The sequence below is a fragment of the Lysinibacillus sp. EB271-A1-10B genome (genome assembly GCF_058791335.1).
The window spans coordinates 1-57671 of sequence record NZ_JBYTDL010000006.1; the positions used below are offsets into that span (position 1 = coordinate 1).

The 57671-nt window shown below is 38.1% G+C and carries 54 protein-coding genes and 1 pseudogene (1 of these 55 running past the window's edge); 12 read left to right on the plus strand and 43 right to left on the minus strand.

Annotated elements, in window-relative coordinates:
- Positions 1 to 144: 144 nt before the first annotated feature.
- The 3 genes from pheT to AC3WSK_RS10475 all read right to left on the minus strand — a co-directional run bounded on the left by pheT (position 145) and on the right by AC3WSK_RS10475 (position 5568).
- Entirely contained in the window at positions 145 to 2562 is a 2418-nt protein-coding gene (pheT, locus tag AC3WSK_RS10465; RefSeq protein WP_079563181.1) for a phenylalanine--tRNA ligase subunit beta, read from the minus strand.
- Positions 2563 to 2574: 12 nt separating this feature from the next.
- Positions 2575 to 3612: a phenylalanine--tRNA ligase subunit alpha gene (pheS, locus tag AC3WSK_RS10470; RefSeq protein ID WP_079563182.1), complete on the minus strand. Its 1038-nt coding sequence runs from the start codon at positions 3610 to 3612 to the stop codon at positions 2575 to 2577.
- Between the two features lie 1191 nt (positions 3613 to 4803).
- On the minus strand, positions 4804 to 5568 hold the full coding sequence (locus AC3WSK_RS10475) for a TrmH family RNA methyltransferase (RefSeq protein WP_079563183.1): 765 nt from the start codon (positions 5566 to 5568) through the stop codon (positions 4804 to 4806).
- Positions 5569 to 6067: 499 nt separating this feature from the next.
- Between AC3WSK_RS10475 and AC3WSK_RS10480 the strand changes: the two genes are divergently transcribed.
- Positions 6068 to 6463, plus strand: coding sequence for a (deoxy)nucleoside triphosphate pyrophosphohydrolase (locus tag AC3WSK_RS10480; protein ID WP_079563184.1), 396 nt, complete (start codon positions 6068 to 6070; stop codon positions 6461 to 6463).
- Positions 6464 to 6948: 485 nt separating this feature from the next.
- On the opposite strand, the gene AC3WSK_RS10485 is transcribed toward AC3WSK_RS10480, so the two are convergent.
- Positions 6949 to 8298 (minus strand): FAD-binding oxidoreductase, encoded by a 1350-nt coding sequence (locus AC3WSK_RS10485; RefSeq protein ID WP_492412923.1) that lies wholly within the window; start codon positions 8296 to 8298, stop codon positions 6949 to 6951.
- A 168-nt stretch (positions 8299 to 8466) separates the two neighbouring features.
- On the opposite strand from AC3WSK_RS10485, the gene AC3WSK_RS10490 reads away from it, so the two are divergent.
- The 3 genes from AC3WSK_RS10490 to AC3WSK_RS10500 all read left to right on the plus strand — a co-directional run bounded on the left by AC3WSK_RS10490 (position 8467) and on the right by AC3WSK_RS10500 (position 10473).
- Positions 8467 to 9882, plus strand: a complete 1416-nt coding sequence (locus AC3WSK_RS10490) for a LysM peptidoglycan-binding domain-containing protein (protein ID WP_492412799.1) — start codon at positions 8467 to 8469, stop codon at positions 9880 to 9882.
- 224 nt (positions 9883 to 10106) lie between these two features.
- On the plus strand, positions 10107 to 10268 hold the full coding sequence (locus tag AC3WSK_RS10495) for a YfhD family protein (protein WP_197144730.1): 162 nt from the start codon (positions 10107 to 10109) through the stop codon (positions 10266 to 10268).
- Positions 10269 to 10281: 13 nt separating this feature from the next.
- A complete protein-coding gene (locus AC3WSK_RS10500) occupies positions 10282 to 10473 on the plus strand; it encodes an H-type small acid-soluble spore protein (RefSeq protein WP_079563186.1) in 192 nt (63 codons plus the stop codon).
- 338 nt (positions 10474 to 10811) lie between these two features.
- Here the strand turns inward: AC3WSK_RS10500 and AC3WSK_RS10505 are convergent, their stop codons facing one another.
- Both AC3WSK_RS10505 and AC3WSK_RS10510 read right to left on the minus strand, forming a co-directional pair.
- Positions 10812 to 12974: a bifunctional diguanylate cyclase/phosphodiesterase gene (locus AC3WSK_RS10505; protein WP_240518354.1), complete on the minus strand. Its 2163-nt coding sequence runs from the start codon at positions 12972 to 12974 to the stop codon at positions 10812 to 10814.
- A gap of 198 nt (positions 12975 to 13172) precedes the next feature.
- Positions 13173 to 13694 carry a sigma-70 family RNA polymerase sigma factor gene (locus AC3WSK_RS10510; RefSeq protein ID WP_427483074.1) on the minus strand — a complete coding sequence of 174 codons (522 nt, stop codon included), beginning with the start codon at positions 13692 to 13694 and terminating at the stop codon, positions 13173 to 13175.
- 591 nt (positions 13695 to 14285) lie between these two features.
- On the opposite strand from AC3WSK_RS10510, the gene sspI reads away from it, so the two are divergent.
- Together sspI and AC3WSK_RS10520 are read left to right on the plus strand one after the other, a co-directional pair.
- Positions 14286 to 14495 (plus strand): small acid-soluble spore protein SspI, encoded by a 210-nt coding sequence (gene sspI / locus AC3WSK_RS10515; protein ID WP_079563188.1) that lies wholly within the window; start codon positions 14286 to 14288, stop codon positions 14493 to 14495.
- Positions 14496 to 14572: 77 nt separating this feature from the next.
- Complete coding sequence (locus tag AC3WSK_RS10520) at positions 14573 to 15952, plus strand: FAD-binding oxidoreductase (protein ID WP_492412803.1); 1380 nt, start codon at positions 14573 to 14575, stop codon at positions 15950 to 15952.
- A 59-nt stretch (positions 15953 to 16011) separates the two neighbouring features.
- Here AC3WSK_RS10520 and AC3WSK_RS10525 read toward each other — a convergent pair whose 3' ends face one another.
- Genes AC3WSK_RS10525 through AC3WSK_RS10545 form a run of 5 tightly spaced genes read right to left on the minus strand, consistent with a single transcriptional unit; the run spans position 16012 to position 20215 of the window.
- Positions 16012 to 16833: an ABC transporter ATP-binding protein gene (locus tag AC3WSK_RS10525; protein WP_427483076.1), complete on the minus strand. Its 822-nt coding sequence runs from the start codon at positions 16831 to 16833 to the stop codon at positions 16012 to 16014.
- Entirely contained in the window at positions 16830 to 17831 is a 1002-nt protein-coding gene (locus AC3WSK_RS10530; protein ID WP_079563191.1) for a FecCD family ABC transporter permease, read from the minus strand. Before AC3WSK_RS10530 ends, AC3WSK_RS10525 begins: the two co-directional genes overlap by 4 nt.
- Before the next feature lie 13 nt (positions 17832 to 17844).
- Positions 17845 to 18987: an ABC transporter substrate-binding protein gene (locus AC3WSK_RS10535; protein WP_079563192.1), complete on the minus strand. Its 1143-nt coding sequence runs from the start codon at positions 18985 to 18987 to the stop codon at positions 17845 to 17847.
- Entirely contained in the window at positions 18987 to 19586 is a 600-nt protein-coding gene (locus AC3WSK_RS10540; RefSeq protein ID WP_427483079.1) for a hypothetical protein, read from the minus strand. Before AC3WSK_RS10540 ends, AC3WSK_RS10535 begins: the two co-directional genes overlap by 1 nt.
- On the minus strand, positions 19583 to 20215 hold the full coding sequence (locus tag AC3WSK_RS10545; RefSeq protein ID WP_079563194.1) for a hypothetical protein: 633 nt from the start codon (positions 20213 to 20215) through the stop codon (positions 19583 to 19585). Before AC3WSK_RS10545 ends, AC3WSK_RS10540 begins: the two co-directional genes overlap by 4 nt.
- Before the next feature lie 227 nt (positions 20216 to 20442).
- Here AC3WSK_RS10545 and AC3WSK_RS10550 point away from each other — a divergent pair, with 227 nt between their 5' ends.
- Both AC3WSK_RS10550 and AC3WSK_RS10555 read left to right on the plus strand, forming a co-directional pair.
- Entirely contained in the window at positions 20443 to 21078 is a 636-nt protein-coding gene (locus AC3WSK_RS10550) for a hypothetical protein (RefSeq protein ID WP_427483081.1), read from the plus strand.
- Complete coding sequence (locus AC3WSK_RS10555; RefSeq protein WP_079563196.1) at positions 21075 to 21686, plus strand: hypothetical protein; 612 nt, start codon at positions 21075 to 21077, stop codon at positions 21684 to 21686. The genes AC3WSK_RS10550 and AC3WSK_RS10555 overlap by 4 nt, the downstream gene beginning before the upstream one ends.
- Before the next feature lie 76 nt (positions 21687 to 21762).
- Here AC3WSK_RS10555 and AC3WSK_RS10560 read toward each other — a convergent pair whose 3' ends face one another.
- From AC3WSK_RS10560 to argF, 9 genes are all read right to left on the minus strand, one after another.
- Complete coding sequence (locus AC3WSK_RS10560) at positions 21763 to 22275, minus strand: GNAT family N-acetyltransferase (RefSeq protein ID WP_079563197.1); 513 nt, start codon at positions 22273 to 22275, stop codon at positions 21763 to 21765.
- A gap of 153 nt (positions 22276 to 22428) precedes the next feature.
- On the minus strand, positions 22429 to 23136 hold the full coding sequence (locus tag AC3WSK_RS10565) for an amino acid ABC transporter permease (RefSeq protein ID WP_427483083.1): 708 nt from the start codon (positions 23134 to 23136) through the stop codon (positions 22429 to 22431).
- Positions 23137 to 23148: 12 nt separating this feature from the next.
- On the minus strand, positions 23149 to 23853 hold the full coding sequence (locus AC3WSK_RS10570) for an amino acid ABC transporter permease (RefSeq protein WP_492412808.1): 705 nt from the start codon (positions 23851 to 23853) through the stop codon (positions 23149 to 23151).
- A 26-nt stretch (positions 23854 to 23879) separates the two neighbouring features.
- The gene (locus tag AC3WSK_RS10575; RefSeq protein WP_492412810.1) at positions 23880 to 24704 is read right to left on the minus strand and encodes a transporter substrate-binding domain-containing protein; all 825 of its coding nucleotides are present in this window, start codon (positions 24702 to 24704) and stop codon (positions 23880 to 23882) included.
- A 15-nt stretch (positions 24705 to 24719) separates the two neighbouring features.
- Positions 24720 to 24992: a glutaredoxin family protein gene (locus AC3WSK_RS10580; protein ID WP_079563201.1), complete on the minus strand. Its 273-nt coding sequence runs from the start codon at positions 24990 to 24992 to the stop codon at positions 24720 to 24722.
- 13 nt (positions 24993 to 25005) lie between these two features.
- Positions 25006 to 26013, minus strand: a complete 1008-nt coding sequence (locus AC3WSK_RS10585) for an LLM class flavin-dependent oxidoreductase (protein WP_492412812.1) — start codon at positions 26011 to 26013, stop codon at positions 25006 to 25008.
- A 48-nt stretch (positions 26014 to 26061) separates the two neighbouring features.
- On the minus strand, positions 26062 to 27390 hold the full coding sequence (locus AC3WSK_RS10590) for an LLM class flavin-dependent oxidoreductase (protein ID WP_492412814.1): 1329 nt from the start codon (positions 27388 to 27390) through the stop codon (positions 26062 to 26064).
- Between the two features lie 536 nt (positions 27391 to 27926).
- Positions 27927 to 28811: a LysR family transcriptional regulator gene (locus AC3WSK_RS10595; protein ID WP_079563204.1), complete on the minus strand. Its 885-nt coding sequence runs from the start codon at positions 28809 to 28811 to the stop codon at positions 27927 to 27929.
- A 375-nt stretch (positions 28812 to 29186) separates the two neighbouring features.
- Positions 29187 to 30152 (minus strand): ornithine carbamoyltransferase, encoded by a 966-nt coding sequence (gene argF / locus AC3WSK_RS10600; protein WP_079563205.1) that lies wholly within the window; start codon positions 30150 to 30152, stop codon positions 29187 to 29189.
- Positions 30153 to 30492: 340 nt separating this feature from the next.
- On the opposite strand from argF, the gene AC3WSK_RS10605 reads away from it, so the two are divergent.
- Together AC3WSK_RS10605 and AC3WSK_RS10610 are read left to right on the plus strand one after the other, a co-directional pair.
- A complete protein-coding gene (locus AC3WSK_RS10605; RefSeq protein WP_492412925.1) occupies positions 30493 to 30735 on the plus strand; it encodes a MarR family transcriptional regulator in 243 nt (80 codons plus the stop codon).
- 106 nt (positions 30736 to 30841) lie between these two features.
- Positions 30842 to 31837: a serine hydrolase domain-containing protein gene (locus tag AC3WSK_RS10610; protein ID WP_079563207.1), complete on the plus strand. Its 996-nt coding sequence runs from the start codon at positions 30842 to 30844 to the stop codon at positions 31835 to 31837.
- A gap of 141 nt (positions 31838 to 31978) precedes the next feature.
- Here AC3WSK_RS10610 and AC3WSK_RS10615 read toward each other — a convergent pair whose 3' ends face one another.
- Positions 31979 to 32593, minus strand: a complete 615-nt coding sequence (locus AC3WSK_RS10615) for a cysteine peptidase family C39 domain-containing protein (protein ID WP_427483094.1) — start codon at positions 32591 to 32593, stop codon at positions 31979 to 31981.
- Between the two features lie 295 nt (positions 32594 to 32888).
- Here AC3WSK_RS10615 and AC3WSK_RS10620 point away from each other — a divergent pair.
- Positions 32889 to 33557, plus strand: a pseudogene (locus AC3WSK_RS10620) (MerR family transcriptional regulator).
- A 235-nt stretch (positions 33558 to 33792) separates the two neighbouring features.
- On the opposite strand, the gene AC3WSK_RS10625 reads toward AC3WSK_RS10620, so the two are convergent.
- Positions 33793 to 34881 carry a M42 family metallopeptidase gene (locus AC3WSK_RS10625; RefSeq protein ID WP_079561565.1) on the minus strand — a complete coding sequence of 363 codons (1089 nt, stop codon included), beginning with the start codon at positions 34879 to 34881 and terminating at the stop codon, positions 33793 to 33795.
- 94 nt (positions 34882 to 34975) lie between these two features.
- Complete coding sequence (locus AC3WSK_RS10630; protein WP_079561566.1) at positions 34976 to 35461, minus strand: dUTP diphosphatase; 486 nt, start codon at positions 35459 to 35461, stop codon at positions 34976 to 34978.
- Between the two features lie 103 nt (positions 35462 to 35564).
- Here AC3WSK_RS10630 and AC3WSK_RS10635 point away from each other — a divergent pair, with 103 nt between their 5' ends.
- Positions 35565 to 35960, plus strand: coding sequence for a sigma-w pathway protein ysdB (locus AC3WSK_RS10635; protein ID WP_079561567.1), 396 nt, complete (start codon positions 35565 to 35567; stop codon positions 35958 to 35960).
- A gap of 101 nt (positions 35961 to 36061) precedes the next feature.
- Here AC3WSK_RS10635 and AC3WSK_RS10640 read toward each other — a convergent pair whose 3' ends face one another.
- The 20 genes from AC3WSK_RS10640 to AC3WSK_RS10735 form a co-directional block, all read right to left on the minus strand.
- Positions 36062 to 36322 carry a DUF1294 domain-containing protein gene (locus AC3WSK_RS10640; protein WP_079561568.1) on the minus strand — a complete coding sequence of 87 codons (261 nt, stop codon included), beginning with the start codon at positions 36320 to 36322 and terminating at the stop codon, positions 36062 to 36064.
- 137 nt (positions 36323 to 36459) lie between these two features.
- The gene (gene rplT / locus AC3WSK_RS10645; protein WP_053592414.1) at positions 36460 to 36819 is read right to left on the minus strand and encodes a 50S ribosomal protein L20; all 360 of its coding nucleotides are present in this window, start codon (positions 36817 to 36819) and stop codon (positions 36460 to 36462) included.
- A 58-nt stretch (positions 36820 to 36877) separates the two neighbouring features.
- Positions 36878 to 37078 (minus strand): 50S ribosomal protein L35, encoded by a 201-nt coding sequence (gene rpmI, locus AC3WSK_RS10650; RefSeq protein WP_004226312.1) that lies wholly within the window; start codon positions 37076 to 37078, stop codon positions 36878 to 36880.
- 31 nt (positions 37079 to 37109) lie between these two features.
- Positions 37110 to 37613, minus strand: a complete 504-nt coding sequence (infC, locus tag AC3WSK_RS10655) for a translation initiation factor IF-3 (protein ID WP_024363824.1) — start codon at positions 37611 to 37613, stop codon at positions 37110 to 37112.
- An 808-nt stretch (positions 37614 to 38421) separates the two neighbouring features.
- Positions 38422 to 40353, minus strand: coding sequence for a threonine--tRNA ligase (thrS, locus tag AC3WSK_RS10660; protein ID WP_079561570.1), 1932 nt, complete (start codon positions 40351 to 40353; stop codon positions 38422 to 38424).
- 518 nt (positions 40354 to 40871) lie between these two features.
- Positions 40872 to 41810, minus strand: a complete 939-nt coding sequence (gene dnaI / locus AC3WSK_RS10665; RefSeq protein ID WP_492412927.1) for a primosomal protein DnaI — start codon at positions 41808 to 41810, stop codon at positions 40872 to 40874.
- Between the two features lie 2 nt (positions 41811 to 41812).
- Entirely contained in the window at positions 41813 to 43195 is a 1383-nt protein-coding gene (locus AC3WSK_RS10670; protein ID WP_492412820.1) for a replication initiation and membrane attachment family protein, read from the minus strand.
- A 15-nt stretch (positions 43196 to 43210) separates the two neighbouring features.
- Positions 43211 to 43681 (minus strand): transcriptional regulator NrdR, encoded by a 471-nt coding sequence (gene nrdR, locus AC3WSK_RS10675; protein ID WP_049667519.1) that lies wholly within the window; start codon positions 43679 to 43681, stop codon positions 43211 to 43213.
- 196 nt (positions 43682 to 43877) lie between these two features.
- Entirely contained in the window at positions 43878 to 44900 is a 1023-nt protein-coding gene (locus AC3WSK_RS10680) for a glyceraldehyde-3-phosphate dehydrogenase (protein WP_079561574.1), read from the minus strand.
- 859 nt (positions 44901 to 45759) lie between these two features.
- Entirely contained in the window at positions 45760 to 46353 is a 594-nt protein-coding gene (gene coaE, locus AC3WSK_RS10685) for a dephospho-CoA kinase (protein WP_427483102.1), read from the minus strand.
- 13 nt (positions 46354 to 46366) lie between these two features.
- Entirely contained in the window at positions 46367 to 47239 is an 873-nt protein-coding gene (mutM, locus tag AC3WSK_RS10690) for a bifunctional DNA-formamidopyrimidine glycosylase/DNA-(apurinic or apyrimidinic site) lyase (RefSeq protein WP_079561576.1), read from the minus strand.
- A 12-nt stretch (positions 47240 to 47251) separates the two neighbouring features.
- Positions 47252 to 49879: a DNA polymerase I gene (polA, locus tag AC3WSK_RS10695; RefSeq protein ID WP_492412824.1), complete on the minus strand. Its 2628-nt coding sequence runs from the start codon at positions 49877 to 49879 to the stop codon at positions 47252 to 47254.
- A 205-nt stretch (positions 49880 to 50084) separates the two neighbouring features.
- Positions 50085 to 50516: a DNA polymerase I gene (locus AC3WSK_RS10700; protein WP_079561578.1), complete on the minus strand. Its 432-nt coding sequence runs from the start codon at positions 50514 to 50516 to the stop codon at positions 50085 to 50087.
- A gap of 664 nt (positions 50517 to 51180) precedes the next feature.
- Positions 51181 to 52182, minus strand: coding sequence for a protease modulator HflC (gene hflC / locus AC3WSK_RS10705; protein WP_079561580.1), 1002 nt, complete (start codon positions 52180 to 52182; stop codon positions 51181 to 51183).
- Positions 52182 to 53168, minus strand: a complete 987-nt coding sequence (hflK, locus tag AC3WSK_RS10710; protein WP_492412827.1) for an FtsH protease activity modulator HflK — start codon at positions 53166 to 53168, stop codon at positions 52182 to 52184. The genes hflC and hflK overlap by 1 nt, the downstream gene beginning before the upstream one ends.
- Before the next feature lie 179 nt (positions 53169 to 53347).
- Entirely contained in the window at positions 53348 to 54061 is a 714-nt protein-coding gene (locus AC3WSK_RS10715) for an LrgB family protein (RefSeq protein WP_079561582.1), read from the minus strand.
- A complete protein-coding gene (locus tag AC3WSK_RS10720) occupies positions 54058 to 54426 on the minus strand; it encodes a CidA/LrgA family holin-like protein (RefSeq protein ID WP_079561583.1) in 369 nt (122 codons plus the stop codon). The genes AC3WSK_RS10715 and AC3WSK_RS10720 overlap by 4 nt, the downstream gene beginning before the upstream one ends.
- Positions 54427 to 55216: 790 nt before the next feature.
- The gene (gene pnpS / locus AC3WSK_RS10725) at positions 55217 to 56752 is read right to left on the minus strand and encodes a two-component system histidine kinase PnpS (protein WP_492412829.1); all 1536 of its coding nucleotides are present in this window, start codon (positions 56750 to 56752) and stop codon (positions 55217 to 55219) included.
- Complete coding sequence (locus tag AC3WSK_RS10730) at positions 56749 to 57465, minus strand: response regulator transcription factor (protein ID WP_079561585.1); 717 nt, start codon at positions 57463 to 57465, stop codon at positions 56749 to 56751. The genes pnpS and AC3WSK_RS10730 overlap by 4 nt, the downstream gene beginning before the upstream one ends.
- 52 nt (positions 57466 to 57517) lie before the next feature.
- Positions 57518 to 57671 carry the 3' end of a MaoC/PaaZ C-terminal domain-containing protein gene (locus AC3WSK_RS10735; protein ID WP_079561586.1) on the minus strand. Its footprint extends 287 nt past the window's final position, so 154 of the gene's 441 nt are visible here — the last part of the coding sequence; its start codon lies off the right edge, out of view; its stop codon occupies positions 57518 to 57520.

Consider the following 57671-nt stretch of genomic DNA (forward strand, 5'->3'; position numbering starts at 1 on the left):
AGTATATATAAATCGGTGAATCTGTGCTTTTTTTATGCGTGGAATTGTGCGAATACCCCAAAAAATATTATAGAACCGCAGAAAGAAGTTAAACAAAACAAAAAGCTGCCTCATTACGAGACAGCTCACAAAAAAATAATTAATTTAGCGTACTTCTGTGCCTTCAATTGTTGCAATAGCTTTTAACACTTTATTATGTGCTGCAACAACCTCTTCATCTGTTAATGTACGTTCTGGATCGAAGTATGTTAGGGAGAATGCGACTGATTTTTTACCAGCTTCCATTTTTTCACCTTCATATACGTCGAATACACGAACGTCTTTCAATAATTTCACGCCTGCAGAACGAATCGCAGTAATAACCTCACCAGCAGTTGTTGCACGGTTCATGATAAGCGCAATATCACGAGACATTGCTGGGAAACGAGGCACTGGTGTATAGGCAAGAGGCGCTTCTTTTGCATTAGCATTTAATAATGTTACGAGATTCATCTCCATTACATATGTGTCTTTTACACCCCATGCTTTTTGTTCTGCTGGATGTAATCCACCGATAATACCGACTTGTTCACCATCAAAAAGAATGCTAGCAGTACGTCCTGGGTGTAACCCATCTACCTCAGCTTTCACAAATGAAATACGGTCCTCTAAACCAAGCTTACCGATAACACCTTCTACAATGCCTTTTAAGACGAAGAAATCTACTGCTTTTTTCTCACCCTGCCAAGCATGGTCAAGCCATTTTCCTGTTACTACTGCCGCCACATGCTCTTCCTCATATGGTAGCCCTTCTTCTGTTTGACCAAGGAATACTGAACCAATTTCATACAATGCCACATTGTCAGCCTTACGAGCAACATTATAAGCAGCCGCTTCAATTAAATGCGGGATAAGACTTTGACGTAGAGTTGAACGGTCCTCGCTCATTGGCATTAGTAAACGTGTTACTGGCTCAGCTTTCAATGCAAAGCGTTGTGACAATGCCTCTGAAGTTAATGAGTAAGTTACAGCTTGGTAAAGACCTGCGCCTTCCATATAATTACGAACTACACGACGATTCGCTTGATATGGTGTTAGACGGCCTACTTGGTTTGCTCCCTCTGGTAAAGTCAGCGGAATTTCATCATAGCCGTATAGACGAGCAATTTCCTCTACTATATCTTCTTCAATTTTAATATCTTGACGACGTGTTGGTGCATCAACGATTAGTAAACCATTTGCTGCTTCTACACCAAATTTAAGACGCTCTAAAATAGATAGCATATCTTCTAATGAAATTTTCATACCTAAACGTTCATTAATGAAATCTGGCGAAACGACAACACGTGCTGGTGATTTATCTAGTTCATCAACGATGCACGTTCCTTCTAACACTTCACCACCAGCTAATTCAGCTAGTAGCGCTGCAGCACGCTCTGCAGCAGGTAACACACGGTTAGGGTCTACACCCTTTTCAAAGCGAGCAGAAGCATCTGAACGAAGTCCAAGATGACGCGATGTTTGACGTACAGATAAGCCGTCGAAGTAAGCAGATTCGATTACAACAGTTGTTGTAGAATCATTTACTTCAGAGTTTGCACCGCCCATTACACCTGCGATAGCTACTGGCTCTTTGCCATTTGTAATGACTAAATCTGTAGCTTTTAATGTGCGTTCTTGCTCATCTAAAGTAGTAATTTTTTCGCCCTCTATTGCTTTACGCACTACGATTTCACCTGTTGCTAGGCTATCGTAGTCAAAGGCATGAAGCGGTTGACCGTATTCCATTAAAATGTAGTTCGTTACATCGACAACGTTATTATGCGGGCGTACACCTGCTGCCATTAAGCGATTTTGTAGCCACATAGGTGACTCTGCGATTTTTACGTTTTTCACAACTTTTGCTACATACATTGGGTTTGCTTGTAAATCTTCCACTCGAAGCTTTAACATGTCTTCAGCTTTTTCAGAAGATGTGTTGTAGGCGATTTCTGGATACTTCACTTCTTCAGATAGAATTGCGCCAACCTCGTACGCTACACCTAGCATTGACAATGCATCTGAGCGGTTTGGTGTTAGGCCAAGCTCTAATACTGTGTCACGTAGACCTAAAATAGCAAGGGCATCTGAACCAACCTCAGCATCGGCAGGCAGCACATAAATCCCTTCAGAATATGCTTTAGGTACAAGTTTACCTTCAATTCCTACCTCTTGTAATGAACAAATCATACCGTTTGATTCATGTCCACGAAGTTTTGCTTTTTTTATTTTAATGCCGCCTGGTAAATGTGCGCCTGGACGAGCGACAATTACTTTTTGACCAGCATCAACGTTTGGAGCACCACAAATAATTTGTTGTGGCTCAGCTTCACCAACATCCACTTGGCAAATATTTAATTTATCAGCTTCTGGATGTTTCTCTTTTGATACGACATAGCCGACAACAATTTTATCCATTCCGTTAGCACGGTCAATTACTGCATCTACTTCAATTCCAGAGCGCGTAATTTTTTCAGCTAACTGTTCAGGCGTTAAATCCTGTGCACTTACATAATCTTTTAACCATTCTAATGATACTAACATTATTTATCCTCCTTACGCCTCTGTTCGCTCAAATTGTGATAAGAAACGTGTGTCACTTGTATAGAAATGACGAATATCGTCGACACCATATTTCAACATTGCGATACGTTCAGCACCAATACCGAATGCAAAGCCTGATACTTTCTTCGGATCATAGCCAGCCATTTCAAGTACATTTGGATGCACCATACCAGCTCCTAAAATTTCAATCCAGCCTGTACCTTTACATACGTTACAGCCAGAACCACCACATTTGAAGCAAGAAATATCCATTTCAACAGATGGCTCTGTGAACGGGAAGAAGCTTGGGCGAAGTCGAATTTCGCGGTCTGCACCGAACATTTTTTTCGCTAATGTATCAAGAGTACCTTTAAGGTCACTCATGCGAATGTTTTCACCAATCACTAATCCTTCAATTTGCATGAATTGGTGAGAGTGTGTAGCATCATCGTTGTCACGACGGAATACTTTCCCTGGGCAAATAATGCGAATCGATTCACCTTTTTTCTCTTCCATTGTGCGAGCTTGCACAGGAGATGTATGCGTACGTAATAATATTTCCTCGGAAATATAAAACGAATCTTGCATATCACGAGCAGGGTGTCCCTTCGGTAAATTCAGCGCCTCGAAGTTATAATAATCCTTCTCCACTTCCGGACCTTCTGCAATTTCATAGCCCATACCGATAAATAAATCTTCAATTTCTTCAATAACGCGTGTTAAAGGATGACGATTCCCAACTTTAATTTCACGACCAGGTAAAGTGACATCAATCGACTCACTTGCTAATTTTTCAGCAATTGCCGCTTCCTCTAGTAAAGTAACCTTTTCCTCTAATACAGCAGTTACATTTTCACGAACTGTATTAACTAAGGCACCCATTTTAGGACGTTCCTCAGCTGATAATTTCCCCATCCCCTTTAATAAATCAGTGATAGGTCCTTTTTTTCCTAGATACGCTACTCGCACATCATTTAATTCCTTTAAATTTGCTGCCGCTTCAATTTTAGCAAGTGCTTCTTGCTCTAATTGTTTTAATTGCTCTTCCATGTAATAAACCCTCCTTGATTAAATCAATTTCGCCTTGGCGTAATTGTAGCTGTCGCTTCGCTTTCGCACAGAAAACATTTGTAGCTGTCGCTACAGATAAACAATGCGTCCGGATTTTGAATTGTGCCCAGGCCTGCACGAGGGCCGACACGATGTCGATCATTTCGGTAATGCCACAGGACGTGGCGTTTTAACCGATGCAGGTCAGTTAGCCGTTTTCGCAGGATGCGAAGATTTTTAGGCTAACATCCTTAAATGCATTCCTTTGAAAATCCGTGACACCCGCCGGAGGCTTTATCTTCATTCAATAGTTTTTTGGACACCAACTGAAAAGGAACCACATCCGCATTTATCTCACCACCTTCAAAGGTGGGAGCCTTCTGTAGCTGACGTTTCACTTTCGCTCAAAAAGATTTGCTGAATGAAGATTAATGCCGATACTTCGATGGCACAAAAAAACTCGCCCCTAAAAAAAGGGACGAGGACATATTCGCGGTACCACCCTAGTTATTGCAAGGCAAACTCCTCACAATCACTTCATTGACATAACGACTAGATTAAAGCCGGCAAACCTTTACAGCATTTCGCTGGTCCCGGTAGCTGCTCGCGAGATGAATTCAAAACTGCATTGGTACGGCGCTGGCTCTCAATCTCCGGCCTACGCTCCCTGTTGTCCATTCACAATCTTTACTACTTCCCGGTCAAAGCATTTAGTATTCATATATACATTTTACATGTGATTATACAATACTATACCAATTCAAATCAAGAGCCATGTGCCTATTGCATCAATAATAATGGTTCTAACGGCAATTTTTAGGCTCATCACTAAAAGTTGCAGATGACATTTGTGAAAACACATTCCATATATTAGTTGATTGGAGTGGAGACTGGGCGACTCATTGGGGATCAGCGATATAGAGGAACGAAGGCTAAAAACATCACGTCCTGTGATAACGCCTTCGTGACCAACATCCTGTTGCTGTCGCTACGTTGCACCCATGCTTTCGCGCAAAAGACATCTGTTGGCCCAAGACCCTGCAGCGTAGCGGATGTTTTCTGTGCGAAAGCGAAGCGGCAGCAACAAAGCGCCCCGTCGGAACGGAAATCAACCACACTTTATGGTGATGACCATCAATTTTAACGATTTCACCCTATTCTTGCAATTACAGTTGTGATTGCTTTTATTACCTACTTCACAAATCCATATAAAACGATTCCTGTTGCTACTGCTACATTTAAAGACTCTGCTTGTCCCAAAATTGGAATAATCATATTTTGATCTGTCATTGAAAGTAGTTGTGGTTGAATGCCACTACCTTCATTCCCCATCATGATAGCGAACGCACCAGTATGTTCAATATCACTATAGACAACTGCATCCTCATCTAAAGCAGTACCAAATACCGGCACATCATTATCTTGTAGCTGCTCAATCCATTCCTCTAAATCACCACGAAGGACAGGAATATGGAAATGTGATCCTTGTGCAGAACGAAGCGTTTTAGGGTTATATAGATCAGCACAGCCCTTGCCGAGAATTACTGCATCCAAACCAGCGGCATCAGCAGTACGAATCATCGTCCCAATATTTCCTGGATCTTGGACGGCATCAATTAGTAGTACCTTGCGCCATGAAGCCATTACATCATCTTTTAACAAAGGCTGCTTACAAACTGCAAATACACCTTGAGATGTCTCCGTTTCAGCAAACTCTTTGACAACAGCCGCAGTTACTTCTATTGTCGCTACATTATCTATCGGCCAAAGCATTGGTAAATCTACACCTTCACGTACAATTAGCTGCAGCACCTGCTCCTTATTTTTTAATGCTTCCTCCACTAAATGGAATCCCTCTACTATGAATTCTCCAGATCTTTCACGCTCTTTTCGCGTAGTTGCTAGTTTCTTCCAATATTTCACTAACGCATTTTGCGTAGATTCAATTTTTTTCATCGTTCCTCGTACCGCCTTTTTCCTATATAATGTTCATTATTATACAGTAGAAAACGACAATTACATAGTCATGCAAAAAACAGTTTATTGTTATTTCTCCGTTTACCAATTATCGGAAAAAAGCCCCCTATACGGTACGGAAATCAACCCCACGCTATGACGATGAGCTATACATGCTAATAAAATTGCCATCATCTGAATTTTGGAATGACATTTTGTTAAAACGTATACCATGTGAATAAGTTGATTGTAGTAGAGGATGGGCGGCTCATCGGATGCTCCTAGGAAGCTCTGCTCTGTGCGAAAGCGAAGCGGCAGCAACAACAAATGTTTTCTGTAGCGAAAGCAAAGCGGCAGCTACAAAGCGCCCAGCCGGAACGGAAATCAACCCCACGCTATGGAAATGAGCAAAATTATTCCCTACTAGATAATGGGGGAATTCAGTGATATATGTTATAATTTTCAATATTTTAAGAATGCACAGCGGGGATGAAAATAAATGAAAAAAAATGTACATGTAGTAGGTGCCATTATTGAAAATGAAAAGCATGAAATTTTTTGTGCGTTAAGAAATCCTAATATGGTACTAGCAAATTATTGGGAATTTCCTGGTGGTAAAATCGAAGAGGGAGAATCGCCTGAGCAAGCTTTAACTCGTGAAATATTAGAGGAATTTAATTGCTCTATACGGGTTGATAAAAAGGTTGAGGATACCATTTATGAATACGAAAAATTTATAGTACGCTTAGAAACATTTAAAGCATCGATTATACAAGGAGAGCCCGTTCTACTTGAACATACTGCCATTAGATGGGTTCCTCGACATGAACTTCTAAATCTTAATTTTGCACCTGCTGATATTCCAGCGATAAATAAAATACTTGCAGAAAAGTAAGTAGTGATAAAGTGAATTAATTCAATGGGATTTTCTTCATCTCCCACTGAGTAGTCGTCCTCATCAATCGGGCTTAAAAGAGCAGCAATGCTTGTTTAATCTCTGCATACTGCTCTTTTTTGACTTTCATATCAATTATGCCTCGGCATAATTGTGTCCGGAATCAGCTTTGTGCTTAGGCCTGCAGATGTTTTTTGTGCGAAAGCGCGGTGCTAACGTAGCGTCAGCAACACGAGGGCCGACACGATGTCGGTCATTTCGGTATTGCCATAGGACGTGGCGTTTTTACCGATGCAGGTCAGTTAGCCGCTATCGCATGGATGCGATGGTTTTCGGCTAACAACCCCTAAGAACTCCTTTCCGATTCCGTGACATCCGCCGGAGGCTTTGGGCCAACACGATGTTGGTCACTCAGTCGTTGCCATAGGACGTGGCGTTCTTAGATTGAGTTCCTCTATTTCAGCGGATGTTTTTGCTGAAAGAAGTTAAAGCCATTTTCTATTTGGTGGAATACTTTGAGGAAAATTAAATACATTAAACGGATCGTATTTTCCCTTTACTTCCCTAAGCATTCTAAGATTACGACCATAATAGGCAGTTGGCCAATCTTTTATAAAACGATCTGGGAAATTCACATAATCACCAGTAGTGAACGGTGAAAGAGCCCGCCTTAAATTCTCTACCCATTGAATATTTTTTTCTTCCTCTTTAGGCTTTTTCCACGAAGTAATATACTCCTGAGCAATTAAAGCATTTCTATAATAATAAGCTGTTCGACTTGATGCAATTTGACTTACTGCTCCTCTAAGCGATTGCTGCCAAATGGACGCATTTCTATTGGGTGCGTTAGATAAAAATTCTTTCATTTGTACAATGGCAGCATGAGGGAATGGCCTTTCAATAAAGGACCCTGATCTTTTACGAAGAGCTGGTTTATTGCCGCTCGGTAAGTCAAAAAATTCTACAGCTTTAATATACGGTACTTCCTTTATCCATATGCTCGTTGGTGAGCCTGTTTTTCTTATAGGTCGGAGTAGTTTCTTTAGCTCAGATGCTGTACCTATAAATTCACCTTGAGCTACAATTTCTCCAACTTCCTTTGATTTAAGCTCAATCTGTGAAGTCAAGCGTTCATCTGTATAGGGTGCCCATTTTTGCCATGCGTCAAAGGCTCGTTCAAAATCTTCCCATCCCCATGTAATGGAGAAAATCGATACGTTTGAAATAGGATGCAGTTTAAATGTAAGTGCTGTAACGATGCCAAAATTCCCACCGCCTCCGCCACAACTCGCCCAAAATAAATCACTATTTCTCTGCTTGTCAGCTTGGATTACTTCAGCCCCTTCATGACCACTTGCAACAACCATTTCAACTTCTAGCAGATTGTCGCATGTTAGCCCAAATGGACGAGATAGCATACCAATCCCTCCACCAAGCGCCAAACCAACAACCCCTACACTACCTTCAGTTCCTGCCGGGATTGTAAAACCATTTTCCCATAATACTCGATACACTTTTCCTAAATTAGCACCCGCTTCAATTCTCGCTGTCATATCTTTCTGGTTAATTGTTATTTCATTCATTTCACTAACATCTATAACAAGACCTTCATTTAGTAATGAATAATTTTCATAGTTATGTCTCCCACTTCTGATTCGAAATGGTTCGTTATTTTCTCTCGCCCATCTTAATGCATGGATAACGTCTTTCGCCTTTTGACAAAATACAATAATACTCGGAAATTTAGGATCATTTAAATTATTATTTGTTCTTGCTTGCTCATAGTCCGGATCTTTAGGGGTAACAATTCTTCCTGTGAGCTTTACTTTCTTCAACATACAGCTCCTCTCTCAAATGATGCATTGCATATGTTTTATCCTATGCATATCACTTCGAAAGAATATGAAGTTTGCAATTTTTATCACATAAAAATGAAAGATAAATGCTCATTCCCTTTATTCATACATATGATGCTATATTGAAACCACTAAGGAGGTGTCCTAATGATTATTCATGTGGTGAGCGCTGGTGAAACGCTTTGGCAAATTGCAAACAGCTATTCCGTACCTATCAATTCCATTATCCAATTAAACGCTTTATCTAATCCAAATCAATTAGTAATCGGACAATCACTCGTTATCCCTTCTCCTTACACAACCCATATTGTAAAAAGGGGTGATACCTTATGGTCAATCTCCCAACAATATGGGGTGTCTATGCAATCGATTATCACAGAAAACCATTTAACGAATCCAGATGTTTTAACACCTGGCACTAGACTAATTATTCCACCCACTACACATATTGTGCTACCAGGGGAGACTTTATCGCAAATTGCCACGCAATATGGAACGACTGTGCAAGCAATTGTTTTAGAAAATGAAATTTCAAATCCAAACATGATTTACGCTGGTACGCATTTGATTATCCCGAGAGCAAAGCCTTCCATTGAAGTAAATGCTTATACGTATGAAGAGCCTAAAGAAGCTGTGCAGTCGATAAACGCGGTTGGTCATCTACTAACTTATTTTAGCCCCTTTGCTTATATGGTGAAGGAGGATGGAACACTACAGCCTATAAAGGATAAAGAAATGATTGATGCTGCCATTGCCAAAAACGTCACTCCTATGCTGACACTTACGAATTTCTCTTCCACAGAAGCCGGTTCCAACTTATCACATGTTATTTTATCTAGTGCAGAATTAAGGAAAAAGGTCATCGACAACACTTTACAAGTGATGCAGGAAAAGGGCTATAAAGTTCTAAACGTCGATTTTGAAAACGTTCTTCCGGCAGATCGGGAAAATTATAACACTTTCCTCCAATTAGCTGTTGATACTCTTCATCCAAAAGGATTCCTAGTATCAACGGCACTTGCGCCAAAAACGAGTGCAACGCAGGCAGGCACTTTATATGAGGCACATGATTATGAAGCACACGGAAGAATTGCAGACTTTGTTATTTTGATGACATATGAGTGGGGATATCGACTTGGTCCACCACAAGCAATTTCACCTATTAACGAAATGAGAAAAGTTGTGGAATATGCATTATCAGTTATGCCTGCTGACAAAATATTTTTAGGCTTTCAAATTTATGCTCGCGATTGGCTTCTACCGCATGTTAAAGGTCAAGAGGCAGAAACATTTAGCTCCCAAGAAGCACTTAACAGAGCAAGAAAATATGGCGCAACCATTCAATATGATAGGACCGCACAGTCACCGTATTTCCGTTATGTCGATGAACAAGGTAGAAATCATGAGGTATGGTTTGAAGATGCTAGAAGTGCACAAGCTAAGTTTGACATGACGAAGCAATATAATCTTCGAGGTATAAGTTATTGGGCATTAGGTTTTCCTTTCCCTCAAAACTGGGCGCTATTAAATAATGATTTTTCCATTAAAAAAGTTTCATTATAAAACGTGGGGTGATTTCGCTAGACTAGATGCTTTCTAGAATGTCCGATGTGCGGTTTTACGAAGGTGTTATTATGACTTAGTTTGCGCATTTAAGGCTTTATTATTAACCCAAAAAGTTCTAAACATTTCTACAATAAATTCTTACCTTTCCCTATTTTTTCCCATGATAAAAAATCAAATCAAAGCCATATTAAGAAATATCAAAACGAAAGGAGAAACTAAACATGGGAAGAGACAATAAGCAAGGCCAAAGCGCTAACAAGGGGTCATTACCTCAAACACCAAAAAACCAAAAAATAGCACCAAACAAAGTTAGTGAAGAATTTTCTCAAGAGTTTATGAACCTGATTAATACGGTTACTAAAGAAGGTAAGACAAAAAAATAAGGGGGGGCTTCAATTGGATTTTGAACGTGCACAAGAAATTGTCGCCTCACCAAAAGAATATGAAGTAAGCTATAATGGCGTATCAATCTGGATTGACAAGCTTCACGATGATGGTAAAACAGCAACTGTTCATTTACGGCGTTCTTTAGAGGAACGATCCGAAGTGGACATAGGAGAATTAAAAGAAGAATACCTCGCACATTAAATAAAAAAACTGCTTACTTTCAATGATGAAATTGAAGTAAGCAGTTTTTATGTTGAGAAAAACTATTTCAATGAATTAAGGCAAGTATCCTATCTAAAAAAGTATTGTAATTCGGTAAAATGAGTGTTTATTCTGGCATGTCATCCCCATTTCTATCCGTCGTTTTGGCGGTTCTATCCACGAATTTGGCTGTTCTATCCACGATTTCAGGGGTTCTATCCACGATTTTGGCGGTTCTATCCACGATTTCGAGGGTTCTATCCACGATTTTGGCGGTTCTTTCCGTCGCTCTGGCTCTTCTTCCCGTCGCTCTATTTCCCGCCTCTATAAGCCTAACTTTATATTACGAAATCCTCTTCATATTTAAACTCTTTTAAAACATCTCTTGCTCGACTATGTAATTCGTGAAAGTTATTGGATATCTCTTCTGCGGAAATCGGCTTACTAAATAAATAGCCCTGAATATAATCGCAGCCACCGGCTATGAGGAAAGCAAGCTGCTCCACTTCTTCAATTCCTTCGGCAACAACCTTTAATCTTAAATGCTTTGCCATGGATAAAATCATAGAAACGAGCGCTTCATCATTTGGATTATGTTGAATATTTCGTACGAAAGCCCGGTCAATTTTCAAACAATCAATCGGAAAATCTTTTAAATATGAAAGCGACGAATACCCTGTCCCAAAGTCATCAACAGCGATTTGGATACCGATTTCCTTTAATTCATGAAGTAGCTGCGTAATTTGATCGATGTTCATCGTCATACTTTCCGTAATTTCTAATTGTAAGTATTTTGGTTCTAATTTTGTACATTGTAAAATTTCTTGTACCATATGCACTAAGTCTTGCTGGAATAATTGTCCGATAGATAAATTTACGGCAACCTTCATCGGTGGCAAACCTTGCTCCCTCCATATTTTTGCTTGAGCGCACGCCGTCTCTAAAATCCATTTCCCTAAAGGAATAATTAGGCCAGATTCTTCTGCAATGGGGATAAACAACTCAGGTGAAACAAATCCGCGAGTTGGATGACGCCAACGTACTAGTGCTTCTACAGAGTCAATATTACCCGTTTTTAAATTTACTTGTGGCTGAAAATCTAAGTAAAATTCTTCATTAGCTAATGCTTTATGGAGCTCTTGTTCAAGCAATAGACGATCAGCAAGACCATTTGACATATCCGGCTTATAAAAGAGAACTCTTTGAGGTATTTGGCTCGCTTCTCTCATTGCTAACTGAGCATGCATTAAAAGCTCTTCACCTGAGCAATTTTCTTCACGCGGGGCAATTCCAATATTAAGATTACCGGTGAGTGTGAATAGTTGTACTTGCAATGGTCTTTTCATAGCGCTCTTCAAATTCAAGCAAAATTGTACTAACTCCTCTCTCGTCTTCACATGATTAATATAAATAATAAACTGCCCTTCAAGAAGCTTTGTTGCAAAATAATGAGGTGGTAATATAGCTTGAATTCTCTCTGCTACAAGCTTCATCATGGTATTAGAATAATTAATACCTATAGATGAGCGGATAGCGGCAAGGCGATCAATCTCAATCGCAATGATTGCTTTTTGACGACTATTGTCTTGTAAATCCTCTTTTAAAGTTTTCAATAATAAATGTTCATTTGGAAGCTTTGTAATGTCATCGTGAAAAGCTTGAAAATGAAGCTCCTGCTGCGAATACTCAAGATCTCGCTTTATTTTTAGAAGTTGCTGAAATGGTTTTTCAACAGTTGTATAGTAAATGGCTTTTAGGAAAAAGAAGAATGCAAAAAATTGATAAATTAATGCTGAAAGGCCCCAAATTGATTTCAAATCTTTGATGAACGCAAAGAAAATATCACTAATAATTAAATACATTGCTGCGCTAATAAGCCACATAACTCGTTTAGGCAACTCTTTTTTATACTTACTTAAAATCACTATCGTTACACCTTGTAAGACAGCAGACAATAAATGAACAATAGCGCTTGCTTCCAGTAACAATTGTTCTTCGAGTAAAAAATATTTTGAAGAGAGATACACTAGAAAAAGACTCAGTAGTACAAATAATAAGGAACTGCTATATGTATAATTACGATCTTTCATCGTTAAGCGTTTTTTTCGCTTTAATATAATAAAGAGAAAACCGATTGATAAGCATAAACGCATTATTAAATCCAACCATATTTCCAAATATAGTGTTTCAGCCATTGGATATTGAGCCAATGCCAAGTTCACTAATTCAAACAAGGCGATGATAAAAAATAAATTACCTATGTATAATGTTTGATTCGATAATAAATGCGAAAAAACGAGCCACGATTGAATAGCGATTGCCATTGTAAATACAATAATTAGTACTTGTATAATCAAGTTCAAACAAATATAACTTTCTTCGTTAAAAGAACCAAGTACTTGATTACTTAAACCTAACAATGGTAACACTAGCAATAGTGGCAATACTATATACCAAATCTCTTTCTGTTTTATCTCAAATTGATTCAACCTATTCTCCAACAGAAACCCTCCATACCAATATATATCAAATTAGATAGGTAATATGTTCTATCCAAAGGAAATATAAAATTAAAAATTGTATTTTTCTTTGACTTCTTACAAATCATAGCATTTTTATTGGAAATTGTATGCAAATTTAAAAAGTATGCCAATATTCATTTTTCACTGATATTAGCATACCTTTAATGCTTTATAGTACTATTCTTCTATAGAATTTAACAACTCACGAAGCTTAATCATTATTCTTGTACGTCTTTTTTTAACTGCCTCGACAGATACACCTAGTTCTTTAGCAATTTCCAAGTAACTATAACCTTCTACATAAAAAAGTAGTATTATTTTTCCTTCCTCTAATTTCAAATGAGACATAAACCATTCTAAAAGAGCTGGATTTCTATCACCTATATCACGATCTCGAATATAATTTATCGTTTCATGATCCACAAGTGTATTCATAGTTTCAAAACTCTTTTCCTTTGAAAGCTCTTTTAAAATTTCTCCTTTAACGGTTGTATAAATATAAGCAGAAAACAGTCCTTTTGTTTGATCTGCTTTACGCCAAGCATTCCACACGGCTATGGATGCTATATGACGATAATACTCAAAATCCTTATAAATTTGGCACTTTAACAAAATCGACGTGATCATCGGCTGGACTAATTCTAATACTTCATCAAATGGTAGTTCAGGTGATAACTTATTATTATGCTGTGTTGTCATCCTATTGTCCTGTCGACTGTGCACAGTCCATTATTCCTAGGTGCCTCTATCTTAGTTAATAGGCTACAAGCGTGTCGAACAGCCCTTTTAGTAATATGATCAGCAAGTTTTTATAGACACTTTTTAATATTTATACGCAACAATAGTATGATATTTTAAAAATGATATGTTTTAACTTCTTTCAGCAAAAGCATCCGCTGAAATAGAGGAACTCAATCTAAGAACACCACGTCCTGTGGCAACGACTGAGTGACCAACATCGTGTTGGCCCAAAGCCTCCGGCGGATGTCACGGAAATCGGAAAGGAGTTCACAGAGGATGTTAGCCTAAAATCATCGCATCCATGCGATAACGGCTAACTGACCTGCATCGGTAAAAACGCCACGTCCTATGGCATTACCGAAATGACCGACATCGTGTCGGCCCTCGTGTTGCTGACGCTACGTTAGCACTGCGCTTTCGCACAAAAAACATCTGCAGGTCTAGCACAAAGCCGATTCCGGACGCAATTATGCCAAGGCATAATTGATTTGTAATTCTATACATATTTCTTAAAGAGTTGGACAAATTACTACTAAGGAGGCGAAATAGATGAATTTTCAAATAAGAGATGCGATTACGACAAACGTACATGGACAATCAGCGGCTGAATTTAAAGATATTGTCGAGGATGCAATTAGCCGTGGTGAAGAGCATTTACTTCCAGGGCTTGGTGTGTTTTTCGAAAAATGGTGGCAGCAATCTAGTCCTGCTGAGCAGGATGCATTTACCCAAAAATTAGAAAAAGCCTTTGCTCACTAATTTTTTATAGCAGTTCATTCCATTTCCAATAAATGCATGATAAAGTTTAATTTATCAGAAAATTAGGAGGGATTGGAATGACTGTTGCTGTAGAATTAATAGTAAATCAACTAAAAAAAGTTTTATCCGAAGAACAGGTGTCAACAAACGAAACGGTGCGACAGCTACATGGAAAGGATGAATCTCATCATACAATGAGCTTACCAGATGTCGTTGCCTTTCCTCGTTCCACGGCCGATGTCAGTGCCATCTTAAAAATTGCGCATGCGGAACATGTACCAGTCGTACCTTTTGGTGTTGGCTCAAGTTTAGAAGGTAATGCAATTCCCATTGCAAATGGCATTTCTATCGATTTCTCTGAAATGAATGCTATTTTAGAAATTCGACCAGATGACCTGCTAGTAAAAGTACAACCGGGTGTAACACGTGCCCAATTGAATAAAGAATTAAAAAAACATGGACTTCAATTCACAGTTGACCCGGGTGCTGATGCGACACTAGGTGGAATGGCGGCAACGAATGCCAGCGGAACAACCGCAGTGCGTTATGGTGTTATGCGCGATCAAGTAAGAGATTTAGAGGTTGTACTCGCCGATGGTTCAGTCATTCATACCGGTAGCTTAGCAGCGAAGTCTTCTTCTGGTTATCACTTGAATGGCCTTTTCATTGGCTCTGAGGGTACGCTAGGTTGCTTTACAGAATTAACTTTACAAGTCTATGGTATACCCGAATTTGTATCGGCGGGACGTGCAGTTTTTGCGACAGTTGGCGATGCTGTCAGTGCAGTAACCGCATTGCTGCAAGCGGGCATTTCAATTGGCCGTGTTGAACTGGTCGATGAAGCCTCTATTAAACAAGCAAATATTTATAATGAAACATCCTATGACGAGAAACCAACACTATTTTTAGAATTTCACGGAAATGAAGCTGGTATGCATGCAGATATAGAATTTGCTAGAGAAATTTTTGCGGACTTTGGCTGTCTTTTTGTTGAATTTGAACATGACAATGCAGCTCGAAATAAACTATGGGAGGCGCGCCACTCATTGGCCTATGCATATATCCATGCCTATCCGGGAAAAAAGCTTATGTCGACTGATGTTTGTGTGCCGATATCTGTGCTTGCTGAGTCCGTTTTGTATGCTCGTGAACAGCTTGAGGATGTTGGTCTTGCAGGCGGAATTGTAGGTCACGTAGGAGACGGTAACTTCCACGCCTTGTTAATGTTAGACCCAAAAGATGCTGAGGAGCAAGCAAAAGCCAACCGCTTCAATGAACATATCGTCCAATTTGCTTTACTTCGTGGTGGCACTTGTACCGGTGAACATGGTGTTGGTATTGGGAAAATGAAATATCAGTCTACAGAGCACGGAACATCTTTATTAGTGATGAAGAGCATAAAGGCAGCACTTGATCCACATAACATTATGAATCCAGGGAAGATTTTCAACTTATAAGGTAGATACTTAAAACACGATCTCGCCATGAAAGGTGAGATCGTGTTTATTTTTGGAGATTATCGACTGTTACGCTCAGTCCCTAATGCGCTTGGTATCATCGTTTCAACCAGGTAATCTCCTTCTTCAAATATAATTTTTTTCAACTCAATACCGAAAAATTCCTTCATCCTTACTTCTGTCATTACCTCTTGTACTTTACCGTAGATGACGCCTTTTTCTTTGGCAGTCATCAAGACTCGGTCTGCTAGATAAAATGCATGATTTGGGTAATGGGTATTAATTATGCACGAAATTCCACGTTCCTTTGATAAACGCTTAATCGTTTGTAAAATAACTATTTGTTTTTGAATATCCAAATGCGACTCAGGTTCATCTAAAATCAAAACTTCTGGTTCAGAAACAAGCGTTCTTGCAATTAAAGCTAACTGCAATTCACCACCACTAATTTCATTGCATGATTTTTTAGCAAGATGTAAAATATCAACCATCTCAAGTGCTTGATGAGCCGCTTCCAAATCCTTCGCGGATGGCTGAGCAAGGGTACTAATATACGGAGCCCTCCCCATAACGACAAGCTCTTCTACAGAAAATCCAAATACCATTTTATGCGCTTGGGGCACATATCCAACACGTTTCCATAGTTCTTTACGATTTAATGTTACAAGTGATTTGCCGTCTATGAAAGTTTCTCCTTTTTTCCATTCAAGTAACCCAGTTATACATTTTAACATCGTCGTCTTCCCTGCTCCGTTCGGACCTAGAATCGCCATTATTTCGCCAGGCTCCAATGAGAAATTGATGTCTTGTGCATATAAATCAGGTAATTTCTTTCGTCTTTTTTCATAATGATAATTACCGTTTATCACTTCAATTTTCATGCCCAGCCTCCTCCTGAACGGCGTAATAAATAAGCGAAGAACGGCGCTCCAATAATTGCTGTTAAAATAGATAAAGGTATTTCTGTTGCTGTTAATGATCGAGCTAAATCATCAATTATTAATAAATAAATACTACCAATAGCTACGGATACAGGTAATACAAATTGATTATTATTCCCGACTAGCATACGTGCAACATGTGGAATAATTAAACCAACCCAACCAACAATACCAGCAACGGCTACGGATGCGGCTGTAATTAAAGTCGCTCCTAAAATGACGAACCATTTTAAACGAGTAACGGGAATTCCCATTGATGCTGCTTCGTCCTCCGGCAATGTTAAAATATTCAATCGCCAGCGAAGTAAATATAATAGTAAAATTCCAATTAATATGAGTGGTCCACCAATATATAAATCCTTATAGGTCGCGGTACCAAGACTTCCCATTAACCAGTAAGTAATGGCTGGAAGTTTTTCCTCCGGATCGGCCAAAAATTTTGTTAAGGAAATTAATGCATTAAAGAGTGCAGACGTAACAACACCTGCTAAGACAAACATAAAAATCGGTGCGTTTTTCTTTGCTCCTGCAATTAAATACGTAAAGCCAATTGCACCTAATCCAAAAATCAGTGCCATCATTTGTGCAATAAAGTTTTGTCCAAATAACAATATCCCAAGCGATGCTCCAAACCCTGCACCCGCAGAAACACCTAATATATCAGGAGATACTAGTGGATTTCCAAACATACCTTGAAAGCCTGCACCCGCAATCGATAAACCACCGCCAATCAATAGAGCAAGTAATATTCGAGGTAACCGAATATTCATCACTACAGTTTCTTCCATATTTGTCCATGTTTGTTCAATAGGAAATACTTGAGAAGCTAGGATTTTAATAATATGCTCCAAGCTTACCTCAAATCGTCCAACACCGAGTGAAACGATTGCTACCAAAATCGGTAGCAACCATAAAAGTAACATTTTCCATTTCTTCATTTACATTCAGTCCTTAATATTTCGCTGCATCTGAAGAAGGATTTAAAATAGAGTGGACTTCCTCATCTGAAACATCAAATTCATAGAAATCCTTATAGTAAGTTTTAATCTCATCTTCTATTTTATAGTTAAATAACGTTGGGTGATTTTTTTGTGCCAGCCATTTTAGCATTAATGGCGCATCGCCACTTGGTGGGAACCAACGATAAATACCTAATGGAATTTTATAAACTTTCCCCTCTTGAACAGCTTTCACCTGACTCCAATCCTGTCCATCTACCTTGTTTTTAAGTAAGTCCTCTGGCTGCGTTTCAGTGAAGTTGGTGATATAAATGATATCTGGATTCCAAGCATAGATTTGCTCCATATTTACTTCTTTCTTTCCTTGTACATCATTTTCAGCAACGTCTACAGCTCCTGTTGCGTTAAGCCATTGATTACCGAAAAAGTTTTTACCACCAACCGTGATGGATTTATCATTATGCATATGTAGTATCATCGCACGAGGCTTGTCCTGAGTAGCAACATCTTTTAATTTAGCATCAAGTTCGGACTGCACTTTTTTACCTTCATCTAAGAAACGGTCAGCACGGTCAGTCGTTCCTGTCATTTGACTCGTTAATTTCAACCAGCTATTGAATGTTGCCAAAGGCTCCGCAGCAGCAGCATCAATTGCTTTTACGGCAACAACAGGGATTCCAGCCTCTGAAATTTTATTAATAGAATCCTCATTTGTTGAAATCTCTACATAAAGTTGAGGGTTCACTTTCATTAATTCTTCCACATTCACTTCACCATTTTGAATAAACGATGTTTCTGCTTTTAAAACATCTGGAGAGATTTTGGCCAAAATTGAATTTTTCGCGGCATTATACGAATTTGGATGCATACCAACAATTTCTTTCGTTGAGTTTGTAGCGACATACCATGTAGAGAAATAAGGTAATATCCCTCCTGTCACGACACGATCAATTTTGCCTGGTACTGTTACTTCACGACCAAGCTGATCCGTCACAATTTTTTCCTCTACCGTTGACTGAACTTCCGCTTTTGAAGATTCAGCAGATTGATTTGAAGATGATCCTCCATCTTGACTGCCACACGCTGCAAGCATTGCAGTTAATGCTAGTGTAGCTAAATAACCATATTTTTTCATTAATTCTCTTCCTCTCTTAACCATTTTGCCATTCCGTGTAAAAAGGGCTTCGACTGATCGATAAAACCAAGCCCAATATGGAACATTGGATCTAGTGTTGTGACAACTAATTCACCTTTAAAACTTACGTTGTCGATATAAAATAGTGAACGACCACCTGGTATATCTAGTAATGATTGCGCACCAGCTGGTGGTAAAAACGAACCATGATAATGCCACTTCATATCATGAAGCGTTATATAGTTAAATAACGGATGTGTTGTATTTTGCTCGCTCATTGGTAAATCGCTGCCTTCGCGTACCCACCAGCTGAAATTCACTTCCGAATCCTCCCAATCAATTGTTGGAAACCAATTATCCAATATCTCACCAAAAATAATGAGCCGCTTACCCGATTCAATAAATGAGATAAGCTGCGATTGATAACGTTTCAAATGGGGAATATCAAGGCGACATGATAAAATCAATGTGTCATAATCTGCTAAATTATATCGATGTAATTCACGAATATGTAAAATATCATCATATAAATAATGAAATTCTTGGTCTTCAAAAAATCGGTTTTGAAAGGGTAATCCATTTGTTACGATACCAATCATTGTGTCTCCACTCCCTTCAATTGATTTCGCTCATACTCTTCTCGGATGCATGTAAGCATTTGCAAACTTAAATATCGTGAGGAATTATCTTCATCGATAAATACTCGATAAATATCCGTCCCTGCACCTGCAAAAATTGTGCCATTTGTTGAATCACGATCCACATAAATGATCGTCGCACCACTTTGATCCGTCACAAGTACTTCTGCATGCAATGGAATCTTTTCGAAATAACCACGAGAAAAAAATCCTCGAACTCCTTTACGGTAGTTAATGTCATAAGCATCAATACCTGCGAATAATGGATATATTGGCTCTTTTATAATTATTTCACGATCCTTTAACGGAATCGGAGAACGCTTCCAGTTAGGAACTCCCGCTAACCAAGGTAATGATGTCTCTGTAAGTGAAAAAATAACGCCGCCATGAGACAAATATTGATTCAAAATATTTTTATGCTCTAATAAAAATTGCTCCTCTACTAAATTAGTAATAATTAAGCCCGCATAGGCACGTAAATCGGTATACGGTAAATCGTATAAATATAAAAATGTTAATCCTCGCTTTCGATCCTCATCTGTCAGTCTCGAAAACTGTATATCAATACCAACATAAGCAATTGGTTTCAAAACGAACCCTTCTTTCTATTTTGGTTTTATTGAAAATGATTATCATTTGCATCTAAATACATATTACAGTATAGTGATAATGATTATCATTGTCAAACTAGTTTTATGCACTTCCTTTTGTTTCCAAGATATTAGAGGGGAATTTTTTCCACGAACAATATTCAAAAGGCATAAAATATTTTTTCAATATAATTTAAACCTTAACTTTATTTTTGGAGGAATAAAATATGAGTGACTCGATTTCGATACTAAAACTAGACCCTGGACATGCTTTCGGTGTGAATGGTCGTATGCAAAAAGATACAGGAAATGAATCAAAAATAATTGATCAATATGATTTTGCATACGCAAATTTGGAGAATGTGGATGTTATCCTAATACCAAACTTTATTGATCAAGAATTTTTGTATAGTCAACGTGAGAAGATTGCTGCCTTTTTAGAAGAGAAAAAAATCGTAGTGTATTGTGGCCATCTATTCCGTGAATGGCTACCAGGCTGCGGTCCATTTATGCCACAGCTTATTCGTAGTTATAAAGATTATGAGGTTTTTCCTAATGCAGATTCATCTATTTTCCAAGGTGTAACTACTGAAGATATGACATTTAAAAAAGGAGTTGCTGGCTTTTTTGCACGTGGTTATCACCACGCACCAGAAGATGCCGAAATATTACTTACTTTCTCAAATGGTAAAGCGGTTACATATGTAGATCGTTCTACAACAAATGGTACCATTTTAGTCCATGCAGGACGGGATTTACTAGGCTATGCTAATGAAAACAAATCAACTGATCTTATTCGTCCACAATTTTTAGCATGGCTTGAAGCAGAAGTACAATCATTAAAGGAGTGCACAGTACAATGAGAAAAATCGGTGTTATATATAGTGGTAATGAGTCACATTATCGGACATTCCTTGAACCAAAATTCAATCAATATATAAAAAAATTAATTTATCATCCCGATTTCCTAGAAACGGACATCGACGACTTAGACGTACTTATTGTTCCCTCTCAATTAAATCACAAGCTGTTACTTGCTAGCGTGAAAAAAATACAATCATTTGCTGATAAAGGTGGAATTGTAGTTGCATTTGGACCACAGCCATGGAGTTGGCTACCAGCACAACAATGGGAAGAACGACCAACGAATTTTTGGTGGTGGCTTGAAAAAGATGCTTCAAGTGGTCTAGTATTACAACAACCAAAACATCCTCTATTTAACGGTTATTTAACACTCGCTGACTGCACATGGCATCAACATGGCGTTTTCTGGCCTCCTGAGAATGCAGATATTTTAATATCGACGGAAGATGGTGGTGCTGTTTTATATATTGATACCACCTCTACTGGCGGAACATGGATTATTACGACATTAGATCCTGATTTCCATTTCGGATCTTACTTTATGCCAGCAACCGAGCGTTTCTTTGAAGGTTTTTTCCCATACTTAGCCTATGGCAAAATTTCATAAGCGCTGATTTAAAAGTAAATGCCATAGAAAAGGGTGAATCAACCCTTTCCTATGGCATAAAAAATTTTACGGGAATTTATAAATCATAGCGGAAACTTTTGACAAGCTTGCCTCCCTTATAAAACTCTTTAGACTCATCTCTTACAAAGCCCAGCGATAAATAAAGATTAATAGCAGCCTGCATAATATCACCTGAGTGCAAATATAATGCTTGATCCTGACGATTGCGTGCAAAGTCGAAGCTTTCATGCAATAATTTTTTAGCAATGCCTAGCCCTCTTCCTTTAGGATGGACGCCCAGTAAGCGTACAATGGTAGACTTTATGTCAAGCTCCGGCAGACCATACGCTTTTTCGGAATCTGTAAATAATTGCAGTCCCCCTAAAATCTCATTACCACGCTTTGCTACTAAAATGGTTTCTGCATTTGGATTACCAACAGATGCGCGAATATCACTTAAGTACGATGCCCAGTTCTCTGGGTTTTCATATTCTTTTTCATATTGTGCATAACTCTCTACTAGAACCTCTAAATACCGGGCATAGTCTTCCTCTTTCAAATGCTCAATCACTATTTCAGCTACTGCCATTGTTCAATCCCCTTTTCTATTTAATCAACAATATATCCATTATGCCTCAGCATAAATTACATCTCTTAGCCTGAGCCCCTCTTTTCATCGGATGTTTGGATACCTGTACCTGTCGCTACGCTTCCGATACAAAAGACATTCGCCGAAAAGAAGTTAAATGCCTCCCTTACTATAGGCAGTTACTCTTCTCTCAATACGATGTGCAAACCATTCAACGATAACTGAAACACCCCAATAAACTAGCCCGACAGCGATAAATGCCTCCAAAAACTTTAAATTAATAGAAGCAACGATATTCGCAACCCCAGTTAACTCTTTAACCGAAAGGAAAAATGCTAGTGAAGTGGCATGTAAGAAACCAATAAAAACATTTGTGAAGTTAGGGATGGATTTACTAAATGCTTGGGGTAATATAAAGCGTCGCATCGCCTGTGAAAATGTTAAACCGACTGCATATGCTGCCTCTAGCTGTCCCTTTGGTACACTTAAAATACCGGACCGAATTATTTCGGAAGCATAGGCTCCTGCACTTAGCGTCAAAGCAAAAATAACAAAAAATAAAATAGGAATAGAGCTTGATTGAATCTCAATTTTTAAAGCCTTGGCAAAGACATCAACAACAATTGGTATGCCAAAATAAACAAGCATAATATGCATAATGATAGGTGTGCCTCTAAAAAAAGATACGTAAAAATTCAACAATGGTGCGAGAAATTTTGTTTGTTGTATTCGAATAAATGCAATAATAATGCCGATTAAAGTGCCCAATAAGACAGGTGTAACTGCCATGAACAACGTTAACGGCAAGACTTTACTAATTTCTTTTACCGCTTCAAAAATAAAAGCAATATCTATAGTCATAGCCTTTACCCCCTAGCTAGATGCAGTTTCCTTTGGCATATATCGATTAAGATACCGTTCATTGCGCTTTAATACATTTTCTAACAAAATAACAATGACATAATAAACGATGGACAGCGCCAAATATATTTCCAGTGCTCTTGTCGTTGAAGCCATTAGCGTTTCTCCACGTCCCACCATATCCATAACGCCAATAGAAAATGCTAAAGACGTATCCTTTAATGAACTTATCATCGTATTTGCCATATTGGGAAAGGCCACACGAATCGCCTGAGGAAGAATTATGCGAATAAAGGCCTGTATTCCACTTAATCCAACTGAATAAGCTGCCTCCATTTGACCACGATCAACTGTTAAAATTGCCGCTCTAAAAATCTCAGCAAACGATGCAGCATTGCTCAACGTATAAGTAATAATTACAAAATACATAGCATCCATTCTTGTTACATCAATATGCACAAGTTTCAATAATGCTGGTATACCGTAAAACACTAAAAACAATTGCACTAAAATCGGCGTACCTCGAATAAACGAAATATAAATCGTTATAATTTGCTTCAATACTGGTATGTGTAGCAACTTTGGTATAGAGATCACTATACCGAGCAGCATGCCAAAAATAGTGGCGAACACTAAAATTTCAAGTGTTACTGGTAAATACTGAAGCAATATTGGAAGTACTTTTGCAATTAGTGTGAAGTCAAAGTCATTAGCCATACTTCCTTCTCCCTCTCCTATTCCGTTTAGAAGTCTACCGAATAATCGTCACCTAACCATTTCTTACTTAACTTACTAATGACGCCTTCTGCCTTTAACTCTCGAATTGCATCATCAAGTCGCTTCTGTAAGACAGCCTCGTCTTTATTTAATAAGAAGTAAACTTTTGAATTTAATAAAGCATCTCCTACAACCTTCTCCTGCGCCTCATTACTTTCATTAAAGTACTTTACTGCAAATGGTGTTGTAATGATTGCATCGATACGACCTGTCGCAAGTTGATTGTGAATATCAACCGAGCCGGAAGAATAGATAATATTAGCGCCTAAATTATGTTCCTTATTATATTTCTCTATATAGACAGCCGAGTTACTAGTTGGTGAAACACTAACGTTTTTCCCTTTCAAATCATCAATGGATTGAATAGAATTGTTTTTTTCATTGACTGTTACTTTTAATGGGAATACATTATAAGGTTCTTTATTAAAGAGGAATTTCTCCTCTCGTTCACTATTGACCTCCATTTGATGGGCAATAAAGTCAATTTTCCTTGTCTCTAAACTTAATAATAAATTTGCAAATTCCATTGTTTTAAATTCAATTTCATATTCTGGTAGCTTCTCATCAATGGCACGAACAAGCTCTACATCATATCCTGTTAAATTCCCCTTGTCATCAATGAAACAGATATTTGGAAATTGGGTTCCTGTACCAACAATGATTTTTTGAACATCCTTGCCACCTTGTGCTGCACTATTTTCACTAGTATCCCCTTCGGACTTTTCCGTATTTGTACAAGCTGTTAAAAGTAAAGTTAGCAATAATAGTAAATAAAACGATAATTTTTTCATAAACTCCCTCTCTTCTTATGCATGCGATGGTAGATCAACAGCAAGTACTGCTTTTAAATGCTCCAACCCAATTTCTGTTACTGCTTTAAAGACGCCATTTGCTCCAATTTCGACAACCGGGACATAACGGACACCATATTTTATTTCAAGAATGTCACGGAATGCATCCTGATGTGTTACATCCACCGTTTTGTACGAAATGCCTTGTTGTTGTAAGTATGTTTTCACTTCATCACAATAACTACAGCCTTGCTTAGACCAAACAATTACATCTATATTTTTTGCCATGTTCATTTCCTCCTTAGCTTACCGCTTCTTTTTGCTGCAAATTTACTGGACTTAAAAGTTCAAATGATCGTTCCCGTTCAAATTCCTTCAACACAGGCGTATGCAAAATAAACTCATCAATTTGATAGCGCACATGATAGTCATCTAATATCGTTTTAATGTCTTCTGGAGAACCGTATACAATATCTGCATCATATTGCTTCACCGTAAATGTCTCTCCAGATTCCTGACCAAATCTCTCTGCAAGTTCTACCGATTGTAATGTTAGGCTTCTCCCACTCGCTAAATGCACCTTCGTAATTTTTTGATCACCAATTAACTCTTTCGCCTCTTCTTTTGTAGGGGCTGCAAAGGCTGCGATTGAAACGGCGAAATGACCGTTTGGATAATGCTTGCGATATGCTGTAGCTGCTTGTGCTAACACGTCATTATCACTATTAATAAATCGAGCAAAGACGAACGCAATGCCTAATGTGCCTGCAAGAGCGGCACTTTGTGGACTTGCCCCAAGTAAAAATAATGCTGGTTTTACCTTTGGAATCGGCGTTACCTGTACGCCATATAACTCGTGTTCAGATGGAACAGCTTGATCAATTAATTGCTGCAAAAATGTTAATCTTCCCTCGAAATCTTCGCCTTGATTGAACGTGCCATATTGCAACGCCTTCGTAGAGAGGGGTAAACCGCCCGGTGCCTTCCCTATGCCTAAATCAACTCGCCCGGGCTCCAACGAAGCGAGAACATGGAAATTTTCTGCTACCTTGTATGGGCTGTAGTGCTGAAGCATCACTCCACCCGACCCGATATTGATAGACTTTGTTTTAGCAAGTAGATAAGACACTAATACCTCTGGAGATGACCCCGCTAATGTAGCTGTATTATGGTGCTCTGACACCCAAAAACGTGAATAACCCAATTTCTCTGCTTTTTGTGCTAGAGCCACTGTTTTTTGTAAGGTCTGCTCGTTTGTAGCACTCTCAATAATGGGACTTTGATCTAATATACCTAATGAATAGCTCATACACTTTCCTCCTCCAAATACACTTATTCATATATATTTACTAGGTTTTTAGACAGATTGTTTGACATAACGGCTTTCTTTAAATGGTAAACCTAAGTTACCACGTAATGTGTCCGCCTCGTATTCTTCACGATATAGCCCTCTAGCCTGTAAAATCGGCACAACCTTATCTACAAAATCATCCAGTGCTCCAGGTACAGTAACACCTATAATAAAGCCATCAGCCGCCTCTTTTTCAAACCATTCCTGTACGAGATCAGCAACATGCTCTGCTGTGCCAAAGAACGCCGTTTTTGGGGTTGCTTCACGTAAAGCAACTTGTCGCAATGTTAACTCTTCTTGTTTGGCATATTTTTTAATATAATCAGTCGTACTTCTAAAGCTATTTGCTCCTATTTTACCAAGCTCTGGGAACGGAGCATCTACATCATATTGTGTAAAATCATGATGATCGAAATATCGACCAAGATAAGCAAGTGCACGCTCTATCGAAACGAGCTCAACGATTTCCTGATACTTCGCTTCCGCTTCCTCAAGCGTATCGCCAATAATCGGAGAAATTCCTGGGAAAATTTTAACTTCATCTGGATTGCGTCCAAATGCTGCAACTTCAGTCTTTACTCTTTTATAAAATTTCTGTGACTCTTCTAATGACGTACCATGTGTAAAGATTGCGTCTGCATCCTTTGCGGCTAATCGAATTCCTGCATCTGAAGAACCCGCTTGGAAAATAACAGGCTGCCCTTGCTTAGAGCGCGCAATATTTAGCGGACCTTGCACTGAAAAATATTGCCCCTGATGATTTAATGTGTGTAGCTTAGTTGAATCAAAAAAAACATCATTTTCTACATCTGCAATGAAAGCATCGTCTTCCCATGAATCCCACAATCCCCTTGCCACTTCTAAATATTCCTCAGCAATTTGATAGCGCTCTGCGTGACTCGGATGCTGCTCAATTGTTTTATTGTAGTTTAAGGCAGTGCTTTCTAACGGGGTCGTGACAACATTCCATCCTGCACGCCCCCCACTAATATGATCTAAAGAGGCAAATTGACGTGCCACTGTAAATGGTTCGCTATAGGAAGTTGATACAGTGCCTACTAACCCGATGTTTTTAGTTGTTACTGCTAGCGCCGATAAGATTGTTAGTGGCTCGAAACGATTTAAAAAATGCGGAATCGATTTTTCATTGATGAATAAACCATCCGCAATAAAAGCTACATCAAATTTCCCTTGCTCAGCCTTTTGTGCCTGTTGAATATAAAACGGCAAGCTTACACTTTGATTGCTAGCAACCTTCGGATGACGCCAACTTGAAATATTACCACCTACACCATGAATAATAGCCCCGAATCGAATTTTGTCCTGTCTCACCATATTTACTCCTCCTCAAATTTTATTTTTACTAAACTTAGTGGTTAAGTATGTTTTAAGTGTAAAAAAATACTTTATTTATGGAATCATAAATAAAATAGGATTGAGGAAGATAATACCTTTCATTTATACAATTTGCAATGGGCTACATAATAGAAAAAATTTTACTGTCATATAAAATATTTTATCAATATCAATTATGCCTCGGCATAATTGTGTCCGTGTGCTTAGGTCCGCAATTGTCTTTTGTGCGAAAGCGAAGCGACAGCAACACGTTTTTGTCTGTGCGAAAGCGAAGCGACAGCAACAACACGAGGGCGACACGATGTCGGTCATTTCGGTAATGCCACAGGACGTGGCGTTTTTACCGATGCAGGTCAGTTAGCCGTTATCCCATGGATGCGATGATTTTAGGTTAACATCCTCTGTGAACTCCTTTCAGCGGATGTTTGGATACCCTTGAAAAGTAACACTTAAACCCGCATTCATCTCACCACCTATAGAAGTGGTTGACCATTGCTGAAAGTAGTTAAATTTTCTTAAATGCTTTCAAATTGTACAGCTGTCTCTACTATTGTTTTCCATAAAGCTGGTGCAAGCGTCTCTTTATTTTTATATGTTAAAAAAATATGTTGATTCATATCAAGTAAATGCTTAACATCAGCCTCAACAAATTCACCACTTTCAAGCTCTTTTTTTACACAAAGATGTGGTAAGAAGCTCATATACTCCCTTGTACGGATAAATTCTTTCGCTACTTCTAAATGATCCGTTCGCACTTCAATATTTGCTGATACGCCCTCTACCTCAAACATTTTATGCACATAATTCCAATCAAAAGCCCCACATTCAAAAAACACCATTTTCTGTCGTGCCATTTCCTTTGCATTCATTACATTTTTTTGTATAAAGGGGTGCTCCCGATGCATCACAAGTTTAACCGCATTACTTAGCAATAGCTCATTGTAAATTCCTTCCCTATGAACATATTGAATAAGACCCATATTGATTTGATGACTTTGCAGTTTCTCTAAAATCACCGCTGTTGAACCTGTGATGATCTGAAAATGCAAATGCGGAAAGTCTCTCTTCCATTTCGGCAAAGCGTAAGCTAAAAAATATTGTGCTGTGACTCCATTTGTACCAATACACACCTCATTAGACTCCTGCGTTTCCTCTAATTGTTTTTTCCCTCGTTGAAAGGTTTCCACAATCTGTGTCGCAAACGGAACAAAGTCCTTCCCTTTATCCGATAATATTACACTTCGCCCATCGCGATGGAATAACTCGACATTCAACTCTCGCTCCAATGATTTAATACGAGCCGTCACAGTCGGTTGAGATAAAAACAATGCATTGGCGGCCTTATGAATACTTTTATAATGCACGACATATAAAAATGCCTCGATATGATCAATGTTCAACCGGAGCCCTCCTTAAATTACTTATTTATCCTATTATATAGATAATTGTTTTAATTCTCTATAAAAGATTGGAAAACTAGGATTTATATTTTTCCAAAGTAACTGTTCATTTGAAGAGCGCCCTTGAAAGGCAGCGCAACAAGAAAAAAGCAACCTAGCGTCTCCCAGGTTACTTTATTATGTAGCGATGTGGTCATCCATCTTGATCACATACATCGCGCGTGGTTTACATCCCTCTGTCTGCAACCACCGTTATGTTATTCACAGTGACACCCCCTGTTGCCAATGTGAACTCTGTCTATATAGTACTTCCCAAACCGAGAAGTATAGCTTTAAAGCAAGTTTGTGCTTACTAAACGTAGAGCAATTTAAGTTCTATGCTAGAATCGATGCAAGAACCGCTTTTTGCGCATGAAGTCTGTTTTCTGCTTGCTCAAAAATATAGGAATTTGGTCCATCAATAACAGATGTCGCTACTTCTTCTTCACGATGGGCCGGTAAACAGTGCAAGAACATATAATTCGGCTTTGCGTATGCGACAAGCTCATCATTAATTTGGTATCCAGCAAAGTCTTGTAGACGTTTCGCAGTTTCCTCTTCTTGCCCCATTGACGTCCATACATCAGCGTATACTACGTCCGCGTTTAAAACTGCTTCTACAGGATCATTTGTAATTGTAATTATGCTACCATTTACTGCTGCGATAGCCTGTGCCTTCGCGATTACTTCTTCGTCACATTCATAGCCAACCGGTGTTGCCACTGCCACATTCATTCCTACATGCGCAGAAGCGACTACTAATGAGTGCGCCACGTTGTTGCCATCTCCAACATAAGCAATTTTAAGTCCTTTTAGTTCACCTTTATGTTCAAAGATTGTTTCTAAATCCGCTAAAGCTTGGCATGGATGATAAATATCCGTTAGTCCATTTATTACCGGTATAGAAGCATGCTCTGCAAGCTCTGCAACCATTGCATGAGAATTCGCTCGAATCATAATGCCATCTAAATAGCCTGATAGCACATGTGCTGTATCATAAACAGATTCACCGCGACCAATCTGTAAATCACGCGCATGCATAAACATACCTTTTCCGCCCAATTGGTTCATACCTACTTCAAATGAAATACGAGTACGAGTTGAATGTTTTTCAAAAATCATACCGAGTGTCTTACCTTCTAATAGCTTCGGACATTTCCCTTCTTTAGTAATCATTTTTAGCTGTGTCGATAACTCAACTAACTGCTGAACCTCTTCACTTGTATAGTCTAGCAAGGTTAATAAGTCCTTATCTTTTAAGCTAGTTACTAACTTTAGCTGTACTTCCTCAAGTAATTTCATAGCCTTCACTCCTTGTTTCGTTGCTGTTGGGATTAGTATAACAATGCATAAATATAAAATCAACTGAATTTTTATGTTTATTTTCAAAAGTTAGAATTTTACCTTCTGATGTGACAATAATGCGAACAATCGAATATTTATGCATATTCAAGGAAATTGCATTATTGTTAATACATATTTATAATTTATATATATTAATTATTTAGGTAGTAAAACGTATGGATAAGGAATTGGTACATCTTATTTAGGAGATTAATCAAGTTGAATATGAAACCAATTTAAGGTTAACCGAAGAATTTCCCTCTTTGTTGGATGAAACATTAACTACAAAACAAGCAGTATTTTTAAATCTTCTTCAGACGAAAGGCCCCTTCAAACATATGAATTGGCAAAGTTAATGGGGACATCCGCGAGTGCTGTTAGCCAGTTAGTAAATAGGCTGGAGCAAGAAAGTTTTATTAAAAGAACAATGAGTAAAAAGGATCGTAGAGAAGTGATTATAGAGCTAGATGAACGAGGGCATCTTTATTTTCAAAAGCAGGAGGAAATTGAGCTTACTATTATTTATAAATATTATTCATAGCTCAATCGAGAGGACCTGTTACAATTAAAGGACATACTTTTGAAATTACATTCTATTATTTCAGCGGAGCAGGAAAAAAATAAGCGTTCATAATGGAGGTATTCTTTTGGATTTACATAATTTAAAAAAAGACATTTTTAAAATTGCTTATCCCTATATAAAAACTCGCCCAAATGTTGCTTTATCCATTGGTATCATATCTCAAGGTCAGGAAGCTACCTTTACTTTCGGTGGCTCGAATTTTATGCTGGAAGAAAAGTCTTACATATATGAAGTTGGCTCAATTTCTAAAGTTTTTACTACATCCATATTAGGGGAAATGGTTCAGGAAGGAAAAGTCCATGTCGAAGATTCTATAGGCAAATACTTTTCTGCAATTCCCGATACTCACCCTGTTACGCTCAAGCGTTTAGCCAATCATACTTCTGGGCTACCGGGAATAGGTGTGCTGAAGAACATTTACAATGTTTTTGATGCGCAGACACCTCGTGATCCTTTTTGTCAATATTCACTGGACGAGACTATACATTATTTTAAAACGCATACGGACGAGCCTAAAGTTAAATTTCGATATTCTAATGTAGGGATGGGGCTTTTAGGATATATTTTAGCTAATACACTTCATACTGATTTTGAAACTGCTATCAAACAAAGATTAACAGATCCTTTAAATATGCCAAATACTTTTATCTCTATCCCTACCAATCAGGCAGAGGCAGTATTGCAAGGATACACTATCCTCGGACATAAAAAGCCACCTCTCCAAATGAATGAATTTATGGCAGCAGGGGCAGTCCGTTCAACTGTTAATGATCTTTTAAAATTTACGAAAGTACATTTAAGTGATGAAAATTTAGGTTATACATTAACACATCAAGCAACTGAAACTTTTTCAGAAAATATAAGTATTGGTCTAGGATGGCAACTCGATCACAATATCATTTGGCATAATGGTTCGACGAAAGCTTTTTCAAGTTATTTAGGGTTTGATAAAACACAACAAACGGGCGTCGTTGTTTTATCAAATTATCGATCTCCTATATTGGCGGCAAACCCTAGTCAAATTGGTAAAGATATATTGCAGCTTTTACAGGTTCAATAGATGATTTTATGAATATATCGATAAGTATTGTTAAATTATCGATAAAAATTTTGAATTTATCGCCTAACTTTTTTAGTTTATCGACATAAAAAAACAGCCCTCAAACATTTAAGTTTGGGGGCTGTTAGAGTAAAAATATCATTATCTTTGCGTGGCGTCTACAGTTATGTAAGTATTGCTATAAAGAACCATATTAATATTTTTCACATTCCACAGTTTCCTAAATTCATTAATAGGAACTTTTCGATTATAGCTATTGTTATCATCATTACAATTCGCCAGTTCCCTTAGTGATTCTAAAAGGTAGACATATTCCTTGTCATATCCTACGACAGGGACAAAATGCAAATTATTACGATCCTTATGTACTTTAATAAAAACAATTACGGGAGTTCCTTTACTAACTTCGTACTTTAATGTATTTATATTTCCTTTATAATAGCTTGTTTTAAACCCCTTTTTTCTTAACAACGTACGGATTCCTTTTGGATATACATTGCCTGACCTCACTTTACTAGGGAAATTAGTATATAACTCATCACCATCGGCCTCCATTCCAAAATGACGCAACACATATGCTGTTGAAAATGCTGCACATTCCCTATTGTTTTGTATATCTATCCTATTATTTCGTTTAATTAGATAGTTAGCCGGATAATCTCTTTTTCGTAAAACAGGTATGGGTAATGTCATTAAATATGCATTAATGATCGTTGATATAAATATCCATAAAATAACTGTTCTAACTATAAACATACTACTCCCTCATTGCTTTGCGTCCATATCGCAACATTATTCTAAGCACTTCTTTAACTAACCTACCCCGTTGGTTTAATGACTGAATAATCAGTTATTACGTCTAGTGTAACATATTCACAAATATTGGTGTGTGGGAATTAGACCTCCCCATACCGTCTCGGTGTCTGTAACAGACAATCTCATTTTTTGCACATTTACCATTTATCTATCACCTCAAACTTTAAATTTCTCTCTTGAGCCTCTAGTTACTTGATGTATTATGATTAACTTATACCAATGGATAGGAGGAATTTTGATGAATAATAAAAAGTTTTCTATTGGAGAATTTTCAAAAAGGACAGGAATACCAATTCCTACTTTGCATTACTATGATGAAATTGGTATATTACAACCTGAAAAAAATCCTTCTTCAGGGCATCGCATTTACAATCATCAAGATATTATTACCTTACAAAAAATTATCAGTCTAAAATTTCTAGGGTATAGCCTTGATAAAGTTACTACTTTGTTAAATGAATCAAGTTTTAATATGGATTTAAATGAAAGTTTGTCCCTCCATTTATATGCTTTAGAAAAAGAAAAGGAACAAATTGAGCAAACAATGCGAGCAATTAAAAGAGTAATTACATTAGTCGAGGAGGACGGAGAAGTAGACTCAAAGAAATCAGAAGAAGATCAAATTGCATTGGATAAAACATTTATTCATTTAACTAAAGAAGTGAAAAGATTATATGGTTATCCAGTAGAAGACTTGAAAGTACAAGAGATGGTTAAGGAATATTTAGAAGCTTCTTTTTCATACCTTGGTGAAAATTAGATACAAAAACTTGCCGATATAGATATAGAAGAGGTGGATATTCAAAAATTCGAAAATATGTCATCTTCCCCTTTCACGGAAGATGAACAAAAATGGTTAAATCAAGCAATGCAATATTATATGCAATTCACAGAATTAGATTAGAAATGTGCTTAGTTAAATAATTTGAGGGTAAAGTTGAAGAGATAAAACATATTTTACTGAGCTCCGTTGAAGTACTGATTTTGCGCTTCACGGATGGCTAAAAGGGGCTATATTTTAATAAGAATAGGACTTGCGTGTATGATTGAATTTCAAACAAGTCCTTATTTCAAAAAAGCCCCCTAACATGTTTGTTAGAAGGCAAAATTATGGTATATCTATTTAGTACTTTCCACGCTTAGTCAAAAATAATTTTATTCACTGCATCACGGTCTAACTTTTTAATAACTTCCACCATTAATTTTACAGCATTATCATAATCATCACGATGTAAAATACCTGCATGTGAATGGATGTAACGTGTAGCAATACCGATTGATAGTGCTGGTATACCATTTGCAGTTACGTGGATAGAGCCAGCATCTGTACCGCCACCAGCCATTGCCTCGAATTGATATGGAATATTGTGCTCATCAGCCACATCTAATACGAATTCACGTAAGCCACGGTGTGAGACCATCGATGCATCGTAAACAACGATTTGTGGACCAGCACCCATTTTACTAGTTGATTCTTTTGCAGTTACCCCTGGAGTGTCTCCTGCTACACCTACATCGACAGCAAAGCCGATATCTGGTTGGATTTTATGTGTAGCCGTTTTCGCACCACGAAGCCCTACTTCCTCTTGAACATTCCCTACAGAATAAAGGATGTTTGGATGCTTTTCATTTTGCAAAGCTTTCATAACATCAATGGCAATTGCACAGCCAATGCGGTTATCCCATGCTTTTGCTAATAAGTATTTTTCGTTTTTCATCACATTAAATTCGAAATATGGTGTTACCATATCGCCAGGACGGACGCCCCATTCTAGAACTTCTTCTTTTGAAGCTGCGCCAACATCGATAAACATATCTTTAATGTCTACCACTTTGTTACGCACATCTGCTGGTAAAATATGAGGTGGCTTAGAACCAATAACCCCAATAATTTCATCGCCTTTACGTGTTGTAATTGTTACACGCTGTGCAAGCATAACTTGGCTCCACCAGCCGCCTACAGTTTGAAATTTGATGAACCCTTTGTCATCGATTTGAGTAACCATGAAGCCTACTTCATCTAAATGACCTGCAACCATAATTTTAGGGCCATTTTCATCGCCAACTTTTTTAGCAATGACGCTACCTAAATTATCCTGTTCAACTAAGTCTGCATATGGTCCAATGTATTTTTTCATGACCTCGCGCGGTGCACGTTCATTACCTGCTATACCATTCGCATCTGTTAAATCTTTAAACATTTGTAATGTTGAATCTAGCTGTGTCATCCTTTTACCTCCCGACTCTTGTATCTCCTCTATTATACTTCGTTTACCGAAATATTCCTAGTTAAATCGTCTGAAAATTGTTGGATTTCTTACTTTAATACCCCGAACGCTGACGATTATAATTTTCTTCATTTTTCTCTATATATGCCGCAACTACGTCCTCAAACGTAAAGCCTAGATTAAACGCAAGTAATCCATAGCATTGCCAGATCACTAAATATCTATCCTCAGTTGGTTGACTAATAAAACTTAAAATATTGTCTTGTGTCATTAAAAATGTCTCTGTTAAATCTCTCTTTTCTTCAATCACAGGCCATTTTTCTATCGCTGTATAACCTTTTAATAGGCCCAGTGATAATATAAAATGAATCGAATCCACATATTCTTCTAGAATCACATCACGTTCCGAAGCTCCCTTTGTGCTCCAAAACTTAAAGCAACGTGTCTCATTTGCAAGTTCAGCTAGCTCTACCATTAAGGCTAAACCTTTTTCTTTAAATACATCACGTTCAATATTTTGAGTTTTTTCGATGAAGTCATCAAGCTCTTTTTGCATTTTAAACAATTTTTGTAAATTCATTTTTTTCTCCTAAATTTCTTAAAAATATTTATATAAAGTGAAACTAATTGCCCCTTACAATCGTATAGGAAGGAATAACCTTTCTTCAAGGGGGAAATTAAAAATGTTGCCGTTACTTATTCGTCTTGCTGTTATTACGCTTATTATCTATGTATTTTATAAAGCGATTCGTTATATAACCGATCCTAAGCGAAAACTTGATGAGGCCTATGAAAAAGGCCAGTATTATTTTTATGATGACGTCAAAAATGTCCGGAAAAATTTCTTTATCTCTTACAAGGGTGCTCTTTTCGAAGGTGAAAAATACCTCGGCACGACTGAAGATGCCTTTGAAGTTGTGACGATTTTCGTTGGCGCCCGTGACGCCGCTACACTGCAAGGTTTTACGAAAAAAGACTTTGTATACTTACAGCAAGAAATTCTATTGAACTATCCGAGCGCAAAAATAAATTGGAAGCAGCCCATTGAAAAGCTTATGCACAACACATCCTCAGAATGAGGATGTGTTTTTATTTATCGGAATGTTTTCGAGTTTTATCGGAACATTCTCGGGTTTTATCGGAATCTTTTTGTGATTTATCGGAACATTTTCCGGTTTTATCACCATAATTGTACTAAGATAAATATTTGAATAGCTGCTAGCAGTGGGAAACCAAATGCAAAGCTGTTATGTCGTGTTTTATGACGGAATAAATACATTCCTAGCACGCCACCTGCTGCACCCCCAGCAATTGCTAATGTAAATAACGTACGTTCTGCAATACGCCACTCATGTTTTTTTGCTTTTGATTTATCCATGCCCATCATAACGAGCAGGACGATAGAAACAATCGCCATATAAGCCAATAATGCTTGCCCCATTGAATACTCCTTTTAATTTTCTATTTACTACTACTCTAACACAAAAAAGACTGACGGATAAATCCATCAGTCTTTCAATAACTTTGCACCTGTCGCTTCGCTTTCGGTGCAGAAATAATTTTTGACTTTGTCAAAAATTATTTAGCTACTGCTTTTTTTGCAGTGTCTGCTAATTGAGTGAATGCTGCTGCATCAGTTACAGCTAGGTCAGCTAACATTTTACGGTTAACTTCGATACCAGCAACTTTTAATCCGTGCATTAAACGGCTGTATGAAAGACCGTTCATGCGAGCAGCTGCATTGATACGAGTGATCCATAATTTACGGAAATCACGTTTTTTCTGACGACGGTCACGGTATGCATATTGACCTGACTTCATTACTGCTTGGTTAGCAACTTTATATAATGTATGTTTAGAACCGTAGTAACCTTTAGCTAATTTCAATACTTTTTTACGACGTTTGCGCGTCACTGTTCCGCCTTTTACGCGTGGCATATGAATTACCTCCTGCTTTTCATTAAAAAATGAATATTAGTTATTTTGTGTTGTCAAATTATTTCATGTATACAAGTAATGATTTGATGCGTTTGAAGTCACCAGATGAAACGATGTTTGCTTTACGTAGGTGACGTTTTTGTTTTGTAGATTTGTTTGCGAATAAGTGGCTTCCATAAGCACGGTCATATTTTAATTTACCTGAACCCGTTTTTTTGAAACGTTTCGCAGCTCCACGGTGAGTTTTCATTTTTGGCATGTCGAATTCCTCCTAAACTGTTCGTCTAATATTATTTCTCGTTCTTTGGTTGAAGAACTAAGAACATGCTTCGGCCTTCCATCTTCGGTTTTTGTTCAACCGTCGATACTTCAGCACAAGCTTCAGCAAAACGATCTAACACACGTTGACCAATGTCTTTATGTGTAATCGCACGACCTTTGAAACGTAAGCTACATTTAACTTTATCACCTTTTTCAAGGAATTTAATAGCATTACGTAGCTTCGTTTGGAAATCATGCTCATCGATTGTTGGGCTCAGACGAACCTCTTTCATTACGATGACCTTTTGATTTTTACGAATTTCACGGTCTTTCTTTTGCTGTTCAAACTTAAATTTACCATAGTCCATGATACGAGCGACTGGCGGCTTGGCTTGAGGGGCCACAAGGACAAGATCCAAGTTTACACGAGTGGCGATTTCTAGCGCTTCGTTACGTGTCTTTACACCAAGCTGGTCACCATTGTGATCGATTAATCGAAGTTCACGTGCGCGAATGCCTTCGTTTACATACATGTCTTTGCTAATAGTAATCCACCTCCAAGTAGTTGTCGCGAATACATGGTTTGGGCAAAGCCTTGCCCGGTTGAACGGTACATCATCTTGTCATGTCCATAAAAAAAGGACGGACACTTTGAAGATGTCCGCCCGCTATATGTGCATGCGCAAGTCTACGCAAAACAATTCAACGTGTCATACCTGTTCACAGCCCAAGAGCGTTGTATCAGGTGAGAAGCGGGCAGCCTCTACTTCAACCACAAACTTTGTATTCATTAACCTTAACTATATTAACATGTACTTTTATAAGCTGTCAAATGTTTTTTAGCTTATTTCTAAAACAATTTCGCCTTGGCGTAATTGCGTCTGGATTTTGAATTGTGCCAGCACAATTCATTCCTTTCAAAATCCGTGACATCCGCCGGAGGCTTTATCTTCATTCAGTATGAGTTTGGTTACACACTAAAATGGAACCACATCCCCATTTATCTCTACACTTTTAGAGGGGGAATCTTCTTCTGAATGAAGATAAAGTAACCTAAAAACTTTTAATCTAAACCATTATAGTGGTTATCATCATAACGTGTGGTCGTTGATTTCCGTTCCGGCTGGGCGCTTTCCTGGGGGCGTCCGATGAGCCGCTTCACTCGCGTTGCTCGCTCCAGGGTCTCATCTGTGACGCTAATCCCCAAGGAGTCGCCCAGCCTCCACTCCAATCAACTTATATAAATGGCATACGGATGTCATCTCAAACTTTTTATGTTCTTGCCAGGCGAATCCTAATCCTTCTTCAATCTGATCGAATTCGCCTGCAAAAGCATTAAAATTATTTTGTAATTTCAGCTTTAATGTTAGCTAAGAAGTCTTGGAAGCTAATTGTTTCTGAATCTTTTGAGCCGTAACGACGTACATTTACGCCACCAGCCTCTACTTCTTTGTCTCCGATAACAAGCATATACGGGATTTTTTTCATTTGTGCTTCACGGATTTTGTAACCTAGTTTCTCTTCACGGTCATCCATTTCAACACGTAAGCCTGCTGCAGTTAATTGCTCTTCAATTTGTTTAGCATAATCAAAGTGTGCTTCGTTTGAAACTGGAATGACTTCAACTTGTACTGGTGCTAACCATGTTGGGAATGCACCTTTGTATTCTTCGATTAAGAAGGCAACGAAGCGTTCCATTGTTGATACTACACCACGGTGAATAACAACTGGACGATGTGGTTTACCATCTTCTCCTACATAAGTTAAGTCAAAGCGTTCTGGTAATAAGAAGTCAAGCTGAACTGTTGATAAAGTTTCTTCTTTACCTATTGCAGTTTTTACTTGTACGTCTAGTTTAGGACCGTAGAATGCCGCTTCACCTTCAGCTTCAAAGTATTCTAAGCCAAGCTCATCCATAGCCTCTTTTAACATGCTTTGTGCTTTTTCCCACATTGCATCGTCGTCGAAGTATTTTTCAGTATCCGCTGGGTCACGGTAAGATAAACGGAATGAGTAATCATTTAAATCGAAGTCTTTGTAAACTTCTAAAATTAATTGTACTACTTTTTGGAATTCCACTTTAATTTGGTCTGGACGAACGAAAATATGTGCATCATTTAAAGTCATCCCACGTACACGTTGTAAACCTGAAACAGCACCTGACATTTCGTAACGGTGCATTGTACCAAGCTCAGCAATACGTAATGGTAGGTTACGATAAGAATGCTTGCTGTTTTTGTACACCATCATATGGTGAGGGCAGTTCATCGGACGCATAATTAATGTTTCATTGTCCATTTCCATTGGTGGGAAAATAGAATCTTGGTAATGATCCCAGTGACCAGAAGTTTGGTACAGCTCTTTAGAACCAAGTACTGGTGTATAAACATGCTTATAACCAAGAGATAATTCTTTATCTACAATATAGCGCTCAATAACACGACGGATTGTCGCACCGTTTGGTAGCCAAAGCGGTAAACCTTGACCAACTTTTTGAGAAGTTGTAAATAACTCTAATTCTTTACCGATTTTACGGTGATCACGTTCTTTTGCTTCTTCAAGCATTTGTAGATGATGTTTTAATTCTTCTTTTTTAAAGAAAGCAGTACCATAAATACGTTGTAGCATTTTATTATCTGAGTTACCTCTCCAGTATGCACCAGCTAATGAAAGTAGTTTGAACTCACGAAGCTTGCCAGTTGATGGTGCGTGGATACCACGGCAAAGGTCGAAAAATTCGCCTTGATGGTAAATAGAAACTTGCTCATCCTCTGGAATCGCTTCAAGTAATTCTAATTTATATTCATCGTCGATTTTTTCATAGATCGCTTGTGCATCTGCACGGCTTACATTTTTGCGCTCTATCTCTAGGTTTTCAGCGATAATTTTTTTCATTTCTTTTTCGATTGTTGGTAAGTCTTCAGCAGTGATTGGAGTTGGTGAATCGATATCGTAGTAGAAGCCACCTTCAATAACTGGACCGATACCAAGTTTAACATCTGGGAATAAACGTTTAATCGCTTGTGCTGTTAAGTGCGCAGTAGAGTGACGTAAGATTTCCAATGCTTCCTTATCATCCTGAGTAATAATTGAGATTGTTGCATCCCCTTCAATTGGTGTTTTTAAATCGACTAAGACACCATTTACTTTACCCGCATATGCTTTTTTACGAAGTCCTGGGCTAATTGATAATGCTACGTCATCAGTAGATGTGCCTTTTGCAAATTCCTTTACAGCGCCATCTGGGAAAGTTAATTTAATCATATCTGACATTTTTCTGCACTCCTTATAGTTTTGTTGTGATGCATGATTGAAGTCAAAGAATCCCCGGAATTGATCCTCATTCAATAGGTGTTTGGACACTCACTGAAAAGAAACTACATCCGCATTCGTTCACCACTATTTTCCACTGAACGAAAATAAAAAAAGCTCCGTCCCTACGAAAGGGACGAAGCGTATGCTCGTGGTTCCACCCTTCTTCCTTCCGACTTTTTATAGTCAGACGAAGCTCAAGGCTAGCTAACGGGCTAGGGACCGGCGAAAGATTATCCCTTTCGCTGCTCAGCAGGTAGTAAATAATGTGCTCAAACTAGGAAGCTTACAGCCAATGACTTCCCTCTCTAAAAGCCTTACACAAAATTCATGTCCTCATCAATGCATTTGATCAATTATGCCTCGGCATAATCCGAAGGCTTTAACTTTTTCAGTAAGTGTTTGGACACCGGTTGAAAGAAGTTAATTATTATATGTGACAGTATACGCTCGATTGTCATAAAATGCAACTGCCAATCTTACAGACGTCTATTTTGCCCGCCCATTTTAATCGGCTCTGTCAAGGCTTTAATACGTTCCATAACACGCCCAGCCTTCACGACTTCTATGTCACCTTTTTGTGACTGTGCTAAATGATGCTCCAACTCATCGTAATTAAAATTAGATGTAATGAATGTTGGCAATTGCTCTGCCATGCGGTAATGGAAAATAGTTCCCAAAATTTCATCTCGCGTCCAAGCAGTCATTGTTTCGGCTCCTAAATCATCAAGCATTAGCACTGGTGCCTTTTTCACATAGTCTATTTTTTCATTCAATGTGTTATCGCCAATTGCATTTTTCATTTCTCGTAAAAATTCAGGTACGAAAACTACAACTGACTTTACTTTAGCTTTCGCAAGTTCATTAGCTAATGCGCCTAGCACAAAAGATTTCCCCACTCCAAATTGACCATATAAATAAAAGCCTTTAGCAGGCAAATCCCCTGTATCTAGTACATTTTGAACAAAATCAGTCGCACGGTTTGCAATGTCAACACGTGTATGATCATCAATAAATAAATCACTGATAGTAGCTTGTAGCACATCCTTTGGCATATGCATACTTGCTATCATATTAGCAACATCACGGCGCTCATCTTCACGTATCTTTTGCTCGCATTGTACATAATCAATTTCAACAGTACTCCTTACTACACGTAAAGTAGGTAAAAAACCTTTTAAGTAATTTGTACAATTTTCTGTATTGTCACAGCCACAACAGACTGTAGATTGACTAATAAATTCATGAAGCTTCGGTAAATTACGTTCAACCGCATCATAGCTTAACTCATCCATATGCTCAGCTAAAAACTCTTGCACACGAGGGTTTTCTAATATTTCTTTACGCACCGCTTCATATCGTTCTTGAAATGATGGTACCTTAATTGCTCTTTTCAATGGTCCATTAATCGGTTCGATTGTCATTCACCTACCTTATTTTGAATATTACCTAATTTTTCTAGTATCTTTTGTCTTTCCTTTTCAAAATCAGTAGCGCCAGTATTTGGTGTATCTTTTAATACTTCCTCTGATTTTTCATTACGCTTATAAAACCAATCCGGTACTTTTTCCTCTCGGCGATTTTTTGTGTAAGAGTTCTTTTTTGCCGAAGACTGAGGTTTATTTTTCCACGTAGTGTACTTATCATGTTCTTTACGTGCTAGCTCCATTGCTTCTTTTGCTGTTTGAATATTTTTACGTACCCAATGATCCGCAATCGTTTCCACATATTTCTTAGGTAGCTTCATATCAGTTGTTAGCATTACATATTCCAGAAGAGCATTAACAACCCCTACCGGCATTCCATGCTGGACAATTAAACTCTCTGCAAGCTGTACGGAGGTCTGTAGCGGTTCTTTGCCATTATTGATATCTCGCAATACTTGCACTGGGGGAGTCGTCTCTAAATATTGCTGAAGCTCCTGGTCCTTTGTTTTTTGGCCCGGTTCTTCTACGGATGACGTCTCAGTCACTCTAGCAAGCTTTGGTGGTTCCTTTGATACCGTTAGCTTATAAAAATCCGCAGCGGCCTTACGTAAACGTTCCAATGAAATACCTAGATCATCATCTAATGCCAGAATTACTACCTTTTGCATATCGAGTGCCGTTAAGCGATATAAAAATGCTAATTTCGCTATTGTTTCGCGCACCTCAAATGTAAGTAGGCTTGCCGGGACTAGTTGCTCCGATAAGCCCGCTTGCAGCAGTTCAAAGTCAAACTGGTCAAAATAAAACGGATATATCTTTTGCTGTGTGTCCTTACGACTAGTATCTACTTGTAAATCATCTGGAATCCTTGTACTTACAGGCTTAAAAACATCTATGAAGGCACGCGATACATCTTTAAATTCTGCATCTCTTGTAGATGGAATAAAACGCTGACGTAACTTCCGATAAGCTTGCTCCCCGATTTTACTAAATAGAAACATCGACAGCAGTGGGTCTTTCATAAAACTATCCGCATCAAGTGGACGTATCAGCTCATATAAAAAGCTTCGCTCGCCATCATCCTCTTTTTTCCATGTACGTAACAGGCCAATTGCTTCAAGCGCAATACGTGCCTCAAATACTTTGCCAATAGGAAGACCTAACACATTCATTAAATAATAATGTGACATTTGCTGCTTTGGCATTTGCTCAGCCTCTGCCCATAATGTTAAATAAAGGCTGATTGGTTCCGCTCCAATTAAAGGCTGATAAAAAAGCGTTACTAATTGACGTTCCTGCGTAGAAAGTGCATGAGGTAGACGAATGTCAAAAGAATCAGCAGGCTGTAATTCCTTATACAAATGGATCAACGTCATTCCCCTCTCTATTTCCTATAATTTCTGCTCTGTTTGACGTTGGATAATTTCTTTAATTTCTTCAATAAAGACATTGATATCCTTAAATTGACGGTAAACCGATGCAAAGCGCACATACGCAACCTCATCGATTTTCGCTAAGCGATCCATTACCATTTCTCCTACATCCTCAGATCGGACTTCAGAATTCCCAATACGGCGAAGATCTTTTTCAATAGACATTACTAGTCCTTCAAGTACTTCAAGAGAAACAGGACGTTTTTCGCAAGCACGAATAAGTCCACGAAGTACCTTTTCACGGCTAAATTCTTCTCGTGAACCCTCTTTTTTCACTACAACTAACGGTGTCTCTTCAATTTTTTCAAACGTTGTAAATCGGAAGCCACATGACTCACATTCACGACGTCTACGAATTTCTTTATTATCATCAACTGGCCTCGAATCCACAACACGCGTTCCGTTAAATTGGCAAGATGGACATCTCATATAATTACTCTCCTGATTTCACAACAATTTAGTATTTCTATTATAACAAATTTCCTATGTATAAGAAAAGCGCATTGACGATAGTGTGCTCATGATAAGCCTTGAAAGCAGAAAGTACAAGCATAGATTTTACAATCTAATACAAAAAGCACATTGAAATCACTCGGATTTCAATGTGCTCAACATATTTGCTTGATTATGCATTAACCGTTTCTAATGCTTTTGCCACTTTTTTCACAAGATCTACAACGCGTGCTGAATAACCCCACTCATTGTCGTACCAAGCAAGCACTTTCACTTTGCGGTCACCCAATACCATTGTAGAAAGTCCATCTACTGTTGAAGAGTAAGTTGTTGTATTGTAATCAGAAGATACTAGAGGCTCAACTGAGAAGTTTAAAATGCCTTTCATTGGACCTTCAGTAGCTGCCTTAACGAATGCAGCATTGATAGAATCTACAGTTACATCAGTATTTAAATCAACTACTAGGTCAACTAATGATACGTTTGGTGTTGGAACACGAAGTGCCATACCATGAATTTTGCCTTCTAATTCCGGTAACACTAATTTCAATGCTTTTGCAGCACCTGTAGATGTTGGAATGATAGACTGTGCGCAACCACGTGCACGACGTAAATCTTTATGCGGATTGTCTAAATTCTTTTGGTCATTTGTATAAGCGTGAACTGTTGTCATTAAACCGTTTTCGATACCAAATGTGTCATTTAATACTTTAGCAACTGGTGCTAAGCAGTTTGTTGTACAAGAAGCATTTGAAATAACATCATGTTTTGTGATATCAAGTTTCTCATCATTTACACCTAAAACAATTGTTACGTCCTCGTTTTTACCAGGTGCAGTTAAGATAACTTTCTTTGCGCCTGCTTCTAAGTGCATTGCTGCTTTTTCACGATCATTAAATTTACCAGTTGCTTCAATAACAATATCCACACCCATTGTTGCCCATGGTAATTTTAATGGGTCGCGTTCGCTAATAATTTGAACACGTTTACCATTTACAATTAAAGCATCGCCTGCAGGCTCCACTGAACCCTCGAACGTTCCATGATTTGTGTCATACTTTATCAAATGTGCTAACGTTTCAGCTGGGTAGCTGGCGTTAATTGCAACGATATTTAAACTTTCTTGTACGATCGCTTGGCGGAAAACCATACGTCCGATACGTCCGAAACCATTAATAGCAACTGATACTGTCATTTATAAAATCCTCCTGTGAGTGCAAACTCAGATTAATTATATACTTTATGGTGATTAGTATAACACAATTTCAAAAAAGATGAACATTATATATTCATAATATTAAAGTTCTTATTTTCTGAAAAATAAAATCGCCTAAATTAGTCCTTATTATGGTATAAACTCACAAAAAAATGCATAACAAAGTGTTTTTGCTATGCATTCATAGTATTAAAAAACAAAATTGGCAAGGAAATCTCAGTGAATGGTATGGCTCTTTAAAGGATGATTTCCGTTCCGGGCTACTCGCTTTCGCACGGGAGTCGAGTAGCCTTCCACTCCAATCAGCAATAGCGTAGAATTTTTATAAATATAATTTAATGCTATAGGTAAAAAGTAAAAGTTATGCTACTCACCAAACAGAAAAAACTTATAATTGTGACGCATTAGAATACATGTAGGTTGATTGCAGTGGGGGCTGGGCGACTCCTTAGGGAACAGCAATAGAGGAGCAAAGGCTAAAATCATCACATCCTGTGATAACGCCTTCGTGACCAACATCCTGTCGCTGCCGCTACGTTAGCACTACGCTTTCGCACAGAAAACATTTGTTGCCCCAAGCGGCTCATCGGACGCCCCCAGGAAGCTCTGCTCTGCGCGAAAGTGAAGCGGCAGCGAATGTTTTATCTGTGCGAAAGCGAAGCGACAGCAACAACGAAGCGCTCAGCCGGAACGGAAATCACCCCCTGTTTTGCCGAAAGAGCCATACTTTATTTAATGTGACACCTTATTTTCAATGACTTAATAGTTTTTAACAATATGAAATGCGTAGCAATATGGCATTGCTACGCATCGAATGATTTTACAGATTTTTAATTAATTATAATACGTCCCAAGATGTCAGGATTTTTTTCAGTTGGTGCTCTGTTTGTTCTAAATTTTCATTGTTGTAAATAACCGCATGGGCACCTTTTTCTTTGACTGACATTGGTAACTGAGAATGCATTCGTGCTAGTGCATCCTCCTTTGATAAGTTGTTACGCTCCATTAATCGACGGAGCTGTACCTCTTCACTAACCGATACCACGATAATGCGCTCGACAAAATGCTGTAATTTATTTTCAAATAAAAGTGGAATATCCATCACAACATGCTTTTCTCCGGCATCTATATACGCATCGCGCTGGCGTAACATTTCCTTGCGAATAGCAGGATGCATCATATCATTTAACATTTTACGCTTAACAGGCTCGTGAAAAATAATATCGCCAAGCTTAGCACGATTTAAACTCCCGTCTTCTAGCAATATATCTTGTCCAAAATTTTCAACAATTAGCTTTAAAGTCTCCGTTCCTGGTTCAACAACATCACGCGCTACAATATCTGCATCGACAATTGGTAAACCAAGTGCTGTCATCATTTTTACTACTGTACTTTTTCCGCTCGCTATACTTCCTGTTAATCCGATAATCATAGTTAAATCCCCTTTAATGTTGACAATTTGGGCAAAAGACTGATGTGCGCCCACCTATCGTCATTTGGCTCGTTGCAGTTCCACACGTTGGACACAACTTCTTCCCATACATTTGCAGTCGATTCTGCATACTTCCAGCCTCACCATTTATATTACGATAATCTGAAATTGTTGAACCGCCTGCTTCAATGCTTTGGCGTAAAATAGCGACAATCGCCTCGAACAATTCACGTTTACGCTTTTCACTAATGCGGTTCATTGTACGGGCCGGATGAATTTTTTGCGCAAATAATGCTTCTGTTGCGTAAATATTACCACAGCCCGAAATGACTTGCCCATCCATAATTACATCTTTAACGGCCTTTTTCTCATATTTCGGCAACTTTGATTTCGCAATAAAATAATCACATGCTATTTCATCGAATGGCTCTGGTGCCATTTTTGTTAATGGTGCATGTTCCTCAATTTTTGTTAGAAAACGTAGTTCACCAAAGCGGCGTATATCTGAATAAATTAAATAGCCACCATCTACCATTTGAAATGTAGCATGAATATGCTTTTTAAATTTCACCTCTTGGATTTCCTCAGGCGAATTTACCACAAACCAAGCACCTGTCATCCCTAAATGACTAACAAGCACATAAGGGACATCTTCCTTCAGTAAATGAAAGAAGATGTATTTTGCTCGTCGTTCTATTGTTGTAATCGTCATTTGAGACAACGATATTTCAAATGCATCAGGCTCGGCTTGCTTCACGATACATTGCTTTCCTTCCCCAAAGGAAAAACGAATAATTTCAGATAGTTGAACTTGTTGAATTGTCCGCCCTTCAATTTTAGGTTTTAATGCCTGGACGACACCTTCAACCTCTGGTAATTCAGGCATTTTAACCTCTCCTTATTTTGCTTCGTACCAAGTTGCACCGTAGTTAAAATCTACTTTTAATGGTACTGAAAGCTCGATTGCGTTCTCCATAACTTCTGGTACTATTTTTTCAAGCAATGCAATCTCCTCTTTAGGTGCTTCAAATATTAATTCATCATGCACTTGTAAAAGGATTTTTGCCTGCATATTTTCTTTTTTCAAACGAGCATCCATATCAATCATTGCCTTTTTAATAATATCAGCTGCACTTCCCTGAATTGGTGTATTCATCGCAGTACGCTCTGCAAAGCTTCGTAGATTGAAATTCGAGCTCGTAATGTCAGGTAAATAACGACGTCTATTTAAAATCGTTGTCACAAAACCATTAAACTTCGCATCTTGGACGATATCATCCATGTATTGTTTTACACCTGGGAAACTCGCAAAATATTTCTCGATAAATGTAGCAGCTTCCTTACGAGTAATATCCAAGTTTTGTGATAAGCCATAATCACTAATCCCATAGACAATACCAAAGTTCACCGCTTTTGCAGCGCGACGCATATTACTATCGACCTCATCTGCTGAAACATGGAATACATCCATTGCTGTACGTGTATGAACATCCATACCTTCACGGAAAGCTTCGACTAAATTTTTATCATTCGACATATGGGCTAATACACGCAATTCGATTTGCGAATAATCGGCAGAAAATAATATCCAATCTTCTTTCGATGGCACAAATGCCTGACGAATTTTTCGCCCTTCTTCTAAACGAATCGGGATGTTTTGTAAATTCGGATCCGTTGAGCTTAAACGCCCTGTAGCTGTTAACGCTTGCTGGAATCGCGTATGCACCTTACCATCCTCTTTATGGATTTCTTTTAGTAAGCCTTCGATATAAGTTGACTGTAATTTTCCTAGCTGGCGATATAAAAGAATATGCTCAATAATCGCATGCTCTGGTTTTAATTTTTCCAATACATCCGCTGCAGTGGAATAACCTGTTTTCGTCTTTTTAATAACAGGAAGACCAAGCTTATCAAAGAGAATAACGCCTAATTGCTTTGGTGAATTAATATTGAAGGTTTCTCCTGCTTCAGCATAAATTGCTTGTTCAATAACAATTAGCTTGTCATTCAATTCCTGACCCATCTTCTCTAATGTGGCACGATTGACCGTGATCCCTTCACTTTCCATTTCCCCTAAAATAGAAGCAAGTGGAAGTTCTAAGTTTTTATAGAGCTCGAATTGTTCATTTTCCTTTAACAATGTCTCAAGCTTTGGCTGTAAAGACCACACAGCAAAGGCTTTGCGGCTAGCATGCTCAGCAAGTGCATCTATAGCTGGTATAGCTCGTTTCGCGCCTTTACCATAAACAGCCTCATTTGCCTGCACATTGCGATAGCCCAGTTCTTTTGCAAGAGTTGCCACATCATCTCCACTTAGCGCAGGGTTATTAATATAAGAAGCAAGCAATAAGTCAAATTCCACACCAGCTAAACGTATTCCCGCACGTTTTAACGCAGCTTGAGATGCTTTTGAATCAGACATGTACTTTATTTTAGTAGCATCTTCTAACCAGAGACGAAGAACATCTGATTTAGCCGCAAGATCAAAAGGCACGTACATTGTTTTCTCTCCATCTGTTAATGCAATACCTAGTTGCTGGCAAGTATGATAATGCTCGTCCTCTAACTCCAAGTTCACTGCCATTACATCTTTTAAATGCTCTTGCTTTACTTCTTCCACAATTTCATAGTCAAAAGGTGCCTGTTCCTCTTCTTGGACAGTAAAATCACTTTTTTCTAGTAGTGATTTAAAACCAAGCTCTTGCCACACACTAATTAATTCTTCCTCATTCGGACCATTGTAAGCAAGATCAGAAAGCGTTATATCAATCGGCGCTTTTGTAAAAATAGTAGCTAGCTTTTTACTCATTAGTGCCTGTTCTTCATTGGCAACTAATTTTTCTTTCATTTTAGAAGCCTTCACCGTATCCATTGCCGCATAAAGCGACTCTACTGAACCATGCTCTTTAAGTAATTTAACAGCCGTTTTTTCACCGACACCTGGTACACCAGGGATGTTATCTGAAGAATCCCCCATTAAACCTTTCATATCAATAATTTGTCCAGGCGTTAAGCCATATTTTTCTGCAATAAAAGCAGGTGTATTTTTTTCAATTTCAGTAATACCTTTTTTCGTAATGTATACTGTTACTTGCTCAGTCGCGAGCTGTGTTAAGTCACGATCTCCTGATACAACGATGACATCCATATCCTGAGTCGAAGCTTCAGTGGCAAGTGTCCCTATAATATCGTCCGCTTCGTACATTTCAAGCTCATATCGCTTAATACCATAAGCATCGATAAGCTTGCGTATATAAGGGAACTGCTCAGATAATTCTGGTGGAGTCTTTTGTCGACCACCCTTATATTCCGTAAATGTTTCATGACGGAAGGTTGTCTTACCCGCATCAAAGGCAACCAAAATTTTCGTTGGTTGCTCTTCCTCCAATATTCTTTGTAGCATCGTTGTAAAGCCGTACACTGCATTCGTATGAATTCCACTATCATTCGTTAATAATGGCAACGCGAAAAAAGCGCGATACGCTAAACTATTGCCGTCCAATAATAGCAATTTATCCTTTGTCATGATTTTATCCTCCTGCGTTTTCGTCTTCTTAATTGTAAAACGAAAACGTATGTTTGAAAATGCCTCTTCCTTTTACTTTATCGAGAAAACAGGTATTTTACCAATCATAACGTTGAAAATCGCCAAAATTTCTACAGCAATAGATTAACGTATGTTTAACTACACAAAAAAAGCCAATCACTTATTGTAATTGACTTCTCTGTCGTTATTTACTAACTCTATTTGTTTTTTCTTTACGATAGAAAATTTCTTCATATATGACAGTCAAAATAAAAGCATTCATAAAGGCAAACACTAAAAACATTGGCATACCGCCAAGCTGTGGATGTGTAAGCTCTGTATCGAACACCATTACAGCGCTGATTTGTGCTAAAAAGAAAATGAAGCCAATCCCTACTTGCCAAATAGGACGCTTAACTTTTCGCTTTTCGTACCAAAATATTCTTTTAAATATTTTTCGTACATCCTCAGCAATGACCAAGCTTAGTAAAAACAAAATAACAAAAAATACTGGTATATGATAAACACTTTTTGTGATCCATGCAAAATCTGATAGACGGAAGAAAAGTGTAAATAACGATGCAATACTACAGGCTATCCCTAAATTCTGGAGCCACTTACTAATTTGCAACTTCACAACTATTACCCCCATTTTTATTTTTCAACATTATCATTCTATCAGATAATAGTCATATACGAAACAAAAAATTATAAATTTCTATCATTTTCATAACATACCATCTATAAATGAAAGATATTTATAAAATATACGATTCAAAATTCAAAACCCCATTATAAATGCCTATCACCATAAAGTGGGGTTGATTTCCGTTCCGACTGGGCGCTTTGTAGCTGCCGCTTCGCTTTCGCACAGAGCAGAGCTTCCTGGGGGCGTCCGATGAGCCGCTTCACTCGCAAGGCTCGCTCCAGGGTCTCGGGCCAACAGATGTCTTTTGCGCGAAAGCGTGAGTGCAACGTAGCGACAGCAGAGGGTTTTGGTTTTGTTTGTGCGAAAGCGCAGCGACAGCAACAGCACGATGTTGGTCACGAAGGCGTTATCACAGGATGTGATGGTCTTAGCCTTCGTTCCTCTATTTACTGATCCCCAAGGAGTCGTCCAGTCTCCACTTCAATCAACTTATATTAATATTGCCATTCATTAAATAATCCTTGCAAAAGCTCGAAACCAGAATATAAAAATATCATACAAAATGTATTGCTAAATTTATGTAAGGAGTAAAAAAAGCCGTCTCAAAAAATTGAGACGCCTTCATATACTTATCCCTGCAAGGATAATAGTATTATTTTATATAGCCAGATAATATCTTTGCATATGGTGAAGTGGATGGCAAAATAATGACCGTATCTTCACCTATAGTTTTCTTATATGATTCTAATGTCCGGTACAATGAATAGAATTCAGGGTCTTGTGAGAATGATTTATTGTAAATCTTCGCAGCTTCTGCTTCACCATCCGCTTGAATCAACGCACCGTCCTTTTTCGCTGTTGCTAGCATTTCTTGAACCTGCTGATCTGTTTGAGCTTCAACACGACGTTTCTCAGCGTCACCTTCAGATAAATATTTCTGTGCGATTGATTCACGATCCGAAATCATATTCGTAAACACGGATTGCTCATTCTCAGTCGGCAAGTCGATACGACGAATACGAACATCTACTACTTCAATTCCATATTTATCATTTGAAAGTAACTCATTGACACGTGCAGTTACCTGATCATTGATACTCCCACGTGAAGAACCTTCATCATTAATAATCGCCTTATATTCTATTCGACCAAGCTCTGAGCGAATAACTGAATAAATAAACTCTTCCATACGTGATTCAACTTTTTCTATTGTTCCTGCATTTGAAATTAATTGCTTTGGATCAGTTATATGCCAAACTGCATAATTATCAATAATAATTCGTTTTTTATCCTTTGTATTAATTTCTTCTTCAGAAACTTCATATGTCATTTGGTTTTTTGGTAGCCTCGTTACGCTTTGAATAAATGGAACCTTTATTTTCAAGCCGGGCTCACTCTGAAATTTCACTACTTCTCCAAACTGTCTAACAACTGCGTATTCGGATTCTTTAACTATATAAACATTAGCAAATAATATAATGGCAATAGCAAAAACGGCTGTTAATGTTACAGCAAAAGAAATATATTTTTTCGGATTCATCGGGCCTTTTTTCGACATTTTGACCACATTATCCCCTTCTTTTGGAGCAGTATTTTTGGATTTACCCGATAAAAAATTCAGGAATTTTTCAAGATCCTTATTTTTTTGATCCATTAGTTACCGCTCCCTTCTTTTTTCTCTTTTGAAGTTTCTTGTGTTGCAGGTGTCTCCTGTTTTGCAGGTTGCAATGCTTGAAGAGGTAAGTATTTCATTGTATTACCATCATCATTCATAATATAAATTTGCGCTTTAGGTAATACATTTTCAAGTGTTTCCAAAATTAAACGTTCGCGTGTAATCTGTTGATTGCCCTTATATTGCTCATACATTTTATTAAAGACAGCTACATCCCCTTGAGCCTGCTCAATACGCGCTGTTTTTTCACCTTGAGCTTTCGAGATAATTGCATCCTTCTCACCTTCAGCCTCACTAATTCGCTGATTATTATATTTTTTCGCCTGATTAATTTTTGTATTTTTCATTTCGCGTGCATCTGTAACAGCTGTAAAGGCTGCTCGCACATCTGCGTTCGGTAATTCAACATCCTGTAGTTTTACCCCTAAAACACTTATACCTATATCGTACTTTTCTAGAAGAGAAACGAGTAAATCTCGTGATTTTGCTTCTATGTCCGCTTTTCCTTCAGTTAACGCGGCGTCGATTTTGGAACTTCCGATAATGGATCGAATCGCACTCGACGTAGCGCTATGTAATATTTTTTCTGGATCTTGTGAGCTGAATAAATACTTTTTCGGTTCTGTAATTTTCCATTGAACGACAAGGTCTGTTAATACAATATGCTCATCCCCTGTAATCATTTTCGTTTCAGCATCATAAGTTTCCAATTCCCCATTTTCATTTTGCTTATAGCCAAACTTTAAACTAAACGTTTCCTTCGATAAAACCTGAACCGATTGTACAGGCCAAGGTAATTTAAAATGTAAACCTGGTTCTGTAACTGTATTATCGGCACGACCGAATGTAATGACAACTGCTTGTTCTGATTCATCTACTGTGTACCACGATGTAAATACCGCAATAATTGCAACAATGCCGAAAATGCCAAGTCCCACCATCATTAGTGACCTTTTCACACTCATGTCTAATCCTCCCTTAAACTTAGTACTATTGTATACGTGACACTTACTTAAAAGTTTCAAAATATTTTAATAAACCACTTTTTTATTTTAGGCAGTTTTACATAAGGACAATGTGAAGCTCATCATTTTTTTGCACCGGTCCTCCATCTTTAATCCGCAAAAAAATATCCCGTTACCAGTTAAGGTAACAGGATATTGACAACTAGATGTTCAAACGCCGGGAAAAAGGTTGTTGATAAAACAATGCTAATTAATGCAGCTACAATCATCGCAAGACTCGCAAAAGTACCTTCCAACTCACCAAGTTCAAATGCTTTAGAGGTACCGGTGCCATGAGCTCCCATTCCTAACATTAGCCCTCTAGAGGATGGTCGATGGAAACGACATACTTTAATCACTAACGGTGCTATTAGACTCCCTAAAATACCAGTTATCATAACGAAAACAGCAGTAAGTGTAGGAGAGCCACCAATCATGTTGGAAATGTCCATTGCTATTGGTGTCGTAACTGAACGTGGAACTAAGCTATGCACAAGCTCATTATTTAATCCAATTACTACGGCAATGATAAATGAAGATGTAATAGCAACAGCTGAGCCCACTGCAATACTTAGAAAAATTTCAAAAGCATGTTTCTTTAATAGATTAAAATTTTTATAAATTGGTACCGCAAATGCTACTGTTGCTGGTCCAAGTAAATTTGATAAAATACCGGCTCCTGCAGTATAGGATTTATAAGATGTACCCGTTAGTAACAAAATGGCAATGACCACTAACGGTGTGATCAATATAGGTGATAACCATTCCTTCTGATACTTTTTATAAAACATTTTACAAATATAAAAAACTGCGATAGTACCTAGTAAACTTACTATAGCGGTTAAAAAGCTCATGCAGTATCACCTTTCTTTCGTTGCCCTAGCAATTGTGCTGTGAAACCTGTTGCAAACATAACAACGATGGCACTCAATACAATTACAAGCACAGCTTTCACACCTTGCACACCGAATAATGCGGTATAATCGATTACTCCGATAGCAGATGGAATGAAAAATAGTAATAGTTCACTAAGTAATAAACCTGCACCTAGCTCAATCCATTCAAGCTTAATAATATGAAACTGCAATAGTAAAAACAATAAGACTAGTCCAATTATGCTCCCTGGAATCGGCAAGTGAAGTAGGCGTGCAATACTATTCCCAACAAATAAAATTACATAAAGATAGCCGATTTGCACGATACTTTTGACGATTTTCATGGTCATCCTTCTTTCAATTTTTTATCTTGCTATAACTGTCAGTAGACCACTTCTAGATAAAATGGACTTATTAACTGACCGTTAATGCCCGATTGATTCAACTAACAAGTAAACTGATTGTTAGTTCATGTTGTTGAGGTGTTAGTGGAATTAAGATGTCTTATTAAATTGTGGCTCTCCGGCAAAACGAGGTGATTGATCTCCGTTCGGTCTGGGCGCTTTGTTGTTGCTGTCGCTTCGCTTTCGCACAGATAAAACATTCGCTGACGCTTCGCTTTCGCGCAGAGCAGAGCTTCCTGGGGGCGTCCGATGAGCTGCTTCTCTTAACATGTATCTTCTAGTGTGTCACTCTAATTTACTGTAATAAAATGAAGCTAACAGATGTTTAAAAAAACTAAGTGACAGCAACAAAAACATGAGAGTGCGAAAAGTGAAATCTGCAATGAAAATCTCCCTTCTTTAAATCGCTATAGCAAAGATTTCCTTGGCTATTTTATTCTCAACACTATGAACTAACAATCAGTACAATATTATTAGGTGAATATTATGCTACTATACTTTACACCTATTTTTGTTACGTGTAAAACAGAAAAAGAATCTATTACCAAAAAGTCTGGTAATAGATTCTTACTATTGTGGCGATAATTAAGCAACAAATAAAAAATCTAATTTATATATAAATAAAGATTTTTTTGCTATTTTATAGTCTTAACAATTTTATAAGGGGGTTTCTACTAACAAGTATAAGACCCCATTGTGAATCTAAAATTGTGCTATTGTAAAGAATTCGTTAATTTTTCGGAATCATAACAATCATTTTTGTCCCTACACCAACTTCACTTTCTACCTGAATGCGACCATGGTGCGCCTCTACTAAGTGTTTCACAATAGCAAGTCCTAAACCTGTTCCCCCAGAATTCCTGCTTCGCGCACGATCCACACGGTAAAAGCGTTCAAAGACACGAGCAATTTCATGTTTTTCAATTCCTATACCTTGGTCTTCTATTTCAAGAATGCCGTACGTTTCATTTTCCTTTAAACGAATCGTAACGGTTGTATTTTCCGGAGAGTACGTAATGGCATTGGTAATTAAATTAGTGACAATTTGAATAATGCGATTGGCATCACCCATAACTTGAACATCACGCTCTATATCAACATAAAAGCTCATATTTTTCTCATCCAGACGTGGACCTGTCAGCTCTGCTCCACGTATAAGTACATCTTGCAAGCCCATCGGCATAATATTAACGGTAAAACCATGCTGTTCAATTTTCGATAACTCTAGTAAATCCTGGATAAGCATCTGCAGACGGTTACTTTCTTTATAAATGATCTCTAAAAAAGATAGGAGCATTTTTTCATCCTTATACGCACCATCCAATAATGTTTCAGAAAAGCCTTTAATAGAGGTAATAGGTGTACGCAATTCATGGGATACGTTTGCTACAAAGTCCTTACGAATTTGCTCTAAACGAACAAGCTCCGTAATATCATGCATAACGATAACGACACCAAGCCAACGACCATGATCCCCTATAACAGGTGCTCCGTACACTTCCTTATTATACAGCTCCTGTTGGACCTCCATTTTAATTTGTTGTCGATAAGGCATTTCCGTTAGAAACACATGGTCAATAAATTGCTCTAGTGATTTTGGTAAACCAATTGTACGAAAAACTTTCCCTTGTACATCGTCAATTTGCATACCGAAACGCTCTAAAAATACACGGTTCACAATAGATATATTGCCCTCACGTCCTATCATCATGAGGGAGCTTCCCATGTTTTCAATTAACGTTTTAAGCCTTTCCTCTTCTACCTCGCGAATCGTCGTAATATCCTGTAAATTACGCGCTAAAATATTGATGGAGTGACTAAGCGGCATCATGCGTTCATGCTCATTTTCATGGGCACGAGCACGGTAATTTCCCTTTGCCAGCTCAAGTGCCGTATCTGTCACGTTATCAATAGGAGCAGTGAAATTTCTAATCATATAGCGACTTACAATAGCCATTAACATAAGTGCTATGATAAAAAGTATCGCTAGCACTACATAAAGTCGCGTATGAACAGCCGATAATAGAGAATCTTTTACCTCAATGTTTTGCGCAGTATATAGCGCCTCTTTATCTTCCTTAGATAGTTCAATCTTTCGTTCATCTAATACTCGGTTAATAGATTCTTGCATCTCTACACTAGCCTGTTCGTTGTACTGTTCTATATAAACAGGAAAAAGCTGACCTATTACAACCATTAGGACAGCTAATATCGTTCCAAGCAATAGCATGAATGTCAAGAATAAGCGGTTGCTCATTGATTTCATGTCGTTTTCGGCTCCTCGAATTTATAGCCAAGGCCGCGAATTGTTTTGATGAATATCGGCTTACGGCTATTTTCCTCGATTTTATCGCGAAGGTGGCTTATATGCACATCCACAATTCGAGTATCGCCAGCAAAGTCATACTTCCATACAGCACTTAATAGTTGATCACGCGTTAAAACACGGTTTTTATTTTCAAGTAAATAAATGAGTAGTTCAAATTCTTTTGGCGTAAATTCCAGTGCTTCATCCTGTAAAAACACTTCAAAACGCTCTGGAAAAACACGTAATTGTCCAAATTCATACATTTTCTCTTGTGACCCATTCTTATCTTCAGCCACTACATTTTGTGTGAAACGTCTTAAAACAGCCTTTACCCGCGCTAACACTTCGCGTGGACTAAAGGGCTTCGTCATATAATCATCTGCCCCTAGCTCTAGACCAAGTACTTTATCGAACTCGTCATCCTTTGCTGTTAGCATAATAATAGGTGTATTCATACGTTGTTGACGAATTTGCTTACAAACCTCCATACCATCAAGTCTTGGAAGCATCAAATCTAATAAAATTAAATCTGGCTGTAAGTCAATTGCCTTATCAAGACCCTCTTGACCATCTGCAGCTGTTTCGACAACATATCCAGCCTGCTCTAAATTATATTTCAATAATGTCGCAATAGAAAATTCATCTTCTACAACTAAAATCGTTTTTGTCATGTGTAATGCCTCCGTTAGTGATTTGAAACCCCCATTTCAAATCTCAAGACGTTTATAAAGTAAGTGGTGGTGTTACCAGTAAAGTACCTTCAATCACAAGCTCCTTTTGCTCATTATATGAGTGTACACATACTGTAATCGTATTTTGTAATTTATTTACTTCTGTTACTTCTAAAAGAGTATCAAATAATTCATAATGATAGAGC

Coding starts and splice junctions, on each gene's coding strand:
- pnpS (WP_492412829.1), bottom strand. CDS start 56,752: ATGAAATCAATGAGCAACCGCTTATTCTTGACATTCATGCTATTGCTT.
- AC3WSK_RS10625 (WP_079561565.1), bottom strand. CDS start 34,881: ATGACACAGCTAGATTCAACATTACAAATGTTTAAAGATTTAACAGAT.
- argF (WP_079563205.1), bottom strand. CDS start 30,152: ATGAAATTACTTGAGGAAGTACAGCTAAAGTTAGTAACTAGCTTAAAA.
- rplT (WP_053592414.1), bottom strand. CDS start 36,819: ATGCCACGCGTAAAAGGCGGAACAGTGACGCGCAAACGTCGTAAAAAA.
- AC3WSK_RS10475 (WP_079563183.1), bottom strand. CDS start 5,568: ATGAAAAAAATTGAATCTACGCAAAATGCGTTAGTGAAATATTGGAAG.
- coaE (WP_427483102.1), bottom strand. CDS start 46,353: ATGATTATCGGATTAACAGGAAGTATAGCGAGCGGAAAAAGTACAGTA.
- AC3WSK_RS10565 (WP_427483083.1), bottom strand. CDS start 23,136: ATGACTATAGATATTGCTTTTATTTTTGAAGCGGTAAAAGAAATTAGT.
- pheT (WP_079563181.1), bottom strand. CDS start 2,562: ATGTTAGTATCATTAGAATGGTTAAAAGATTATGTAAGTGCACAGGAT.
- AC3WSK_RS10555 (WP_079563196.1), top strand. CDS start 21,075: ATGAGAAAAATCGGTGTTATATATAGTGGTAATGAGTCACATTATCGG.
- AC3WSK_RS10630 (WP_079561566.1), bottom strand. CDS start 35,461: ATGAATTTACAAAAATTGTTTAAAATGCAAAAAGAGCTTGATGACTTC.
- AC3WSK_RS10490 (WP_492412799.1), top strand. CDS start 8,467: ATGATTATTCATGTGGTGAGCGCTGGTGAAACGCTTTGGCAAATTGCA.
- AC3WSK_RS10535 (WP_079563192.1), bottom strand. CDS start 18,987: ATGAAAAAATATGGTTATTTAGCTACACTAGCATTAACTGCAATGCTT.
- rpmI (WP_004226312.1), bottom strand. CDS start 37,078: ATGCCAAAAATGAAAACTCACCGTGGAGCTGCGAAACGTTTCAAAAAA.
- hflK (WP_492412827.1), bottom strand. CDS start 53,168: ATGAGTGTGAAAAGGTCACTAATGATGGTGGGACTTGGCATTTTCGGC.
- AC3WSK_RS10720 (WP_079561583.1), bottom strand. CDS start 54,426: ATGAAAATCGTCAAAAGTATCGTGCAAATCGGCTATCTTTATGTAATT.
- AC3WSK_RS10580 (WP_079563201.1), bottom strand. CDS start 24,992: ATGGCAAAAAATATAGATGTAATTGTTTGGTCTAAGCAAGGCTGTAGT.
- AC3WSK_RS10575 (WP_492412810.1), bottom strand. CDS start 24,704: ATGAAAAAATTATCGTTTTATTTACTATTATTGCTAACTTTACTTTTA.
- AC3WSK_RS10495 (WP_197144730.1), top strand. CDS start 10,107: ATGGGAAGAGACAATAAGCAAGGCCAAAGCGCTAACAAGGGGTCATTA.
- AC3WSK_RS10520 (WP_492412803.1), top strand. CDS start 14,573: ATGACTGTTGCTGTAGAATTAATAGTAAATCAACTAAAAAAAGTTTTA.
- AC3WSK_RS10525 (WP_427483076.1), bottom strand. CDS start 16,833: ATGAAAATTGAAGTGATAAACGGTAATTATCATTATGAAAAAAGACGA.
- AC3WSK_RS10585 (WP_492412812.1), bottom strand. CDS start 26,013: ATGAGCTATTCATTAGGTATATTAGATCAAAGTCCCATTATTGAGAGT.
- AC3WSK_RS10550 (WP_427483081.1), top strand. CDS start 20,443: ATGAGTGACTCGATTTCGATACTAAAACTAGACCCTGGACATGCTTTC.
- polA (WP_492412824.1), bottom strand. CDS start 49,879: ATGACAAAGGATAAATTGCTATTATTGGACGGCAATAGTTTAGCGTAT.
- thrS (WP_079561570.1), bottom strand. CDS start 40,353: ATGTCAGATATGATTAAATTAACTTTCCCAGATGGCGCTGTAAAGGAA.
- AC3WSK_RS10560 (WP_079563197.1), bottom strand. CDS start 22,275: ATGGCAGTAGCTGAAATAGTGATTGAGCATTTGAAAGAGGAAGACTAT.
- infC (WP_024363824.1), bottom strand. CDS start 37,613: ATGTATGTAAACGAAGGCATTCGCGCACGTGAACTTCGATTAATCGAT.
- mutM (WP_079561576.1), bottom strand. CDS start 47,239: ATGCCTGAATTACCAGAGGTTGAAGGTGTCGTCCAGGCATTAAAACCT.
- AC3WSK_RS10540 (WP_427483079.1), bottom strand. CDS start 19,586: ATGATTGGTATCGTAACAAATGGATTACCCTTTCAAAACCGATTTTTT.
- AC3WSK_RS10590 (WP_492412814.1), bottom strand. CDS start 27,390: ATGGTGAGACAGGACAAAATTCGATTCGGGGCTATTATTCATGGTGTA.
- nrdR (WP_049667519.1), bottom strand. CDS start 43,681: ATGAGATGTCCATCTTGCCAATTTAACGGAACGCGTGTTGTGGATTCG.
- hflC (WP_079561580.1), bottom strand. CDS start 52,182: ATGGATCAAAAAAATAAGGATCTTGAAAAATTCCTGAATTTTTTATCG.
- AC3WSK_RS10715 (WP_079561582.1), bottom strand. CDS start 54,061: ATGAGCTTTTTAACCGCTATAGTAAGTTTACTAGGTACTATCGCAGTT.
- AC3WSK_RS10730 (WP_079561585.1), bottom strand. CDS start 57,465: ATGACAAAAACGATTTTAGTTGTAGAAGATGAATTTTCTATTGCGACA.
- AC3WSK_RS10570 (WP_492412808.1), bottom strand. CDS start 23,853: ATGGCTAATGACTTTGACTTCACACTAATTGCAAAAGTACTTCCAATA.
- AC3WSK_RS10680 (WP_079561574.1), bottom strand. CDS start 44,900: ATGACAGTATCAGTTGCTATTAATGGTTTCGGACGTATCGGACGTATG.
- AC3WSK_RS10635 (WP_079561567.1), top strand. CDS start 35,565: ATGTTGCCGTTACTTATTCGTCTTGCTGTTATTACGCTTATTATCTAT.
- AC3WSK_RS10640 (WP_079561568.1), bottom strand. CDS start 36,322: ATGGGGCAAGCATTATTGGCTTATATGGCGATTGTTTCTATCGTCCTG.
- AC3WSK_RS10510 (WP_427483074.1), bottom strand. CDS start 13,694: ATGACAACACAGCATAATAATAAGTTATCACCTGAACTACCATTTGAT.
- sspI (WP_079563188.1), top strand. CDS start 14,286: ATGAATTTTCAAATAAGAGATGCGATTACGACAAACGTACATGGACAA.
- AC3WSK_RS10530 (WP_079563191.1), bottom strand. CDS start 17,831: ATGAAGAAATGGAAAATGTTACTTTTATGGTTGCTACCGATTTTGGTA.
- AC3WSK_RS10480 (WP_079563184.1), top strand. CDS start 6,068: ATGAAAAAAAATGTACATGTAGTAGGTGCCATTATTGAAAATGAAAAG.
- AC3WSK_RS10670 (WP_492412820.1), bottom strand. CDS start 43,195: ATGACGTTGATCCATTTGTATAAGGAATTACAGCCTGCTGATTCTTTT.
- AC3WSK_RS10615 (WP_427483094.1), bottom strand. CDS start 32,593: ATGTTTATAGTTAGAACAGTTATTTTATGGATATTTATATCAACGATC.
- pheS (WP_079563182.1), bottom strand. CDS start 3,612: ATGGAAGAGCAATTAAAACAATTAGAGCAAGAAGCACTTGCTAAAATT.